The 41,868-nt window shown below is 57.2% G+C and carries 35 protein-coding genes and 1 tRNA gene (1 of these 36 cut by a window edge); 21 read left to right on the top strand and 15 right to left on the bottom strand.

The features are described 5' to 3' along the window. Positions 1-348 precede the first annotated feature (348 nt). The 4 genes from purT to JIF53_RS05440 are packed head-to-tail and all read right to left on the bottom strand — an operon-like array spanning position 349 to position 2,857. The gene (purT, locus tag JIF53_RS05455) at positions 349-1,551 is read right to left on the bottom strand and encodes a formate-dependent phosphoribosylglycinamide formyltransferase (RefSeq protein ID WP_199452012.1); all 1,203 of its coding nucleotides are present in this window, start codon (positions 1,549-1,551) and stop codon (positions 349-351) included. 1 nt (position 1,552) lies between these two features. Then, a complete protein-coding gene (locus tag JIF53_RS05450; protein WP_011785938.1) occupies positions 1,553-1,735 on the bottom strand; it encodes a DUF1289 domain-containing protein in 183 nt (60 codons plus the stop codon). Further along, positions 1,732-2,268: a gamma carbonic anhydrase family protein gene (locus tag JIF53_RS05445; RefSeq protein WP_199452011.1), complete on the bottom strand. Its 537-nt coding sequence runs from the start codon at positions 2,266-2,268 to the stop codon at positions 1,732-1,734. Before JIF53_RS05445 ends, JIF53_RS05450 begins: the two co-directional genes overlap by 4 nt. Before the next feature lies 1 nt (position 2,269). Further along, on the bottom strand, positions 2,270-2,857 hold the full coding sequence (locus JIF53_RS05440; protein WP_022992909.1) for an NUDIX hydrolase: 588 nt from the start codon (positions 2,855-2,857) through the stop codon (positions 2,270-2,272). Positions 2,858-2,952: 95 nt separating this feature from the next. Here JIF53_RS05440 and JIF53_RS05435 point away from each other — a divergent pair, with 95 nt between their 5' ends. Next, on the top strand, positions 2,953-3,501 hold the full coding sequence (locus JIF53_RS05435; RefSeq protein ID WP_011785941.1) for an NUDIX hydrolase: 549 nt from the start codon (positions 2,953-2,955) through the stop codon (positions 3,499-3,501). A 7-nt stretch (positions 3,502-3,508) separates the two neighbouring features. Here JIF53_RS05435 and JIF53_RS05430 read toward each other — a convergent pair whose 3' ends face one another. Together JIF53_RS05430 and purL are read right to left on the bottom strand one after the other, a co-directional pair. Continuing rightward, positions 3,509-3,820 (bottom strand): YqfO family protein, encoded by a 312-nt coding sequence (locus tag JIF53_RS05430; protein ID WP_199452010.1) that lies wholly within the window; start codon positions 3,818-3,820, stop codon positions 3,509-3,511. A 451-nt stretch (positions 3,821-4,271) separates the two neighbouring features. Beyond that, complete coding sequence (gene purL / locus JIF53_RS05425; RefSeq protein WP_199452009.1) at positions 4,272-8,177, bottom strand: phosphoribosylformylglycinamidine synthase; 3,906 nt, start codon at positions 8,175-8,177, stop codon at positions 4,272-4,274. A 270-nt stretch (positions 8,178-8,447) separates the two neighbouring features. On the opposite strand from purL, the gene mltF reads away from it, so the two are divergent. Further along, positions 8,448-9,956: a membrane-bound lytic murein transglycosylase MltF gene (gene mltF, locus JIF53_RS05420; RefSeq protein ID WP_199452008.1), complete on the top strand. Its 1,509-nt coding sequence runs from the start codon at positions 8,448-8,450 to the stop codon at positions 9,954-9,956. 1 nt (position 9,957) lies between these two features. On the opposite strand, the gene JIF53_RS05415 is transcribed toward mltF, so the two are convergent. Further along, positions 9,958-10,434, bottom strand: coding sequence for a regulatory protein RecX (locus JIF53_RS05415; protein ID WP_199452007.1), 477 nt, complete (start codon positions 10,432-10,434; stop codon positions 9,958-9,960). A gap of 154 nt (positions 10,435-10,588) precedes the next feature. Between JIF53_RS05415 and JIF53_RS05410 the strand changes: the two genes are divergently transcribed. Beyond that, positions 10,589-13,036: a DUF349 domain-containing protein gene (locus JIF53_RS05410; protein ID WP_199452006.1), complete on the top strand. Its 2,448-nt coding sequence runs from the start codon at positions 10,589-10,591 to the stop codon at positions 13,034-13,036. Between the two features lie 4 nt (positions 13,037-13,040). Here JIF53_RS05410 and JIF53_RS05405 read toward each other — a convergent pair whose 3' ends face one another. Beyond that, on the bottom strand, positions 13,041-13,304 hold the full coding sequence (locus tag JIF53_RS05405) for a late competence development ComFB family protein (RefSeq protein WP_014421950.1): 264 nt from the start codon (positions 13,302-13,304) through the stop codon (positions 13,041-13,043). 186 nt (positions 13,305-13,490) lie between these two features. Between JIF53_RS05405 and JIF53_RS05400 the strand changes: the two genes are divergently transcribed. The 4 genes from JIF53_RS05400 to JIF53_RS05385 all read left to right on the top strand — a co-directional run bounded on the left by JIF53_RS05400 (position 13,491) and on the right by JIF53_RS05385 (position 20,074). Next, a complete protein-coding gene (locus JIF53_RS05400; protein ID WP_199452005.1) occupies positions 13,491-14,699 on the top strand; it encodes an acetyl-CoA C-acetyltransferase in 1,209 nt (402 codons plus the stop codon). 29 nt (positions 14,700-14,728) lie between these two features. Next, the gene (locus JIF53_RS05395; RefSeq protein ID WP_199452004.1) at positions 14,729-16,879 is read left to right on the top strand and encodes a 3-hydroxyacyl-CoA dehydrogenase NAD-binding domain-containing protein; all 2,151 of its coding nucleotides are present in this window, start codon (positions 14,729-14,731) and stop codon (positions 16,877-16,879) included. A 243-nt stretch (positions 16,880-17,122) separates the two neighbouring features. Then, positions 17,123-19,288 (top strand): carboxy terminal-processing peptidase, encoded by a 2,166-nt coding sequence (locus JIF53_RS05390; protein ID WP_011785950.1) that lies wholly within the window; start codon positions 17,123-17,125, stop codon positions 19,286-19,288. 3 nt (positions 19,289-19,291) lie between these two features. Beyond that, positions 19,292-20,074, top strand: a complete 783-nt coding sequence (locus tag JIF53_RS05385; RefSeq protein ID WP_199452003.1) for a helix-turn-helix domain-containing protein — start codon at positions 19,292-19,294, stop codon at positions 20,072-20,074. Here JIF53_RS05385 and mtnA read toward each other — a convergent pair. Next, entirely contained in the window at positions 20,067-21,122 is a 1,056-nt protein-coding gene (mtnA, locus tag JIF53_RS05380) for an S-methyl-5-thioribose-1-phosphate isomerase (protein WP_011785952.1), read from the bottom strand. The genes JIF53_RS05385 and mtnA overlap by 8 nt on opposite strands. A 203-nt stretch (positions 21,123-21,325) precedes the next feature. Between mtnA and JIF53_RS05375 the strand changes: the two genes are divergently transcribed. The 8 genes from JIF53_RS05375 (at position 21,326) to rdgC (ending at position 27,167) form a co-directional block, all read left to right on the top strand. After that, positions 21,326-22,654, top strand: coding sequence for a TRZ/ATZ family hydrolase (locus tag JIF53_RS05375; protein ID WP_011785953.1), 1,329 nt, complete (start codon positions 21,326-21,328; stop codon positions 22,652-22,654). A gap of 21 nt (positions 22,655-22,675) precedes the next feature. Then, positions 22,676-23,392: a bifunctional 2-polyprenyl-6-hydroxyphenol methylase/3-demethylubiquinol 3-O-methyltransferase UbiG gene (gene ubiG / locus JIF53_RS05370; protein ID WP_011785954.1), complete on the top strand. Its 717-nt coding sequence runs from the start codon at positions 22,676-22,678 to the stop codon at positions 23,390-23,392. Continuing rightward, positions 23,382-24,047 (top strand): phosphoglycolate phosphatase, encoded by a 666-nt coding sequence (gene gph / locus JIF53_RS05365; protein WP_011785955.1) that lies wholly within the window; start codon positions 23,382-23,384, stop codon positions 24,045-24,047. Before ubiG ends, gph begins: the two co-directional genes overlap by 11 nt. Positions 24,048-24,110: 63 nt before the next feature. Continuing rightward, a complete protein-coding gene (locus JIF53_RS05360) occupies positions 24,111-24,863 on the top strand; it encodes a YciK family oxidoreductase (RefSeq protein ID WP_011785956.1) in 753 nt (250 codons plus the stop codon). Beyond that, a complete protein-coding gene (locus tag JIF53_RS05355; protein WP_011785957.1) occupies positions 24,863-25,096 on the top strand; it encodes a glutaredoxin family protein in 234 nt (77 codons plus the stop codon). The genes JIF53_RS05360 and JIF53_RS05355 overlap by 1 nt, the downstream gene beginning before the upstream one ends. Before the next feature lie 12 nt (positions 25,097-25,108). Further along, on the top strand, positions 25,109-25,879 hold the full coding sequence (gene yaaA, locus JIF53_RS05350) for a peroxide stress protein YaaA (protein WP_011785958.1): 771 nt from the start codon (positions 25,109-25,111) through the stop codon (positions 25,877-25,879). Positions 25,880-25,939: 60 nt separating this feature from the next. Further along, entirely contained in the window at positions 25,940-26,140 is a 201-nt protein-coding gene (locus JIF53_RS05345) for a DUF2788 domain-containing protein (protein WP_011785959.1), read from the top strand. 100 nt (positions 26,141-26,240) lie between these two features. Continuing rightward, positions 26,241-27,167 (top strand): recombination-associated protein RdgC, encoded by a 927-nt coding sequence (gene rdgC, locus JIF53_RS05340; protein WP_011785960.1) that lies wholly within the window; start codon positions 26,241-26,243, stop codon positions 27,165-27,167. Positions 27,168-27,179: 12 nt separating this feature from the next. Here rdgC and JIF53_RS05335 read toward each other — a convergent pair whose 3' ends face one another. After that, positions 27,180-29,927 carry a GNAT family N-acetyltransferase gene (locus JIF53_RS05335; RefSeq protein WP_011785961.1) on the bottom strand — a complete coding sequence of 916 codons (2,748 nt, stop codon included), beginning with the start codon at positions 29,925-29,927 and terminating at the stop codon, positions 27,180-27,182. A gap of 203 nt (positions 29,928-30,130) precedes the next feature. Here JIF53_RS05335 and JIF53_RS05330 point away from each other — a divergent pair, with 203 nt between their 5' ends. Then, the gene (locus JIF53_RS05330; RefSeq protein ID WP_011785962.1) at positions 30,131-31,057 is read left to right on the top strand and encodes a histone deacetylase family protein; all 927 of its coding nucleotides are present in this window, start codon (positions 30,131-30,133) and stop codon (positions 31,055-31,057) included. A 22-nt stretch (positions 31,058-31,079) separates the two neighbouring features. On the opposite strand, the gene JIF53_RS05325 is transcribed toward JIF53_RS05330, so the two are convergent. Beyond that, entirely contained in the window at positions 31,080-32,009 is a 930-nt protein-coding gene (locus JIF53_RS05325) for a flagellar protein MotY (protein ID WP_199452002.1), read from the bottom strand. A 158-nt stretch (positions 32,010-32,167) separates the two neighbouring features. On the opposite strand from JIF53_RS05325, the gene pyrC reads away from it, so the two are divergent. Both pyrC and rnt read left to right on the top strand, forming a co-directional pair. Further along, positions 32,168-33,199 (top strand): dihydroorotase, encoded by a 1,032-nt coding sequence (gene pyrC, locus JIF53_RS05320; RefSeq protein WP_199452001.1) that lies wholly within the window; start codon positions 32,168-32,170, stop codon positions 33,197-33,199. Between the two features lie 37 nt (positions 33,200-33,236). Continuing rightward, positions 33,237-33,902, top strand: a complete 666-nt coding sequence (gene rnt / locus JIF53_RS05315) for a ribonuclease T (protein WP_011785965.1) — start codon at positions 33,237-33,239, stop codon at positions 33,900-33,902. 62 nt (positions 33,903-33,964) lie between these two features. Here rnt and JIF53_RS05310 read toward each other — a convergent pair whose 3' ends face one another. Further along, on the bottom strand, positions 33,965-35,950 hold the full coding sequence (locus JIF53_RS05310; RefSeq protein ID WP_014421967.1) for an SDR family oxidoreductase: 1,986 nt from the start codon (positions 35,948-35,950) through the stop codon (positions 33,965-33,967). 376 nt (positions 35,951-36,326) lie between these two features. On the opposite strand from JIF53_RS05310, the gene JIF53_RS05305 reads away from it, so the two are divergent. Both JIF53_RS05305 and JIF53_RS05300 read left to right on the top strand, forming a co-directional pair. Next, positions 36,327-36,626 (top strand): hypothetical protein, encoded by a 300-nt coding sequence (locus tag JIF53_RS05305; RefSeq protein WP_153741650.1) that lies wholly within the window; start codon positions 36,327-36,329, stop codon positions 36,624-36,626. 42 nt (positions 36,627-36,668) lie between these two features. Further along, complete coding sequence (locus tag JIF53_RS05300) at positions 36,669-39,512, top strand: insulinase family protein (RefSeq protein WP_199452000.1); 2,844 nt, start codon at positions 36,669-36,671, stop codon at positions 39,510-39,512. Positions 39,513-39,581: 69 nt separating this feature from the next. Here the strand turns inward: JIF53_RS05300 and JIF53_RS05295 are convergent, their stop codons facing one another. Then, on the bottom strand, positions 39,582-40,154 hold the full coding sequence (locus JIF53_RS05295; RefSeq protein ID WP_011785969.1) for a hypothetical protein: 573 nt from the start codon (positions 40,152-40,154) through the stop codon (positions 39,582-39,584). A gap of 193 nt (positions 40,155-40,347) precedes the next feature. On the opposite strand from JIF53_RS05295, the gene JIF53_RS05290 reads away from it, so the two are divergent. After that, positions 40,348-40,424 (top strand) — tRNA-Arg (locus tag JIF53_RS05290). A gap of 25 nt (positions 40,425-40,449) precedes the next feature. On the opposite strand, the gene JIF53_RS05285 is transcribed toward JIF53_RS05290, so the two are convergent. Next, positions 40,450-41,685: a permease gene (locus tag JIF53_RS05285; protein WP_023008808.1), complete on the bottom strand. Its 1,236-nt coding sequence runs from the start codon at positions 41,683-41,685 to the stop codon at positions 40,450-40,452. Between the two features lie 167 nt (positions 41,686-41,852). After that, positions 41,853-41,868, bottom strand: partial view of a glutathione S-transferase family protein gene (locus JIF53_RS05280; RefSeq protein ID WP_199451999.1) — the 3' portion only. The gene runs 554 nt beyond the window's last position; the window shows 16 of its 570 coding nt (coding positions 555-570); the start codon falls outside the window, past its right edge; its stop codon occupies positions 41,853-41,855.

Below are 41,868 nucleotides of genomic sequence, written 5' to 3'. Positions count from 1 at the left end.
CCCACACGAATTACTTGGTTAACTTTTTAAAGAGCGTTTGAGCTGTTGCTCAATCAAGGCCGCGTATTCTACATCGTTCCGCTGCCCTGTCAACCACTTTTTTCGAAGAATTTTTGAAGCAAATTTTCGAACACTTTCAAGTAGTTGCATCCCTCGTGAACCGGCGTTGTCTGCCGTGTCCCTCAGAAGTGGTGCGCATTCTACAGCCCTCAGGAAAACTGTCAACGCCCATTTTCAATTTTTTTACCGGGCTTCGGTTTCCACCTATCGAGCTGTTCAGAATACAACCAGAACGACTAAAAATCACCCGGATTTTCACCCCTCACCATGGATTCAGAGATCAGGCTTTCAGAATTCGACCTTTATAGAGCTTGCTGCAGTGCGGGCTTTCTCCCGGGCATCCTCTAAGGAGCTACCCAACGCCAGCGCTACCCCCATTCGCCTCTTGCCTTGTAATTCCGGTTTTCCGAACAGGCGTAGCTGGGTTCCCGGTTGTGCCAGGGCTTCTTCCAGGCCGGTATAGGAAACTTCTGTGGAGGTTCCCTCCGGCAGAATGACCGCCGACGCACTGGGACCATTCTGTCGAACAACAGGAACGGGAACACCCAGTATGGCCCGGGCGTGGATAGCAAACTCGGACAGGTCCTGGGATACAAGTGTGACCAGTCCCGTGTCATGGGGGCGAGGTGAGACCTCCGAGAACCAGACATTCTCACCCTTCACAAACAGTTCAACACCATAGATGCCGTAACCGCCGAGATCTTCCACCACAGCACGGGCGATCTCTTTTGAACGCTGTAATGCCAGGTCATTCATCGGCTGCGGCTGCCAGGATTCGCGATAATCACCATCTTCCTGTCTGTGGCCAATGGGCTCGCAGAAGGTTACCCCCTCTTTATGCCTCACAGTCAGCAAAGTAATCTCATAGTCAAAATCGACAAAGCCTTCGACGATTACCCTGCCCTTTCCTGCCCGGCCTCCGGTTTGTGCGTACTCCCAGGCTCTTTCAATATCGGCTTCGGTCTTTACTGTGCTTTGCCCCTTGCCAGACGAACTCATCACTGGTTTTACCACCAAGGGAAGCCCGACTTCCGCAACCGCCTGCAAATATTCTTCCCGCGTACCCGCAAACCGATAAGGTGACGTTGGCAACCCGAGCTCTTCCGCAGCCAACCGACGAATACCCTCACGATTCATCGTCAGGTTGACCGCCCGCGCACTGGGTATCACCCGATAACCTTCCTGCTCGAGCTTGACCAACTCCGGGGTAGCAATAGCTTCTATCTCCGGAACAATCAGGTTCGGGCGCTCCTTCTCGATAACGCTCCGCAAAGCCACAGGGTCCAGCATGTCGACCACATGGGAACGGTGGGCCACTTGCATTGCCGGTGCATCGGCATATCGATCAATGGCGATCACTTCAACGCCGAAGCGCTGCAGTTCAATCACAACTTCCTTGCCCAACTCCCCGGAACCGCAAAAAAGCACCCGGAATGCGTTGCTTTTAAGAGGTGTACCCAATCTGACGCTGGTCTTGGTGTTATCGGTCATCTTATAGAGCTACCTTTTGTTCACGTATTGCCACCAGTTTCAAAACTTCTCGGCGTTCATCGTCTGTCATTCGAGTCCAGTGAAGAATCTCGTCACTGGTACGATGGCACCCGATGCAAACATCGTTCTCGTCTAAAGCGCACACGCTTACGCAGGGTGAGCGCACCCGATCGGCCCTGTTCATTTCTGCTCCGGATCACAGACTTTAAGTTTCTCCAGGTAACGCGTGGCATTCTGAACATAATGCGCCGCGCTCATTTCCAACATTTTCTTCTGATTGTCGTTCAATTCACGCTTGATCTTGCCGGGAGAACCCACAACCATCGAACCATCCGGTATTTCCATACCTTCAGGAATCAGCGTATTGGCACCAATCAGGCAATGCTTGCCGATCTTTGCCCCATTAAGCACCACTGCGTTTATGCCAATCAGTGAATAATCGCCGATATCACAGCCGTGCAGCATCACCTTATGCCCGACAGTAACACCCCGGCCGATGGTCAAAGGCAGCCCCGGATCGGTGTGAAGCACCGATCCATCCTGAACGTTGGATTCAGGACCAACCGTGATGCACTCGTTGTCGCCGCGAATAACCACGTTAAACCAGACGCTACTTTTCTCCAGCAAGCGGACATTGCCAGTGATAACGGCGTTTGCAGCAACAAATTGACCATCGCCAACTACCTGGGGGCGCTTGTCTTCGAGCTCGTAAAACATATCAGCCTCCTTGAGGGGGTTCGAGCAGATCGATTCCGGCATCGTACACGGCGTTCATAAAGTCGACCAGAACAACCGCGGAGAGCCCCCAGATCTGGTAACGCTCCCAGCGGTAACAGGGCACATAAAAGGTGTGGTTCAGAAAACTGAGGGCATCGGTGCGTTCCCTCCTGTCCTCCAGAAAGAAGGAAAGCGGTACCCGGAACACGCTTTCTATTTCATAGGGATTGGGCACCACCGGATGATCGCCTGGAACAACCCCTACGTAGGGTGTTACAAGAATGCCGTAGCGCGACATTACCTGGCTTAATGGTGCGATGACGTCCACCTGGTCGGGAGGCAACCCGATTTCTTCATGGGTCTCTCTCAACGCAGTGGCCGCAAGCGACGAATCCTCGGGATCCCGCTTGCCGCCCGGATAAGACACCTGGCCACGGTGGGTTTTCAGGTTGGCAGACCTCAGGGTAAAAATCATTTCCGGATTGTTTTCATCATCCGTTACCGGCACCAGAATACCGGCTTCCGGATAATCCAGTGCCAACTGTCGCGGGGCATAATTGGATAATTTTTCAGTTAATAGGTCTCGCACTCGCTACTCCAGTGGCATCCCGATTTTGCATGAGACACAGACAGCCGGGATCGTTAAACTGATCATCAACAGATACTCAGTATACGGGGAAACTAATGAAGTATTGCAGCACATGCGGCCATCCGGTCGAACAACGCATTCCGGAGGGTGACAACAGGCACCGCTACGTATGTGTCAGCTGCGAGACCATACATTACCAGAACCCGAGGATTGTGGCGGGTACGGTTCCGGTCTGGGAAGGCCAGATACTTTTATGCCGGCGCGCGATCGAGCCCCGTTACGGCTATTGGACCCTTCCCGCCGGTTTCATGGAAAATGCTGAGACAACGATTGAGGCTGCAGCGAGGGAAACGCTGGAAGAGGCCCTTGCCGACGTCACCATCGAAGGCCTTTATTCCATCATCGATGTGCCGCATATCAACCAGGTTCACATGTTCTATCGCGCCAGCCTTAAAGACGGGCAATTCGGCGCCGGAGAGGAATCCCTTGAGTCCCGCCTTTTCTCCCCCGGCGAGATTCCATGGGACGAGATATCATTTCCAACCGTACGCAAAACCCTTGAGCTCTTTCTTATCGATATGGAGACAGAGCGGTTTGGCGTTCACGTCAGTGATATCCGCCACCCCATGGGGAAAAAGGCCTGACCCGCCGTCAAAGATCAACCAGCCGAAAAACCTCATAAGCGGGCTCTTCATAAGGATGTGCTTGCTTCAGTGCGGCTAGCGCATCTCTTATGAGGCTGTCGTCGCACACTAACTCCACTTTATATTCCCGCACCGTTTCTAATTGCCCCTGTTGCCCCAGAAACGGATCGCTTCCCGCCAGCGGCCGGAACTGCCCCTGGCCTTCACATTGCCAGGCACAACTGTCGTATTCTCCGATTTTTCCGGCACCAACATTGAACAGTGCCTGCTTGGTTTGTTCCAGATGACTCTCGGGTACGAAGTAGCAAAACTTATACACGGACACCTCCCTGACTGATCAAATATCACCCAGCATTAGAGAATTCAAACTTACTCACAGATTCTGTGGATAACTCTGGGGAAAGTTTTTGGGAATCGCCCCCCAAGCCCCATGAATACTGGACTTCTCTTAAATTGCCGACATTTTCACCCATGATTTTATTCCCTTTAATATCAACAAGTTAAAGGTTTCGCACAAAAACTGAACTTAGTTCTCAATGTTTGCTCACAGAACGGCCAGGGCGGCACCGGAAATGTGCATAAAGTTGTCTAGTCAAGCCCCGAGACAGCAAATTTACAGACTATTTTAGGGCATCAGGGGTTGAATTTGGGGTTGACATCAAAGGTACAGGCTTAACCAATCTACAATAAAAAAAGCCAGCCTCGACTCTCTTGGAAACAGAGACCGGAGGCTGGCTTTTCACTTCTCTTTTCAGCTGCGATTCAGCGAATCAACCAAACCACTTTCTGGCGTTGCGGAACATGCGCAACCAGGGACCATCTTCTTGCCAGGTATCCGGGCGCCAGGAGTGCTGAACGGCCCGGAACACCCGCTCTGGATGGGGCATCATGATGGTCACGCGACCATCCCGTGTGGTAATACCGGTAATACCAGACTCTGAACCGTTGGGGTTATAGGGGTAACGGGTCGTTTCCCGGCCACGGTTGTCGACATATCGGAGAGCAACCAATTCGTTATCCGACAGCGCCTTGGCTGACGTGCCGGAAGCGAACTCAACCCTCCCCTCACCGTGGGCAACCGCGATCGGCATACGGGAGCCAGTCATGCCATCCAGGAAGGCGGATGGTGAGGAAGTAACCTCAACCATCACCAAGCGCGCTTCGAACTGTTCTGACTGGTTTCGAACAAAGCGGGGCCAGCCCTCACTGCCCGGAATCAGCTCGTGCAGATTGGATAGCATTTGGCAACCATTGCAGACACCAAGGGCAAGGGTATCCTGGCGATTAAAGAACGCAGCAAACTGATCACGCACCCGGTCGTTGAACAGGATGGACTTGGCCCAGCCTTCACCAGCACCCAGCACATCACCGTAGGAGAAACCGCCACAAGCCACCAGACTCTGGAACTTCTCCAGGCTGATGCGACCGGATAGCAGGTCACTCATGTGAACGTCCGTCGCTTCAAAGCCTGCTCGGTCGAAGGCTGCCGCCATCTCAACCTGCCCGTTTACGCCCTGCTCCCGCAACACCGCCACTTTCGGCCGTTTGCCGGTATTGATAAATGGTGCCGCGACGTCTTCATTCAGATCAAAGGTCAGATCAGCACTCAGCCCCGGATCCTCGGCATCTAGCAGGTTCTCGAATTCTTCCCGGGCACAGTCGGCATTGTCGCGAAGAGACTGAATGCGGTAGCTGGTTTCTGCCCAGAGGCGCTGCAGATCTGTGCGCGCCTCATCCAGAACCGGCTCTCCGGCAAACAACAACCGAACCCGATCCTTGTCATTCAGAGTACCAATGACACTGGTGTGATCTCCCAGCCCGGCACCGGAGAATTGCTGGAGAACGAAATCAGTGTCTTCACGGCGCACCTGGATAACCGCACCCAGTTCCTCATTGAAGAGTTCGCGGGCAAATTGGGATTCGTCTTCCGCGAGGCCATCCAGCTTGATATCGACACCGGTTCTGCCAGCAAAGCTCATTTCCGCAAGGGTGACGAACAGACCACCATCGGAACGGTCATGATAGGCCAGCAACTTGCCATCGGCATTGAGGCCCTGAATAACCGCGAAAAATGCCTTGATATCCTCGGGGTCGTCCAGATCCGGCGCCACAGCACCCACCTGACGATAAACCTGCGCCAGCGCAGATCCGCCAAGACGGTTCTGACCAGCGGCCAGGTCAACAAGAATAAGATCCGTTTCACCGGCATCCGTGCGCAGCTGAGGTGTCTGGGTGCGGGCAACGTCGGTCACCGGAGCAAAACCGCTGACGATCAGCGACAGCGGCGCAGTGACGCTCTTCTGCTCGCCATTGTCTTCTTCCCAGGCGGTTTTCATGGACATGGAGTCCTTGCCCACCGGTATGGTAATACCCAGCGCCGGGCACAACTCCATACCCACAGCGCGAACGGTCTCGTAAAGGTTCTCGTCCTCGCCCGGATGACCTGCAGCAGCCATCCAGTTGGCGGAAAGCCGGATATCCGACAGCTTTGCGATCGGCGCCGCCGCGAGGTTGGTGATGGTTTCGCCCACAGCCATTCGGCCAGACGCCGGCGCATCAATCACCGCAAGCGGTGTGCGCTCACCCATCGCCATGGCTTCACCGGTGCGCACATCAAAAGATGCTGCGGTTACCGCAACATCACTGACAGGAACCTGCCAGGGGCCGACCATCTGGTCCCGGGCCACCAGCCCGGTGATAGTGCGGTCGCCAATAGTAATCAGGAAGCTCTTGGAGCCAACCGACGGCAGACGCAGAATCCGCTGAACGGCATCGTGAAGATCGATTTTCGTGGAATCGAAAATCGGCTTGGTAAAGGAGGAACGGCTGACACTGCGATGCATGCGCGGAGGCTTGCCGAAAAGCACTTCCATCGGCAGATCCACGGGCTTGTCGTTGAAGTAGGAATCACCCAGCTCCAGATGATGTTCCTCGGTCGCCTCACCAATCACTGCATACGGGCAGCGCTCGCGACGACACAGAGCATCGAAAAGATCCAGGTTTTCAGGCGCAACCGCCATAACGTAACGTTCCTGAGACTCGTTACACCAGATCTCCAGGGGCGACATGCCCGGTTCGTCACTGGGAATATCCCTGAGCTCAAACTTGCCGCCACGGCCACCGTCCTTGACCAGCTCCGGCATGGCATTGGACAAGCCGCCGGCCCCGACATCGTGAATGAAGCAGATCGGGTTTTTGTCGCCCATCTGCCAGCAACGGTCGATAACTTCCTGGCAACGCCGTTCCATTTCAGGGTTGTCGCGCTGTACCGAAGCGAAATCCAGATTCTCATTACTGGAACCGGAGTCCATGGAAGAGGCTGCGCCCCCGCCAAGGCCAATCAGCATGGACGGACCACCCAGCACGATAAGCTTGGCGCCGACCGGAATATTGCCCTTCTCTACGTCCTGCTCGCGAATGTTGCCCAGACCACCGGCAATCATGATCGGCTTATGATACCCACGAACCTCTTCACCGGCGGCGCCAGGCACCTTCTCTTCAAAGGTCCGGAAGTAACCGGCCAGGTTAGGACGGCCGAATTCGTTGTTAAAGGCCGCCCCACCAATGGGGCCTTCAATCATGATATCCAGGGGAGAGGCAATCCGGTCCGGCTTGCCATAGCCGATTTCCCAGGGTTGCTCGTCGCCGGGAATATTCAGGTTGGAAACGGTGAAACCGGTGAGACCGGCTTTCGGCTTGGAACCACGACCGGTCGCGCCTTCATCCCGGATTTCGCCACCAGAACCTGTGGCCGCGCCGGAGAAGGGGGCAATCGCAGTCGGGTGGTTGTGGGTTTCCACCTTCATCAGGATATGCACCGGCTCCCGGTTATAGCCGTAGACACCCGTGTCCGGATTCGGGAAGAAGCGACCGGCTTCGCTGCCGGCGATCACCGCGGCGTTGTCCTTGTAGGCCGACAGCACGCCCTCGCTATTCATCTCGAAGGTATTGCGAATCATCGCGAACAGGGACTTTTCCTGGCCTTCCCCATCAATATCCCAGGACGCGTTGAAAATCTTGTGGCGGCAGTGCTCAGAGTTGGCCTGAGCAAACATCATCAGCTCAACATCCGTCGGATCCCGCTCCAGGCCGACAAAGGATTTGACCAGGTAATCAATCTCATCGTCCGCCAGCGCCAGGCCCAACCGGCCATTTGCTTCCACCAGGGCATCCCGGCCACCAGACAACACCGGTACCCGTCCCAGAGAGCGAGGCTCTTCGTGGCTGAACAGAAGTTCTGCGCCGCCCATCTCGTGGAACACTTTCTGAGTCATACGATCGTGGAGAAGTGCTGCGATCTGCTCGCGCTGCTCCAGGCCAAGTTTCTTGCTGGCCTTTACATAGTAGGCAATGCCGCGCTCAATTCGGCGAATCTGCCGGAGGCCACAATTACGGGCGATATCCGTCGCCTTGCTGGACCATGGCGATAACGTGCCCGGCCTCGGAACCACCAGGAATAAAATCCCATCCGGCTGCTCAACCTGGACACTGGGACCATAGGTAAGCAGGCGATCCAGGATGGCCTGTTCCGAATCGGAAAGGTCGGCATCAAGATCCACAAAGTGCATGAACTCGGCATACACATGTTCTACACCCGGCACCATTTCCTGTATACGGGAATGCAGTTTGCGGGAACGAAAAGGCGAGAGCGCTGGCGCGCCGCGAAGTTCAAGCATGATATCAACCTGTATCGCGCGAATCGGGGGACGTCTGAAAGGCCGCAATGATACTTGAAACCGACTTCAGGTTACAGCGGAAGCTGGCCTCTTTCCGCGGTGTAAAATTGACATTCTTTTGCACAGTTATTAACCAGACCAATTGACCATTTCGCCCTCAGCAGTGATCATTGAGACTATGCATGGAAAGCAAGAAGCATCAAAAAGCAGGAGCATGGGAGCACCTCCCGGACCATCCTGACCATTGAGCGTGTAGCGGAGACCAGGGATTTGTCACGATTTATCAGCACTTTCCGACGCAGTAGTGCGCAGTTGAGCATTGTATTGGCAGTTCTCCTTGCCACAGGCTGCTCGCAGCCCACAACGCTGCAGGAAATCCGGGAAGAAGGCGTTTTGCACGTCATCACCCGGGTTGCGCCTTCTATCTATTACCAGGATCGGGAACAGGACACCGGCTACGATTACGAGCTGGCCAGACTGTTTGCCGACGAACTCGGGGTTGAACTGCGGGTTCGGGTTGCCGACGATAATTCTGAAATCCTCTCTGTCTTGTCCAGAAACTACGCACACATCGGTCTGGCCGGCCTGACACAGCGGCCCGACTTTGGCGAGCAGTACCGCTCGGTGCCCATAGGTGTCGCCGCGCAATCGGTTATCGTTTATAATAAAGAAGTTCCTGCACCGGAATCACTGGAAGATCTCGCCTCCGAAACCATCCATATGCTGGCCGACAGCAACCATGAGCACCTTGTTGCTGATCCCGGGAACGAGGCTGGCCCCATCATTCAGAAACACCCGGGGCTGGATGCTGCCGGTCTTCTGGCCCGGGTGGAAAGCGGGGAATTCGGCTATGCGGCGGTGGCGTCCAATGAGCTGGATCTGAACCACGTCTTCTTCCCAAAGGTGTACGAAGCGTTCGCACTGAACGAGCCCACTGATCTTGTCTGGCTGTTTCCAACCGCTCAGGACGATACCCTGGTGCAGGCCGCCGAAGCCTTCATGGAAAGGATGAACAACAACGGTACCATGGCCCAGCTCGCGGAACGGTTCTACGGCCACCTGGACAGACTGAATTACGTCGGCGCCCGAACCTTCATGCACCATGTCGAGAACCGCCTGCCCCGCTATCAATCACTGTTTCAGGATTATGCCGAGGAATCCGGCATGGACTGGCGCCTGCTGGCCGCCATCGGATACCAGGAATCCCACTGGCGCCCCAACGCCGTCTCCCCCACCGGGGTACGCGGTCTGATGATGCTCACCCGCACCACCGCCAATTACATCGGTATTAATAACCGACTGGATGCCGAGGAAAGTATTGAGGGCGGGGCCCGCTATTTCCGGATGGTGCACGGGCGCATCCCGGAACGAATTCCGGAGCCGGATCGCACCTGGTTTGCGCTTGCGTCCTACAACGTCGGCTTTGGACATCTTGAAGATGCCCGACGCCTGGCGGAATCCGCCGGGAAAGATCCGGATCGGTGGATGGATGTAAAGGAATTCCTGCCTCTGCTGGCCCAGAAAGAGTGGTACACCAAAACCCGGTTCGGTTACGCACGCGGGCACGAACCGGTGGTTTACGTACAGAATATCCGGCGGTATTACGACGTCCTGGTCCGGATTACGGAACCGGACGCACCGTCGGCATCCGGGCTTGAAGATCAACTGGCCTGGCTTGGCGACAACGAAGCTGGCTCCGATGCCCCGGCCAGCGAGTCTCAGCCGGATCTTCGCGCAGATCTGCCTCCGGAACTACGGTTGATACCGCCGACACTCTGAATCAGTCATCATCCGGTCCCGCGCTCAAGGCATGCTCGGATTGAGATGATGAAAATCCACGCCGGGCCAGAAATCGGGCCTGGCGGAGCTTTTCAGGCAAATCCCCCTGCACATCAGCCAGCCCGAACCGTTTATCACGGGCCCGGACCGCTCTCCGGCACCACTCTTCTTCTGCGACGGACGACAGACACGCCGGAGTCTGACTCACTCCACGCTGCTGCAGTTCGGCCAGTATTCGCAGCGGTCCGTAACCCGCTTCGATGCGTTGGCGGGTATAGATCTCCGCGAACCGGTCGTCATCCAACCAGCCTTCACACTCATACTCATCCAGCACCGGATCAAAAACATCCGGTGGAATCCTGCGCTGCCGCAGCTTGAGCGCCAGTTCATACCGGCTGTGCTCCCGGCGGGCCAGCAGGCGCAGCGCTACCGAACGAGCCTGGTATTCCGGATCGTCATGTTTTTGATCTTTTGCCATACAGGCCCTTTCCGCGATGACTTGCAAAACGATAGACTTAGCGTCCCGGGGCACCCCCGCAAACACACTACCCGAAACAGACACCTGATCGGGCCGGAAGGCGGAGATACTCTGCCGCCACCGCAAACTGGTTGCAATCCCAAGGATACCGTTTATGGCTGCATTCATTCAGAAATTGTTCAAGAACCGCAAAACCCTCTCACCCGTAAGCGACAAGGCATCCGAAAAACAGCAAAGCAACCAGCCAACCGAAGAAGACAACCGACAGCAGTTGCGCCAGCAGCAGGAACGCCAGCTTGACGCCAGCCCTGAACAATCGGCACTCGCAGCGCTGGCAATAGAAGGTGTGACCTCCGCCATTCGACTGCAGGCAGCGAGTCAGCTTAACCAGGAAGAACACCTGCAGGCGGTGCTGAAACAGGCAAAAGGCCGCGATAAAAGTGTTTACCAGACTGTCAAACAGTCACTTCAGATTCTGAAGGAACAGCAAGCCAGCGAAGCGGCCACCCAGCATCGAATCACCGAGCTGGTTGGCCAGGCACAGGACCAGGCCCGAAGCGAAGACACCAAACTCTACGAAGCCCGGTTGAACGCTCTCCAGGACCACTGGCAAAGCGTTGAAAACAAGGCCAGCGCAGAGCAGACCCAACAATTCCTGCAAGCGGTCCACCAGATACGTGAACGCCAGAAGCAACTGGATGAGACGCGACAGGAAGAGCAGCGGCACCTCGATCAGAAGCAGCAACGTCAGGAAACACTGGAACTGCTGAAGCAAACCCTGAACCAGCTTAAAGCCGCAGCGCCCTCTGGACTTCCCTCGGAATCTGCCCTCGATGCGTTGCAGAAAACCCAGGAAAACCGATGGCTGGAAGCCACGCGGGACACCCAGGTGGACAAACAGGAGCAGAAGCAATACGAACAGGCCATGCTGGCTCTGCGCAACTACCTTGGTGCGGTGCGGCGCCTGAATCTGGCACGACCACAAATCGGTGAGCTGGAAAGCAACGATACCGACAGCCCTCAGGCTGTCGCAAAAGCACTGCTTCAGGAAGTAGCCTGGCCGCAGGATTTCCCGCTACCCCAGGCCCTTGCAGAACTGCGGGCCCTGGCCGGCAAGCCGCGCGCCCAGCCCACGTCAGACGGAATCCGGGAACAGCAGCAAGCAAATGCGGCCGCTCTCAATACCACACTGCCCAAACTGGAAGCCGCCCTGGAAGCAAAACAGTTCCGTGAATCCCGCCAGCTCCTGAAAACAGCCCAGAACCAGTTTCAGGCGCTTGATGATCGCCAGCGCAAGAACGTCCAGGCGAAGATGCAGTTACTTGCCGGCCAGTTCCGGGAACTGAGCGATTGGCAGGGATTCGCCACCGAGCCCAAGCAGGTCTCTCTTTGCGAACAGATGGAATATCTGGCGGAACAACCGATGGAGCCGGAGGCCAAGGCAGAGCGAATCAAAGAACTGCAGAACGAATGGCGAGAGCTCGGCGGCTCGTCCGACCGAACCCTCTGGAATCGTTTCAAAGCGGCGTCAGATCAGGCCTATGAGCCCTGCAAAGCCTACTTCGAGGCAAAAGCCGATCTCAAACAGGCCAACCTGCAGAAACGGGAAGCCATCTGTGAGGAACTTGAACGCTTCCTCGCGCAGGCAGACTGGACCAGTATTGACTGGAAAGGTGCCGAACGGATTCATCAGACCGCCCGTCAGGAATGGAAAGCGGCCTGGCCGGTAGACTTCCGGGATAACCGCCAGGTACAGAAGCGGTTTGACGACCTGCTGAAGAACCTGGAGCGGCCCCTGGACGAGGAGCGACAGAAAAACGAGGCCGCCAAACAGGCGATTGTCGAGCGGGCTCAGGCGTTGATTGACCATGAACCTCTTCAGGAGGCCATGGATCAGGCCAAAGCCCTGCAATCGGAATGGAAGCGTATCGGTATCACCCGCCACCGCGAAGATCGCAAGCTCTGGCAGGCGTTCCGCCAAGCCTGCGACCAGATCTTCGAGCGACGCGATGCCCAGCGGTCTGCACAGCAACAAGCGACGGAGAAGGCTGACGCCGACGCTCGCGCAGTGGTTGCCAGGTACCGCGATCTCGGAACAGAGGCTGACGATGCGTTGATCCATGAAGCCAAGACCGAGCTCAAGCCGTTAGCCGATATGCCGCTCTCACGACCGGTTAGGGGCGAAGTACAAGACCTCCGTCAGCATCTGACAGAGCTGGGGCAGCGCAAAAAGCTGAAAGCCAGACTCGATAACTGGAAGACACTGATCAAAGAGCGTGTGGGTGGCGCCCTTGCCCCGGAACAGGTTCCTTCAAACTGGCAGAATCTGGTTAACGGCGCGACCTCTCTTACAGGTAGAGACCTGGTGATCAGGGCGGAGATCGTTGCCGGCCAGGAGACTCCGGACTCAGACCAGGGACGGCGTATGGAAATCCAGGTTCAGCGTCTGGCCGAAGGTCTGGGTGGTGGCGATCAAACCACACCTGAGCAGGAACTGGAAAGGCTGATCGCACTCTGGTGCCTGCACCCGGAGATGAACGACCAGAGCGCAGAACATGCTGGTCGACTGGTTCAAGCTTTGGAAAGCCGCCTGCAGCACTAAAGCATCATTCTCTCTGATGCTGCCTTACAAAATCCCTGGCTTGCCTGACCGCAGCCAGGGATTTTTCTTTCATCTCCTTTAATTCCTCATCGGCAAGGTAGAACATCATATCGATGGTGTGCCGATAGTACCTGGCTGGCAAACGATTCAGAGCCACACACATCACGTCGGTCAGATAATCCGCTGTGTCCGACTCCTCCCGGGTTGCATCGATCGCATCCAGCACCAGCCTTTCGTAGAAATTATCGATAGCATCTCTCAGAGACATGGTTACACCTGCCTGCTTTATAGGATCAATCCTTATTCAAGATAGAAGTCACAAGCGTTTGTGTCATTGTCCCTGAGCAATTTCGCCAATGGGATTGGCAGCGGCTGTCATTACCGGGGACTACACTGAACCGCTATGGTTATCACTCTTTGAAAACAAGCCCGGATAACAATCAGAGGAACAGATATGACCACCGAGGCGTACATTTTCGATGCCGTTCGCACCCCCCGCGGCCGCGGCAAGAAAGATGGCTCACTGCACAGTGTTAAGCCGATCACGCTGCTCACTACCGTGCTCAAGGCTCTGGAAGAGCGCAACCGGCTCGACACCTCTCAGGTAGATGATGTCGTCATGGGCTGCGTCACCGCCGTGGGTGACCAAGGCGCGGATATCGCCACGACGGCGGCACTGGCCGCTGATTGGGATGAGAAGGTCGCCGGCGTAACCCTGAACCGCTTCTGCGCCTCCGGCCTGGAAGCCGTGAACCTGGCCGCCATGAAAGTGCGCTCCGGGTGGGAAGACATGGTGGTTGCCGGTGGTGTAGAGGCGATGTCGCGCGTACCCATGGGTTCCGATGGAGGCGCCTGGGCGACCGACCCGGAAACCAACCTGCATACAGGTTTCATGCCGCAAGGTATCGGCGCCGACCTGATCGCCACTCTGGAAGGCTTCACTCGCGAAGATGTCGACGGCTTTGCCGTGAAGTCCCAGCAAAAAGCTGCCAACGCCTGGGAAAAGGGTTATTTCGCCAAATCCATCGTGCCGGTTACTGATCAGAACGGCGTGGTCATACTGGACCGGGACGAGCACGTTCGCGGCAACACGACCGTGGAATCCCTGGCAGGCCTCAAGCCCTCGTTCCAGATGATGGGTGAGATGGGCTTTGACGGCGTCGCGCGGGAAAAATACCACTACGTGGAGAAGATCAACCACGTGCACCACGCCGGCAACTCTTCCGGCATTGTCGACGGTGCCACCGCCATGCTGATTGGCAGCGAAGCCAAGGGCAAGGAGCTCGGCCTCAAGCCCCGCGCCCGCATCGTAGCCACTGCAGTTACCAGCACAGACCCCACCATTATGCTCACCGGCCCTGCCCCGGCTGCCCGCAAGGCACTGGAGAAAGCCGGTATGACGGTGGACCAGATCGACCTGTTTGAAGTGAACGAAGCCTTCGCGTCGGTGGTGATGCGCTTCCAGAAAGAGTTGTCCGTTCCGGACGAGAAAGTGAATGTAAACGGCGGCGCCATCGCCATGGGCCACCCACTGGGTGCCACCGGCGCCATCATCCTCGGCACCCTGCTGGATGAACTGGAACGCCGTGAACTGCGCTACGGCCTGGCCACGTTGTGCGTGGGCGGCGGCATGGGCATTGCCACCATCATCGAGCGCGTCTGAACACCACTTTCATATAAAAGGAACCGACCATGAGTGCCATCAAATACGACCTGGGTTCAGACCAGATTCTGACCCTGACCATCGACATGCCGGGCCAGTCCGCCAACACCATGAATGGCGAGTTTCGAACTGCACTGACCGAAACCGTCAATAAGGTCAAAAGCGACCTGGATAATGTCAAAGGCATTATCATTGCCTCCGCCAAGAAAAGCTTCTTTGCCGGCGGCGACCTGAATGAGCTATACACAGTGACCCGCGAACAGGCCAAAGAGTTTGAAGACATGGTCAACGGCCTGAAGGCCGACATGCGGGTGCTGGAAACCTGTGGCAAACCTGTGGTGGCGGCTATCAACGGCACCGCTCTGGGTGGTGGCCTGGAACTCGCCCTGGCCTGCCATCATCGCGTTGCCATTGATGATGACCGGACCCAACTGGGCTTGCCGGAAGTCACCCTGGGCCTGCTGCCCGGCGGTGGCGGTACCCAGCGACTGCCCCGGATGATTGGCCTGGAAGCCGCGTTCCCGTTCCTGATGGAGGGTAAGAAGGTAAATCCAAAAGCCGCTCTGAAGGCCGGTATCGTGGATGAGCTGGCCGGCTCACCGGAAGACATGATCGCCAAGGCCCGGGCCTTCATCGAAGCCAATCCCAAGTGCCAGCAACCCTGGGATCATAAAAGCTTCCGCTTCCCCGGCGGCGCTCCGCATCATCCGGCCATGGCCCAAAAACTGGCCATTGCACCGGCCATGCTCAAACAGAAGACCAAAGGCTGCTATCCGGCACCGGAACGGATTCTGGCAGCAGCGGTGGAAGGCGCCCAGGTGGATTTCGATAATGGCAGCCTGATTGAAACCCGTTACTTTGCCGAGCTGGCCACCGGCCAGGTGGCCAAAAACATGACGGGCACTTTCTGGTTCCAGCTCAACGCCATCAAGGCCGGCGGCAGTCGCCCGGATGGTGTAGAAAAGGAAAGCTTCAAGAAAGTCGGGGTACTGGGTGCAGGCATGATGGGCGCTGGTATCGCCTACTCCACTGCCAGCCGCGGCATTAAGGTGGTGCTGAAGGATGTCACGGTTGAAAACGCCGAGAAAGGCAAACGCTATTCCGAAAACCTCCTGGCGAAGAAAGTCAGTCGCGGCCGCATGACCGAAGCCCAGAAAGACGAAGTGTTGGCCCGCATCAACGCCACCGCCTCTGCCGACGACCTGGAAGGTTGCGACCTGATCATCGAGGCAGTCTTTGAAGACAGCGATCTGAAGGCAAAGGTTACCCAGGAATCCGAGCCGAAAATGGTCGCCAACGGCATCTTTGCCTCCAACACCTCAACCATCCCCATCACCCAGTTGGCCCAGGCCTCGGCCAAGCCGGACAACTTTATCGGCCTGCACTTCTTCTCCCCGGTGGACAAGATGCAACTGGTGGAAATCATCGTCGGCGAGAAAACCTCCGATGACACCCTGGCCCGGGCGTTCGATTACGTGCAGCAGATAGGCAAGATTCCCATTGTGGTGAACGACAGCCGCGGCTTCTTTACCTCTCGGGTATTTGGCACCTTCGTGAACGAAGGTATCAGCATGCTGGCCGAGGGCATTCACCCCTCAAGCATCGAGAATGCCGGACTGCTGGCCGGCATGCCGGTCGGGCCGCTGGCCATCTCCGACGAAGTCAGCATGACCCTGATGCAGCACATCCGCGCCCAAAGCAAGAAAGACACGGAAGCCGCCGGCGGTACCTGGCAGCCGCATCCGGCCGAAGCCGTCATCGATGCCATGGTGGATACTCACGGACGCAAGGGCAAAGCCGCCGGTGCCGGTTTCTACGAGTATCCGGAGAAGGGCAAAAAATACCTGTGGCCGGAACTGGAGAACCTGTTCGTGGACCAGGACAAGGCACGCCGTGTGAAGCTGCAGGATCTGAAAGATCGCATCCTGTTCATGCAGGCCATCGAGACCATCCGCTGTCTTGAGGAGGGTGTGCTGAGAACCGTGGAAGACGCCAACATTGGCAGCATCTTCGGTATTGGCTACGCGCCCTGGACCGGCGGTGCCATCCAGTTCGTCAACCAGTATGGCGTTCGGGCCTTTGCGGAGCGGGCGCAGCAGCTGGCAGACCAGTACGGTGAGCGATTCACGCCGCCATCGCTGTTGCTTCAGAAAGCCGAACGCAACGAAACCTTTAGCTGACCCTGCCGGCCGGAGGGCCCAAACCCTCCGGCCACCTCTACCCTCACACTCCCGACAGTTTACTTCCGGTCACACGCCCCCATAGTTAGCCTCAGGCTGAAACGTATATGGACATATTGTCACGAAGCTATACCCCTGGCCTATGGCAACAGGTGTAGCGGTTGCCTACAATAAATTGAACAGTCACGGGTATTCACCCCAATTTCATTGGTGGCGATTCCCAGCAGCTTCAGGTATGCATTTATGACCATTGCGGAAAACTCCATGCAGCGCCCTTCCCTGACTTCCCTCACCCGGAAAGCAGGCGCGGTCACGGCTCTGGCCCTGGGCCTCCTTGTCTCCGGCGCCTACGCAAAGATTGATGACTCCGCCAGGTATGAGCCGGTTGCGCCCACTATTGACCAGGCCCGCGCCAATATTCTGATTGCCCGGCAGCTGCAGTTCACTCATTTCCGCAATCTCGGCATCAGCGACGAACTGTCCGGCGATGTTTTCGATGCCTACCTGAATTACCTGGACAGCCAGAGAATCTACCTGACCCAGGAAGACATTGACGCCCTTTCCCGGGTCAAGAAACACCTGGGGTCAGCGCTCAAAACCGGCCAACTCCAGCCGGGCTTTGATATTTACAACCTGGTTCAACAGCGGGTTATCGAACGCCTGAAGTTCGCCCTGGGGCTCATCGACAACGGTATTGAGCAACTCGACTTCACTGCCGATGACAGGATTCGCGTCGACCGTTCCGAGGCGCCCTGGGAGGCAAACCAAGCCGCTCTGGACGAGCTCTGGACGAAGCGTATTAAAAACGCGGTTCTGGCCCAGAGACTGAACGGCGCAGACGATGACGCGATCGAAGAGACGCTGCGCCGCCGCTATGAAGGCCAGCTCAAACGCGCTTACCAGGCCCGCAGCGAAGATGCATTCCAGGCTTACATGAATGCCTTTACCGGTATGTGGGACCCTCACACCTCTTACTTTTCGCCCCGTACCTCCGAGAACTTCAATATCAACATGAGCCTCTCGCTGGAGGGCATCGGCGCGGTACTGCAATCCGATAACGAGTACACCAAGGTAGTGCGTCTGGTACCCGGTGGCCCGGCCTCCAAGCAGGGTCAGCTGCAGCCTGCCGACCGCATCGTCTCTGTTGCCCAGGGCGATGAAAAGCCAGTGAACGTGATCGGCTGGCGCCTGGACGAGGTGGTGGACCTGATCCGCGGCCCTCGCAATTCCACCGTGACATTGGAAGTGATCCCGGCCAACGCCAGTGACGAGACCATCACGCGAACCATCGCCATCAAGCGGGATGAGGTGAAGCTGGAGGAACAAAGCGCCAGCAAAGACGTGATTGAACTGGATCGAAACGGCGAGACCTATCGTATCGGTGTCATCAACATCCCCACCTTTTACGCCGATTTCCAGGCCATGCAGGCTGGCGATCCCAACTACAAAAGCACCACCCGCGACGTGCGTAAACTGATTGAGGAACTCAAGGCCAGCGGCGTGGATGGCGTGGTCATGGATCTTCGTAATAACGGCGGTGGCGCACTGCACGAAGCCAACGACCTGGTTGGCCTGTTTATCGACGAAGGCCCCACGGTCCAGATCCGTAACGCCAACAACGATGTTCAGGTACTGGAAGACGAGGATCCGTCCGTGGTCTACGACGGCCCTCTGGTGGTGCTGGTCAACCGGATGAGTGCCTCCGCCTCTGAAATTTTCGCCGGCGCTATCCAGGATTATGGTCGAGGCCTGGTGGTTGGCTCCCAAACCTTCGGCAAAGGCACGGTTCAGGCCGTTCGGCCACTGAACCACGGTCAATTGAAAATCACCCAGTCCAAGTTTTACCGGGTTTCCGGCGGTTCCACCCAGCACAAAGGGGTGATTCCAGACATCGAAATCCCGTCGCGCATCGATAAAACCCGAATTGGTGAGGACGCTCTGGACCACGCCCTGCCGTGGGACCAGATTGAGGCCGTTCCCCATGCCCGCTATTTCGACTTTACCGGCGTGATTGACGAACTGCGGAATCGCCACGAAGAGCGGTTCGCCACCAACCCGGAGTTCAAGCTGCTGCAGAAGGAAATCGAGTTCCTTAATCGCCAGCGACAGATGGATTACGTCAGCCTTAACGTGGACGAGCGCAAGAACCAGCACAACCAGATCGAGCAGACCCGCCTGACCATCGCCAATGCCCGCAGGGAACTGAAAGGCGAAGAACCGTTTGAAGACCTGGAAGCTCTGGAAGACTGGCAGGATCAACAGGCGGCAGATCTGGACAACACTGACGAAGAACTGGATTTCGTCATCCAGGAAGGCGGACACATCATGGCCGACTTGCTGGAGCTGGATCAACGTATGGCGTCCATTCTGATGCCCACCCAGTTTGCGGCCAAGACTGAGGCACCATAAATCATGGCTGGGCAGCCGTCCGGGGAAAGCGGTCAGAGTACCCAACAGCGTGCCCGGGTGTTCAGGGACATGCTACTGGACGCCCTGCACGCCATGTATTCCATGGACGAAGCTGAGGGCTTGGAATCCTCTGGCCCGAAAGATAAAACCCCAGACGGTATGCTGGAACGTATAGCCGGGTTGACGGGTTCGGCACTTCGTCTGGGCGCCCGGGCAACCGACACCTCCCTGCGGGTCGGTCGGGCCCTGATTAATTCTCAGGATCAGTTGCGGGCCATGCTGACAGCCGGCCAATCGCTGAAAGACATACGGGAAGTTGCGGGCCTCACGCTCTCGGAAATGAGTGAAGCCCTGAACCTCAAAGACAAGTCTTTGCTGGAAGCCATTGAAAATGGCACCTCCACCCTCTCCTTCGAGCTGATTCTGAGACTCGCCGCCCTGGTGGCCCGCAGCGATCCGATCCCGTTTATCATGCGCACCACCCGTAACTATAACCCCGAGGTGTGGCAGATACTCAACGATTGGGGCATAGGCCGGATTCCGCTCCAGTTCGAGCGGGAACGGGAATTCATTAACATCTTCCGCCGGCACGACGATGCCAGAAACCTGTCGGATGAAGGCTTCCGCAGAGTGCTGGAATTCACCCGCCAGAGCTTTGAAATGTCACTGCATTTTATAGAACAGCAGGAAAAGGAAGTGGCAGAACTGAAAGCTGGCATGAAGACCGCCGGGCCAGCGCCGGACAAGCCGGCAACCAGCTCCGGGGCAAAACGGAATATCAGGTAAACAGCGCGCGCATTCCGGTAATGTTGGGGTTACGCACTGCGCCCTTCTCGGTCACGATGGCATCAATCAGGCTGGCCGGTGTCACGTCGAACACCGGATTGAAGACCTGAACGCCGGCGGGCGCCAGGGGAATCCCGCGGATTTCACGAACCTCGGTGCCCTCCCGCTCTTCGATCGGAATATCCTTGCCGGACTCCAGCGACATATCGACAGTACTGGAGGGAGCCACCACCATAAACCCGATCTTGTGATGCCGCGCCAGAACCGCCAGGTTATAGGTACCAATCTTGTTCGCCACATCACCGTTGGCGGTTATCCGGTCGGCGCCCACCACAATCCATTTAACCTTGCCGGAAGCCATTATGGCCGCTGCCGCGCCATCGGCATTGAGCGTAACGGGAATATGGTCACGGGTCAGCTCCCAGGCGGTTAATCGGCTGCCCTGAAGCCAGGGCCGGGTTTCGTCGGCATAGACCCGCTTCAACAGTTTTTCCTCGTGCAAACGGCGAATCACCCCCAACGCGGTACCGTATCCTCCGGTGGCAAGTGCACCGGTGTTACAGTGAGTCAGCACTGCGATAGGCTTGTCGGGATTCATCACCTCCAGCGCATAATCCGCCATGGCCAGGTTGGCCGCCAGGTCATCCTCATGCAGACGAACAGCCTCTGCCGCCAGCCGATCAGTGGCTTCGTCCAGAGAATGGCAGGCGTGGAACACCTTTTCCATGCGCTCCAGCGCCCAGAACAGGTTCACCGCCGTAGGCCGGGATTTCGCCAACACTCGAATAGCCTGTTTGATCTCGGCCTGCCAATCGCCTCCGCCTGCGTGGCGGGCTGCCAGGGCCACCCCGTAGGCAGCACTGATGCCAATGGCTGGTGCCCCGCGCACCACCATATCCGTTATGCACTGGGCCACCGCCGACGCGCCATCCGCAACAATCCAGTGCTCCTCCGCCGGGAGCAGGCGTTGATCCAGCAATTCAAGCCTGTCTCCGTGCCAGCGCATTGCTACCGTCCCGATGGAACGATTGGAAGATCGACCTGCCATAAACAACTCCCGAACCAAAGAAAAACAGCGAGTATAGCCCTATCAAACCAGATTGACTGCCCTGATTTGAAGAGGCTTGATGAATGTCTGGAAAATCGCAGCGCAGCGGCCGCCACCGGGGTAGTTCTGCCTGACCGCGCTGGTTATACTTGCCCATTGAATTTCAAGGCGCCTCCGGTGCCCCGAACCCGCAAGGCAGGTTAATGACGGCAGAAACCATCACCGCAGCCGATACCCGAATCAACGCCCGCTGGCTGATTCCCGTCGAACCCTTCGGGGTTGTCCTTGAACACCAGGCCGTGATCCTTCAAGGCAGCCGAATTCTGGCGATCGTGCCGCAGGCTGAGGCAGACCAGAGTTATCGCACACGGGAAACCCTCGACCTGAACCAGCATGTTGTCCTGCCCGGGCTGATCAACCTGCACGGCCACACCGCCATGTCCCTGTTCCGGGGCCTGGCTGACGACCTGCCATTGATGACCTGGCTGAATGATCATATCTGGCCTGCAGAGGGCAAGTTTGTCAGCGAGCAGTTCGTGGCAGACGGCACGCGCCTGGCCATGGCAGAGATGCTCCGCACCGGCACCACCACGTTTTCGGATATGTACTTCTTCCCGGAAGTGACTGCCCAGGCAGCCCACGACACCGGCATGCGTGCACAGATCTGCTTTCCTCTGATGGATATGCCAACGGTATGGGGTTCAGGGCCAGAAGAATACCTGCGCAAAGGTGCGGACCTAATTGAACAATGGCAGCGGGATGACTACATCATGCCAGCCATTGGGCCCCACGCCCCTTACACCGTTTCCGACGGTCCTCTGGGCGCCGCCGTGGAATTAGCGCAGCAAACCGGCGCAGCCATTCAACTGCATTTGCACGAAACCGCCTTTGAAGTAGCGGAAGCGGTAAAAGCCAGCGGGCAACGACCACTGGCGCGTATGGCAGACCTGGGTGTTCTCGGTGCCAATACGCAATGCGTACACATGACCCAGATCGACGAATCCGACCTGGCTCATCTGAAAATGACCAGCGCCCATGTTGTCCATTGCCCGGAGTCCAACCTGAAACTGGCGAGCGGGTTCTGTCCGGTGCAGAAACTGCTGGATCACGATATCAATGTCACCATCGGTACCGATGGCGCCGCCAGCAACAACGATCTGGATCTGTTCGGCGAACTGAAAACCGCCGCAATGGTAGCCAAGGCTGTGGCCGGCGATGCCGCTGCCCTGTCGGCTCACAAGGCGCTGGAGATGGCAACTCTCAGTGGTGCTCGTGCCCTGGGGCGGGATCAGGACATCGGCTCCCTGGTGGCAGGCAAACTGGCGGACCTGATCGCCGTTGATTTGAGCGACCCCTATCTGCAGCCGGTCTACGATCCCGCTTCACACCTGGTCTACAGCAACCACGGCCGGGCAGTAAGCCACAGCTGGATTCATGGCGTACCACAATTACAGGATGGCAGACTTACCCGCATCGACGTACCAGATCTGGTTCTGCGGGTGAACGAATGGCGCAAACAGATTCTCAGCTGATTATCCGGAGTAACCCCGAACATGAACAACCAGAACGTAGACCAGAACGAGATTGCCAAATTCGAGGCGCTCGCCAGCCGCTGGTGGGACCCTACCAGCGAGTTCAAGCCACTGCACGACATCAACCCGTTGCGGCTGAATTACATCGACGAACGCGTATCGCTGGCCGGTAAACGGGCTCTGGATGTTGGCTGCGGCGGCGGGCTGCTGTCCGAAGGCATGGCACTGCGGGGCGCCCATGTTACCGGTATCGATATGGGCGAGGCGCCACTGTCGGTAGCCAAGCTCCATGGCCTGGAGTCCGGCGTGAAAGTGGACTATCGCCAGACCACCATCGAGGAACTGGCGCGGGATCCTGAACATGCCGGTCAGTATGACGTGGTTACCTGCCTGGAAATGCTCGAACATGTGCCCGACCCGGCATCGGTTATTCGAGCCTGTGCCAGCATGCTGAAACCCGGTGGCCACATGTTCGTATCGACCATCAATCGCAACCCGAAGTCGTTCCTGTTCGCCATTGTCGGTGCAGAGTACGTTCTGAACCTATTGCCCAAGGGCACCCATGAGTGGAAGAAGTTTATCCGCCCCTCGGAGATGTCCGACCATCTTCGCCATGCCGGGCTGGAAGTCCGCGAACTCACCGGCATGACTTACAACCCCATCACCAAGGTGTACAAGCTTGGGCGGGATGTCGACGTCAATTACCTGATGCATGCCCGGGATACCCGTGAAGACTGAGCAGACACCGGCGGCGGTGCTCTTCGACCTGGACGGCACCCTGATCGACACCGCCCCGGATTTCATCCGCTGCCTGAACCAGCTCCGACAGCAACACGGCATGCCGGCACTGCCCGCAGAACAGATCCGGCGCTCGGTTTCCAATGGCGCCCGGGCGATGATTCGGGTGGGATTCGGGCTGGAGCCGGAACACGAGGGTTATCCGGAAAAGCACACAGCCTTTCTCGATCTCTATGAACTCGGTGTAGCCGTTGAAACCACCCTTTTCCCGGGCATGGACGTGTTGCTGAGCAGCCTTGAGAGCCGGGGCATTCCCTGGGGCATCGTCACCAACAAGCCCGCACGCTTCGCGGTGCCCCTGATCGAAGCCCTGGACCTGGCGCAACGCTGTGCCGCTCTGATTTGCCCGGACCACGTGGCCGAACGCAAGCCGCACCCGGAATCACTGCTGCTGGCCTGCCGGCAGATTCAGGTGGAGCCGATAAAATCTGTCTATGTCGGTGATCACGAACGGGACATTGAAGCGGGCCGGAACGCCGGAATGCACACCATCGCAGTACGTTACGGCTATATAGAGCAACCGGAGACGGTTGACCTGTGGCAAGCCGACCGGATTGCCGATACCGTCAGCGACCTGACAAAGCTGTTACAATAGCGCCCAATTATTTTCGACCGGCCTGAGCAAGGCCTGGTCCGGCCTGATTTACGGAGACAGGTTATGCAAGATTACCAGGCACCCGCCGATCTTCTGAAAGACCGCATTGTCATGGTAACCGGTGCCGGCAGTGGTATCGGACGCGCTGCCGCCAAAGCCTATGCTGCCCATGGCGCCACCGTCATCCTGGTTGGGCGCACGGTCTCGCGGCTGGAGGAAGTCTACGACGAGATTGAAGCCGCTGGCCACCCCAAACCTGCCATCGTGCCTATGAACTTTGAAGGGGCGGCGGTCAAGGATTATGAAGAGCTGGCCATGACCCTGGAAGACAATTTCGGTCGCCTGGATGGCCTCCTGCACAATGCCGGAATTCTGGGTGCTCGCAGCCCGGTTGAGCTGTACGATCCGGAAACCTGGAACAAGGTCATGCACGTGAATGCCACAGCGCCATTCCTGCTGAGCCGGGCGATGATTCCGCTGCTGCGCAAATCCGAGGACGCCTCCATGATCTTCACCTCGTCCGGCGTTGGCCGGCAGGCACGGGCATACTGGGGCGCCTACGCCGTCTCCAAGTTTGCCGTTGAGGGCCTGGCCCAGTTACTCGCCGACGAACTGGACGACGAGCGCCACAATATCCGGGTAAACAGCCTGAACCCGGGCGCGACCCGCACAGGCATGCGCGTGCTCGCCTACCCGGCGGAAGATCCGAAGAAAAACCCGGACCCGGAGCAGCTGATGCCCATTTACCTGTATCTGATGGGCCGGGACAGCAAAGGCGTTCATGGCCAGCAAATTGACGCGCAGCCGAAAAAATAATGGAACTGCTTTTTTACACCACAACCCAGTGCCATTTGTGCGAACTGGCAGAGGCGCTGCTGGTCAGCACCCCGATGCCCGAGCCCATTCCGGTGGATGTGGTGGACATTGCCCAGTCCGAAGCCCTGGTGGAGCGCTACGGCACCCGCATCCCGGTGCTGCGCCGCAACGACACCGGAGCGGAGCTGGACTGGCCGTTCACCAGGGACCAGTTACTCACGTTTCTGCAATGAGGATCCTCTGACATGCTGATGATCATCTCCCCTGCCAAGACTCTGGATTATGAGAGCCCCCTGGCAACGGAAACCCATACTCAACCGGATTTCCTGGACGATGCCTGTGAACTGATTGACCAACTCAAAGAGCTGGAACCACATCAGGTCAGCAACCTGATGAGCATCAGCGACAAACTCGGGCAACTGAACGCCGAGCGCTTCCAGACCTGGCACACACCGTTTACGCCGGATAATGCCCGACAGGCCGTTCTGGCGTTCAAGGGCGACGTCTATACCGGTCTGGATGCCGAGAGTTTCAGTAATGAGGATTTCAGTTTTGCCCAGAAACACCTGCGGATCCTATCCGGCCTCTACGGACTGCTGAAACCGCTGGACCTGATGCAGCCCTACCGACTGGAAATGGGCACCCGGTTTGAAAATACCCGGGGCAAAGACCTGTACGCGTTCTGGGGCAGCAAGATTACCGAGGCCCTGAACCAGCTCCTGGCCAGCGACGACAAGGTGCTGGTGAATCTGGCCTCCAACGAATACTTCAAGAGCGTGCAGAAAAAACACCTGGACGCCCGCCTCGTTACCCCCCAGTTCAAGGACTGGAAAAACGGCCAGTACAAGATGATCAGCTTCTACGCCAAGAAAGCCCGGGGGCTGATGTGCCGTTACGCCATCCAGAATCGAATTACCCAGGCTGATGATCTCAAAGGCTTCAACCTGGATGGGTACTATTTCAGCGAAGACCAATCCGATAACAACAACTGGGTTTTCCTGCGGGACGAGCAGTAGTCAGGCGGTTTTCCGACCTGTGTTTAACACCTTCAGACATATGTTGATATCGGAGTAGCAATGAACGAAGCAGTATTTTCCCAGATCGCCATGCTGGTGTTTCTGACCGGCCTTATTGCCTGGATGGGCTTCATTGTTTGGGATCTGGCCAAGAAATCCCAGGCCGGCAAATTCGGCACCATCGCCCTGTTCACCGTGCTTGGCGCCGGTGTTGTCGGCTTTATCGTGAAAACCGTGCTGGTGGAGGTTATGCAGATCTGACCGGCCTGCCGTCACTTTACGGCTACCGCCTGGTAGCCGTATCATCCCTTCCCCTTTTTTCGATTCGACAAGCTCCGACCTGACGCAAGGATTCAGACCCATGTGGTTTCGTAATGCCCGTGTTTTCCGTTTCACCAAACCTTTCGATATTTCCGCAGAAGCGCTGGAAGAGAAACTCCAGGCGGACGCATTCAAACCCTGTGGTCCTCAGGAAACCAATCGCCAGGGCTGGGTTCCGCCCCTGGGTAAGCATGGCGACCAACTGGTGCACAGCGCCAACGGTTATCACCTGATTGCCCTGAGAAAAGAAGAGAAGATCCTGCCCGGGCCAGTGGTGAAGGAGGCTGTGGAAGAGCGTGCCGAAGCCATTGAGCTGGAGCAGGGCCGAAAGGTGCGCCGGAAGGAAAAAGACGAACTGAAAGAACAGGTGATGCTGGAAATGCTGCCCCAGGCGTTTTCACGCAACCGCCGATGCTTTGCTTACCTGGCCCCTCAGGACGGCGTGCTGGTGGTTGATGCCGGCTCCGCGAAACAGGCCGAAGACCTTGCCTCCACCCTGCGCAAAAGCCTGGGATCACTGCCTGTGCGCCCGCCTGCGGTTGAGCAATCCCCCGCCTTCACCCTCACCGGCTGGCTGAACGAAAGCATTGATCACCCGGCCAATATTACGCTGGGCAGCGAATGCGAACTGAAAGACCCGTCAGAAGATGGCGGCGTGGTACGCTGCAAAGGCCTCGATCTCAAAGCCGACGAGATCCGCAACCACCTGGAAGCCGGAATGCAGGTGACCAAGCTGGCCCTGACCTGGGACGACAATGTCTCGTTCGTGCTGGATGAAGAGCTGGGCATACGCCGGCTGAAATTCGGTGAAACCCTGCAAGAGCAGCTGGACGACGTCGATGTCGACGACGCCCTGGCCAAGTTTGATGCAGCTTTCACCATCATGACTCTGGAGCTGTCACGGCTGATTCCCGGGCTGCTGGAAGCCCTGGGCGGAGAAGATCGCTCCGCCATCGTCGAGGAGTAAAGGAACGGAGGGCTACAGATGCCCCCCTTTACCCAGCCGTTCCTTCTGCCAGTCTTTCTGCGGCTCGTTCAATACCAGCCGCAGATCCATCACTTCTTCCTCCGGGTTGTATTTGATTTCGAACCCCAGATGCTCGGCCAGCTGCAACATCGGCCGGTTGTCCGGCAACACATTGCCGATCATTTCCATGGTGCCCCGGGCACGGCAATAATCAATCATCTTCTGCATAAGGGCCACACCCAGGCCTTCGCCTTTCATCCGGTCATCTACCATGACGGCGAACTCGCAACGCAGATTGTCGGCATCGGTCCAGGTACGCACCGTACCGAGGGTCTCTTCGCCTTCACCATCTTCACGGGGCGCATTGGCGATGAACACCATTTCCCGGTCATAGTCGATTTGCACCATCTGGGCCACGTCTTCCCGGGAAAAATGCTTGCGGTACTGGAAGAATCGGTAACGGATGGATTCCGGAGACTGATGCTCGTGAAACAGCCGGTGGGCAGGCTCATCCTCCGCCAGCACCGGGCGAATAATCACGCGGCGACCGGATTTGGGCAATACCAGCCACTCCTCCAGCTCTCGCGGGTAGGGCTGGATAATGGGCTTGACCGGATGTTCATCCAGGTCAATGGCGATGTTTACAGCAACGGCGCCCTGCTCATTGAACAACAACGGCGAGATTTCCAGGCCCTTGATCTCCGGTATATCGATCACAATCTGTGACAGCGTCACCAGGGTTTCGGACACTGCCCGGATATCCTCTTCCGGCTTCAGGCTGTGTTCTTTAAGCAGTTTGTACATGTAAGTGCGCCGCAGCAGCTCGCGGGCCAGCACCATGTTCAACGGCGGCAAGGCTATCTGGCGGTCAGTCATGATGTTGATCTGGGCACCGGCTGCCCCACAAACCACCAATGGCCCAAAGACCTCATCACGGGTGATCCCCACACTGAATTCGATGCCGCCAACATGCTGGTAGGAACGCTGGACGGCAAAACCCAGGAAGCCGCTTTTCGGGAAATGCTCCCGATATTCGTCCATCAGGAAGCGGCAGCTGTCGATGATCACCTGTTCGCTGTTGAGCTTTTTGACCGTGCCCTTATAGCGGCGCTGGGTCGGGCTCAGATCCAGGAACGGATAACACACATCTTCGTGGATAACAGTTACATCAATGGGGCGGCGCTCGACTGCGAAGACCTCCAGCACCTCTTCCACGTCATCACAGTAAACGGTTTCAATGGTATTGATGCCGTAGTCGCAGATCACCCGCCGAGCTTCCCGGTTTGACAGATGCCGCCGGCCATCCCGCAAGGCCCTGGCGACCAGTTTGCGGGTGTTGGCCCGGTCGGCGAAGTGGTCTGTAAACGATTCGGGCGTCTCGGTCAGCAGCCGCTGAATGCGCTGATGCCGAACATGCTGCATAAACGCCATCACCGCTTTTTCCGGGTTAAAGAACGATGGCAGCCCAGCCCGGTAAAACTCTTCCCGGGAATCCATCACCGTGCTCTGCCCCAACCAGCAGGTAAAGATGTTCAGGCGGGTGCCCTTGGACGCCTGCACCACGGAATCGGCAATCTGCAGGCTGTCTTCGATCAGTGTGGGTGCGTACATCACCAGTACGTTAGCCACGTTAGGGTCCTTCGCCAGAATCTTGATGGCCTTGCCATAGAGCTCGGGCGTGGCGTCATAGTTCAGGTCGATGGGGTTCTTGCGGGTCCAGTACGGCGGCAACAGTTCTCCCAGTTCCCTGACCGTATCTTCCGACAGCTCCGCCAGTTCACCGCCGAGATCCGCCAGCCGGTCCACCGCCAATACGCCGGGGCCCACGCCGTTGGCCATGATGGCCAGGGATTCCCGACGCAGCGGGCGCATCCGGGTCAGGGTTTCCAGGGCATCAAACATCTGGCCAAGCCCGTCCACCCTCAACACACCGGCGCGTTGAAGCATGGCATCGTAGACCGGGTCGCTGCGTTTGATACCAGCGGGCAAGGCATGGGTAAACCACTCGGATTCGGGCACCCGTCCGGATTTCACCGCAATCACAGGCTTGGTTCGGGAGGCCACCCGCACCGCTGACATGAAACGCCTGGGATTGGGGATGTTTTCAATGTGCAGAAGAATCGCCCGGGTCTGGGTGTCCTGGGCCAGATAGTCGATCAGGTCGTCGTGATCGATGTCCATGCCGTCACCCAGGGTCAGGAAGTAAGAGAAGCCCACCCCCCTGGCAAAAGCCCAGTCCAGCACCGAACTGGCAATGGTGCCGGACTGCCCCACGAAGGCAACGCGGCCGGGAATGGCCCCCATATGGGCATAGGTGGCGTTCAGATGCCGCGCCGGCACCATCAAACCGATAGTGTTGGGGCCCAGTACGCGGATGCCGGTCTCCCGGGCGGCATCGCGCACTGAATACATCAATGGCTGGCCGGTTTTACTGTGAGTCCGGGACATGCCCCCAGTCATTACAATGGCGGTGCGCACGCCGCATTCACCCAGCTTGCGGATCATTTTCGGCACCGTGTCCGGCGGGGTACAGATGATCGCCAGGTCCGGACTGAAATCCAGTTTGGACACTTTGCGCACACAGGGCACCCCGTGCACGTTTTCGTAGTCGCTCTGGTTGACCACCACGAGCCGGCCCGGATAGCCGCCGCCCAGCAGGTTCCGCAACACCATACCCCCGAGGTTGTCAGCGCGTTCCGAGGCGCCAATAACGGCAATGGATTCAGGATTGAACAGGCTTTCCAGATAGCGGGTACTCAACGCGGCTCTCCCAGTGGTGTGCGCGACAGGAATGTACAAACTTCAATAAAACGGCTTGCTTATCAGTGTATACCTTATCTTAGGTGGCGATTTCATGATGTAAATCGACTAACGAGTTATTAGACCAAAGAAATACGACAGGCTTCGGTTATCCCTGATAACATGAAAGCGATAATAAGCATATTCAGGTTCAGGCATTACCCATGACCACGGCATTTTTTTCCCACGACGACTGCAAGAAACACAACATGGGCCCGGAGCACCCGGAAAGCCCAGAGCGTCTTTCAAGCATTCTCGCCTACCTCGCGGATACCAACCTGCAACAGGAACTGGACTGGGTTCGTCCGGAAGAAATCACCCGGGACCAACTGCTGACCGTGCATCCGGAAAGCTATCTGCACCAGCTGGACCTGATGCAGCCAACCCGGGGCCGGGTGTTCACCGACCCGGACACCGCGATGATGCCGGACACCCTGAGAGCGGCGAAGCTGGCCGCGGGGGGCAATGTGCAGGCTGTCGATATGGTGATGAGCAGCCAGGTAACCAACGCTTTTGTCTGCGCCCGGCCACCGGGACACCACGCCGAACGTGCCAAGTCGATGGGGTTCTGTTTCTATAACAATATCGCCCTGGCGGCGATGCGGGCGCTCACCTTCCACCACCTTGAGCGGGTGGCCATTGTCGATTTCGATGTGCATCAGGGTAACGGCACGGTAGATATTGTCAGTGGTGATGAACGCATACTGATGTGTTCCAGCTTTCAGCATCCGTTTTATCCGCACTCCCACGTGCACCGGCAGGCCGACAATATTGTCAATGCGCCGATTTCAGCCGACTGCTCAGCGGCTGAGTACCGCAAGACGGTTGAAGCCGCCTGGCTCAAGAAACTGCAGGATTTTCGTCCGCAACTGGTGTTGATCTCGGCAGGCTTTGACGGGCATCGGCTGGACCCCATGGCGGAGCTGAATCTGGAAACCGAGGATTATCGATGGTTAACGGAAATGCTGGTGAGTGTCGCCCATGACCACTCCAACGACCGCATCATCTCCACGCTGGAAGGCGGGTATCACCTGAAAGCCCTGGCGGAGGGTGTGGCCGCGCACCTGGAAGTCCTGAACGCAGTATATTGAAACTCGGGATGGCGTGTTCCGGCTATCCCGAAAACTCACTTCCCATACTGTTAGCCTGCAGCAGTTCCGGGCGCTCACCCTGGCGTTGCAAACGAATGGTGGTGCGGCGGTTATCAGCCGGCCGGCGGGAAACCGGATACTGATCACCGTGGGCCCGGACCGTCAGCATAGTCTCATCGATTCCCCTGGATTTGAGATACTCGGCCACCACGTTGGCTCTTTCCTCCGACAGCGCTCGGTTATCAATCCGGCTACCAATACTGTCGGAATGGCCGTCCACGAAGATTCTCTCTACCGTGCTGTCGGCCATCACGTAGGTCACAATATTGTCGAGCAGGTTCATGTCTGCCTGTGACAGGCTGGTACTCCCGCTGGCAAACGGAACCCGGCTGCGCCGAACCTGGTCGAAGTTAACCGGCAGCAGACTGGCAACGCATTCACGATAGCCGGCGTACGGGCCGGAAAAATTCACATTCGACAACTGCACCCGCACGGGCTGGCCGCTGTATACCGCGGCTCGGGTTACTGTCGGCTGCATACCTCGGGACAACCCCTGGGCAATCAACACCGCTTCCCGATTCCCCAGGTTCACAGAGCGCGGACTATCCGTTACCTGCACAGCACCAATGGGGCTCGGTGGAACTCCTGGCCGCCAGGGCGGAGCTTCGACCACTAACTGGCCCTGGCCGGGGCGCATCACACTGAGATCCGATTCGAGATAGAAACGCAGGTCTTCCCCTGCCCGGTGCCTGAGCACGGCGCGGCCAAAGCCAGGGACCTCATGGACAAGGGAACACTCAAAGACCGACTCGGAGAGATACCACTGACTGTTTTCAATACCGGCACCATAACTGGATGACAGCACAGGCGCAGAGGGCAATGACATCAACCCTGCCGTCGCGATCAATTTCAGCAATCTGCTCTGCCTGAAGAACCAATTGGGTGAAACCATAGGAATGCCCCGTGGAGCCTTTAAACCAGTGAACTAACCGGTTAACGGCGACCCGACCGGGAACTTGAGCCGGATAACTTACGATCAGGTTAAAAACATCTGCTTTTCGCTTCTGATATAATCCGCGAAATTTTGCGCTCGCTTTCGGATACCTTCTCATGACCCGACAGATAACCATCACACGCCCGGACGACTGGCACCTGCACGTGCGCGACGGCGACATTCTGAACGATGTGGTGCCCGCCACCGCCGCCTGCTTCGGCCGCGCTATCATCATGCCTAACCTGGTACCGCCGGTAACCGATGCCAGCGCAGCCATGGCGTACAGGGATCGCATTCTGGCCGCGGCCCGGGGAACGGACTTCCAGCCCCTGATGACCCTGTATCTGACCGAGAGCACCACCGCCGAGACCATTCGTGAAGCCAAAGCCGCCGGCGTAGTGGCAGCGAAACTGTACCCGGCTGGCGCCACCACCAACTCTGCCTCCGGCGTAACGGACATTCGCAATATCTACCCGGTGCTGGAGGCGATGGCGGATTGCGGCATGCTGTTGCTGGTACACGGCGAGGTGACCGACAGCGACATCGATATTTTCGATCGGGAAAAGGTGTTTCTGGAGCGGGTTCTGGCACCAACGCTGGCGGCGTTCCCGTCGCTCCGGGTGGTTCTTGAGCATATCACCACGGCCGATTCGGCCGAGTTTGTCCGTAGCCACCAGGGCAATAACCTCGGGGCAACTCTCACACCGCAGCATCTGATGTATAACCGCAATCACATGCTGGTCGGCGGTATTCGCCCACACCTTTACTGCCTGCCCATCCTCAAGCGCAACAAGCATCAGGAGGCGCTAAGAGAGGTCGTAGCCAGCGGCGATCCCCGTTTTTTCCTGGGCACGGATTCTGCCCCACACGCGAAAGACAAGAAGGAAGCCGCCTGCGGCTGTGCTGGCTGTTACTCCGCCTACGGCGCCATCGGCCTGTATGCCGATATCTTCGAGGAACTGGGCATTCTGGACAAGCTGGAAGCCTTTGCCAGCTTCAACGGCGCCGATTTCTATGGCCTGCCCCGGAACACCGACACCGTGACGCTGATCCGGGAACCCTGGACCATGCCGGAGAACCTGCCTCTGGCCGGCGGCGGCATTGTTCCGTTGAAGGCCGGCGAAACCGTTAACTGGCGCCTGGCGTAAACCCTATTCATTCACTACCACGAACATCGGAGTTCGAGTGTCAGACGAAAACAAACAGCCCCACCCCATGTCCCAGCGCTTTCGCGGCTTTCTGCCGGTGGTGGTCGATGTGGAAACCGCCGGCTTCAACCCGGAACGTGATGCTCTGCTGGAGATCGCTGCCGTAATGCTGACCATGGATGAGGATGGCTGGCTGCGCCGGGGCGAAACTCACGTGCAGCAGATCGACCCGTTCGAAGGCGCCAATCTGGAGCAGTCGGCCCTGGATTTCACCGGCATCGATCCCTGGAATCCGGAGCGGGAGGCGGTACCGGAACGGGAAGGTCTGAGCGAGATTTTTTCTCCCATCCGCAAGGCGGTAAAAGAACACGACTGCAAGCGAGCGGTACTGGTGGGCCACAATGCCACGTTTGACCATAATTTCGTTTTCGCGGCAGCGCTGCGAGCCGATATCAAACGCAACCCGTTCCATCCATTCTCAACGTTTGATACCGCAACCCTGGCGGGCCTCGCCTACGGCCACACCGTGCTGGCCCAGGCCTGTAAACTGGCGGGCATTCCCTTCAGCAACAAGGAAGCCCACTCCGCCGCCTACGACGCGGAAAAGACAGCAGACCTGTTCTGCGGCATCGTCAATCGCTGGCGTGAACTGGGCGGGTTTCCGCCGCCGCCAATCGAAATTGCCGAAGAACCCCAGGAATGAAATCTCCAACCCGAAACGAAAAAACCCGCCGAGGCGGGTTTTTTCTTGGCCTATAACGACGATTACCAGTATATCCCCCGCATAATCGCCGCAAAGGCTACCTGCTCGGTAGAGACTTTCGGCTTTTCGCCGGACTTGCTGCCAGCAGCTGCTGGAGAATCCGGGAACATCCGGTAGCCAGTGTTCATAATGATCTCACCCATCTTCGGTGCCAGCGCATGCAGAACCTGCGCGAACACGCCAAGACGGGTGGCAATGCGCTTGGGCCGGTACACAATCGCATCCGCCACCATCTGCGCGGCTTCATCCGGTGTCAGCGTCGGCACGGAATCGTAGATCTTGGTGGGCGCGATCATCGGCGTTTTCACCAACGGCATGTTGATGGTGGTGAAGGTCACATTGCGATCCGACCATTCCGCAGCGGCACAGCGGCTGAACGCGTCCAGTGCGGATTTCGAGGCGACATAGGCCGAAAAACGCGGAGCGTTGGTAAGTACCCCGATGGAAGAAATATTCACCACGTGCCCGCGGCGACGCTCCAGCATGGCTGGCGCAAAGCCCATGATCAGCCGAACGGAGCCAAAGTAGTTCAGCTGCATGGTCCGCTCAAAATCGTGGAAGCGGTCAAAAGACAACGCCAGGGAGCGGCGGATGGAGCGACCCGCGTTATTCACCAGTACATCCACGTGGCCGTGATTATCGAGCACCGTCTTCACAAAGCGGTCGCAGTCGTCCATGTCCGAAAAGTCGCACTGGTAAGCATGCACGTTGCCACCTTTGGCCTCCAGACTGGCCGCCACTTCATCCAGAGTTTCCTTGGTGCGGGCACCAATGACCAGAATGGCACCGGCCTCTGCCAGTTTCTCTGCCGTTGCCAGGCCAATACCCGAGGTCGCGCCGGTGACCACGCAAACCTTACCTTCAACCGTGCCCTTGAGGGTGCGGTCCTTGAACAGGTCCGGGTCCAGATTTCTCTCCCAGTAGTCCCAGATCACCGGGGCATAGGACGGCAGTCGCGGCACCTCAATGTCTGTACCCTTCAGTACCCGCTCCAGCTCCCGGGTATCAAAACGGGTCGGATAATTAATGAAAGACATCACCGAGGGCGGAATGCCCATGTCATCCAGAAGCGCACCAGTAATGCGCTTGACCGGAGGCAGATTCTTGATGCTCTGGCGAATAAACGGCGGAATAAAACCGAACATCCGGGAATCGATGCGCATACCCATGCGGGGGGCATGGCCGGCCTCGCAGAAGATATTGAGGATCTCACCCACCTTGTACGGATCGGAGTCCACCAGATGGAAACAGTTGCCATCTTCGCCCTCCAGATGGGCAATGTGATCCAGGGCGTCGACCACGAAATCCACCGGTACAATGTTCAGCCGGCCACCTTCAATACCGATGGTGGGTACCCACTGGGGCAACGCGTGACGGATCTTCTGAATCATCTTGAAGAAGTAATAGGGCCCGTCCACCTTGTCCATTTCGCCGGTTTCCGAATGGCCAATGACCATACCAGGGCGGTAGATGCGGAACGGAACCTTGCATTCTTCACGCACAACTTTTTCGGATTCGTGCTTGGTGCGCAGGTAAGGATGATCAAGCTTCTCGGCTTCTTCGAACATATCCTCCCGGAAGATACCCTTGAACAGACCCGCTGCCGCGATGGATGACACATGATGGAAATGTTTGGCGCCCATGGCTTCTGCAGCCTGAACAGCCGCCCTGGTGCCTTCGATATTGGTGGCCGCCTGGGCTTCTTCGTCTGCGCCCATGTCGTAGACCGCGGCAAGATGGAATACGTGGTCAATATTTCCTTTCAGTGATTTCAGCGTTTTCGCGTCAATACCAAGGTTTTTGCTGGTGAGGTCGCCGATCACAGCCTTCACTTGCTTGTCGTCTGCACCCCAGCGCTCCCGGAGCCGCTCCAGCTTGTCCTGGGACTGCTCGCGAACCAGAACATACACGGTGCCGCCGCGCGCCAAGAGTTTCTCAACCAGAAAACGACCGATAAAACCGGTGCCGCCTGTCAGGAAATAATTCATAGGTACTCCATTCTGCCTGTTGTGTTTTTTGTCTTTAACCGACACAGATACGACTAAAGTCGTAGCCGATTCCATCGGTCGGCAATTCTACTTAATTGCAACCTTCATGTATCGAACTTTTTTAGAGTTTTTACTCTGTAACCCATTGTTTTTATTAGAGCCATTACTCTAAAAGCAGCCAACCCCACCTCACTCCCTGTCCGGTTTATCGACACAATGTGATTGAGATTAGCACAAGAAACCGCGACCACCGCATTGGGTCATTTAATTACGACCAGGCAATGCAAGAGGTTCTTACCAATGACATAATCGGGAACTTCCAGCGCCATCCGGCGTCACTAACCGAGCCAGACATCAAGGTTTAAAAGAAACTCCCATGCCGAAAAACAATCCGAACACCGAACGCTATATTGCCATCGCCCGGGCCTGCCTGAAGGCCATCAACGACACTGCCGCCGACAGTGGTTCCCGGGAAGACAAGATCCAGGCCGTATACCAGGCAATCGACAAGGCGTTTCAGGCCGAGTTTGCCGATTATCGACAGTCCGTTGCGATCATGGCGACGGTGCTGGAGCGGATCGCCTCTGGTGAACTCGACGCTGACCAGGCGGCCAAACTCGCGCGCAAAACCATAGAACAGAAGCCTGAGAGCGCCAAAAACAACCAGATGCACTGATCCCTTTTCCAACCTGAACGCCATTCCGGAACCCGAGGCCCCATGACTTCGAAACATCCGTTACCTGTTCGATCTCGCTACGCTCTGCTGCAGAGGCTGTTGCTTGTCGTCACCGTGTTACTGGCTCCACTGGCGACAGCCAGTGTGTCACCCACCCAAAGTCCCAACGACCCGAACCAGTACCGGTTCATCGAACTCGACAATGGCTTGCGCGTGATCCTCGCTTCGGACCCGGAAACGGACAAAGCCGCCGCCTCCATGAACGTTGCCGTGGGCAGCGGAAACGACCCGAAAGAGCGGGCTGGCCTGGCGCACTTTCTCGAGCACATGCTGTTTTTGGGCACCGAGAAGTACCCGGAGGCAGGCGAATACCAGCAATTTATTCGCAGCCACGGCGGCAGTCATAACGCGTTCACAGCGTTTGAGGACACCAACTATTTCTTTGATGTCGAAGCCGAGTTTCTGGAGCCGGCGCTGGACCGGTTCGCCCAACAGTTTTCTCATCCTCTGTTCACGCCGGAACTGGTGGATCGTGAGCGCAATGCCGTCCACTCCGAGTACAGTTCCAAGCTTAAAGATGACGGCCGGCGCCTGCTTTCTGTCAGGAAGGCGGCGGGCAATCAGAAGCATGCCTTCAGCCAGTTTGCGGTCGGCAACCTGGAGACCCTGGAAAATACCGAAGGCAACCCGCTTCGGCCTGACCTGATTCGTTTCTGGGAAGAAAACTATTCGGCGAACATCATGACCCTGGCAGTCTACGGCCCACAGCCGCTGGATGAGCTGGAACGCATGGTGCAGGAGCGCTTTGGCGCCATCGCCAACCGTAACCTTGAACCCAAGGTTCACCCTCACCCGCTGTACGACACCTCCCGGTTGCCAGAGAAAGTGACAGCCGAGACGCTGAAAGACAATCGCAGCATGACGCTGTCTTTCCCGATCCCCTCTCAGCAGCGTTACTATAAAAGCAAACCCGCAGCCTACGTTGCCAACCTGCTGGGCCACGAAGGCCCCGGCAGCCTGTTTGACGTTCTGAAACGCGCAGGCCTGGTAGAAAGCCTTTCCGCAGGCACAGGGATGGACACCGGCGAACACGCCACTCTCGACATCAGCATGTCGCTCACCCGGGAAGGCCTGGAACACCAGGATGAGATAATTGCCCTCACCTTTGAATATATAGATCGTATTCGTGACAACGGCATCAGCCAGCAACGCTTCAACGAGATGCGACAGCTGGCCATGATTGATTTCCGTTTCCGGGAACGCGCTGAAGCGCAAAGCGAGGCCATGCGACTGTCCAGACTCCTCAAGGACTATCCGCCTGAAGATGTTCTAAGCGCCCCCTGGCTGCTTGAGCGGTATGCCCCAGAGCAATACAGGGCGATCCTCAATCAGCTGAAACCAGCCAACCTTAAAGTCTGGATTGCTGCGCCCAACCTGGACGCGAGCGAGCCGAACCTCACGCGGTGGTATCAGACGCCCTGGGTCAGGACACCCCTGAACCTCGATAATCCGGCAGCTCCCAGCCTGGCTGAACAGCTTGCCCTGCCCGAATCCAACCCCTTTGTTCCAGAAGATCTCGAACTGGTGGGGGGGGATAGCATGGCTCACCCGGAGAAAATTGCCGAACTGGACGGACTGGATATCTGGTACGCCCGGGATACCCGTTTCGCCACTCCGAAAGCCAATCTGTTTGTCAGCCTGAGAACGCCGGCAGCGCGGGAATCCGCCCGGAGTTCAGTGCTCACACAACTGCTGGTGGACGCCATTAACACCAACCTCAACGCCTGGGCCTATTCTGCCCGGCTGGCCGGGCTGGACTACAGCGTCTACCCCCATCTTCGTGGTGTTACCATCCGTGTCGGCGGTTACAACGACAAGCTGCACAAGCTGGCCAACCAGATACTGCTGGAGTTCGCCAACCCCGACCTTACCGAACAGCGATTCAGGATTGCGCGCCAGAACCTGATGGATGCTCTGGAAAACAAGAGCAAAGAACGGCCGGTGCAGCAGACTTCGGAATTTGTCCAAACCGCCTTGCTGGAAGGCACGTTTCCCGTGGAGGAGCGCCTGGCCGCAGCGCGCGACATCACACTGAATGAGCTGAGGGAGTTTGCCGGCAGTTTCCTCGCCCGCACTGATCCCGTCATGCTCGCCCATGGCAACCTGACACAGGCCAGTGCCCTGAATATGGCCAGACAGGTACAGGCTCTGGTGCTGAACGATCACCAGCGTACCAACGTGGATCGGGCGCGAATTCGCCAGCTGCCTCCAAGCCAGACCGCTGCGCATCTGGCGGTTGAGCACCCCGATACCGGTTACACCTTATACCTGCAGGGCAACAACACTTCCTACGCGGAGCGAGCCCGATATCGGTTGCTGGCACAAATCATCAGTAGCCCGTTCTATGAGGAAATCCGGACCACGCGCCAGCTCGGATACATCGTCTACGCGACCGCGTTCGAAATTCTGGAAACGCCGGCGCTCGGACTGGTTGTGCAATCCCCGTCCGCAGACGCACAAGCCATCGACGCAGCCGTTGAGGAGTTCAGCCAGGCTTTCGCGCAACAACTGGCGGAGATGGATAACACCCGGCTTGCGCGTGAAAAACAGGCAGTGATCAGCCAATTGCTGGAGCGTGACCGGCAACTGGGCGAAGTGTCCAGCCGATACTGGCGGGAGATCGACCGGGAAAATGCCGAGTTTAACAGCCGACAAGCCCTGGCCGACGCTATTCGGAACGTATCGCTGGAGGAACTGAAAGAGACCTTCGAACAGGCCATGCTTGAACGACAACGCGCTCTGCTGGTCACCACCGGCGGCGATGCCGTGAATGATGAAGCGATCCTTCAGACCCTGCGGGATCTCGGCCCTGTGCCGAAGGATTGACGGGAGAAATTACGAACCCGCCCGGCGATGCTTCGGCTACCGGGCGGGTTATCGGGTTAAGGAATCTGGTTACAGATCCACCGCAAACTGATTGAAATACACCACAGACCCAGTGCCGGTCCCCACATTCAGAATGCTGAATGCCACCTTGCCCTTCTCCTGAATAAAAGCAAACTTGTCGCTTTCATTCTTTACTTCGTAGTTCTCGGTGTCGTTTTTCTTCTCGTTATACACAGACAAGGCTCCGTCCTGGCTGCCATGACGAATCTGGGCCATGGAGACAATAATCTGGGGAATATCCTTTGCCTTGTTGAACGTCAGAATCCAGATGCCCGAGTCGTTGGTGGGCAACATCACCTGCACAAAGCCTTTCTCGGCGCCATCCTGGTATTTAGAGCTGGCCAGGTCGTTCATGCCAACCCAGTAGGAGTACCAGTTGCCTTCCAAAGCAACGTCAATGGTGTCAAATACCTTGACCTTCACACTGTTGTCGGGATCACTGACACCCAGCTGTTTCACAACGGTAGTCAGCAGGGATTTCGTGCCCTCGCCGTAGGAGTCAAAGCCACCAAAACTCTGAGCCAGACTGGCCTGGGAGAAAGACACCACCAGCAACAGCGCAAGCAACTTGTAGAACTTCATGCAGATTTCCTTTTTATCCGGTACTTGATCCAACGGCTCCGCGCCATCCCCTGCCTGAAAACAGGCCGGGGCTATGATAGTCAGCGACAACCCACGTGATCTACCCGGAAACGGCAAGACAGTGTGAACAAATGAAAAATGACGGCCTTGAGCCCGCTGCCTCAGGCCGTTATCATACCGCCTCCTTTACGATGCCCCCGTAGCTCATCTGGATAGAGCGTCCCCCTCCTAAGGGGAAGGTAGCAGGTTCGAGTCCTGCCGGGGGTACCATAAAGGCAGCCACCGAATGGCCCCGTCAGAACAATGGCACCACAACACCGCCCGCGAGCCATAGCAGCGCAACCACTACCAGAACGCTCAGCACCTTATCTGTCAGCGAAGATCCGCCATGATCGTGATCATGATGGTGGTGGTCATGTGAATGCTGCTTCTGCCCTTGTCGCCAGAACCATAGCAGTATCGCTGTGGCGGTCAGAAACAGGATGTTCAAGACAGCCTGGTAATTCCACTTGAAGAACTCCCGCTCTCCCATTGAGGTCTGGCCACTGAAGTCCGGCAACATGCCCAGCAGGGCCAGGCTGTAGTGCATCAGCAATGACACAGTCACAATGCCGACCAGCATCAGTGCGAGGATGTACAGAGCCATCTTCCAGCCATAATAGGAGGCGTTGATTCTGAGCACTGGCAGCACAACCAGATCGGAAAAGATGAAGGCCATGACGCCCGCAAAACTCACTCCCTGAGCAAACAACACGGCCGCAAGAGGAATATTCCCCATGGAACCGATGAAGGTGAAAAAGGCTGCAATTGGTCCAACCAGTGTCTGCGATAGTACGGCGAGGAAGCCAGGGTTGGCCGCGTTCTCGCCACCGGCGCCGATAAAGAGAGCTTCAAAGAAACTCTGAGGCACCATGGCGGAGATGATACCGGCTACGGTGAAGCCAATAAGGACATCTTTCCAGACCATTTGCCACTCCATCACATAGGTCTGGGCGATCGCCTGCCATCCTTCCTTACTGGTTATTTTTTCCTTCCAGCTTTTGTCAGAGCTGCCGTCGTCCCCGTCGCCGTCATCCATCTTTCGGCGAGCCTGTGCTTCAAGCCGGCGCGGCCGGGTAAGTCGGATCAGCAGCCAGGTTACAAGAATCAGGAGTACACCACCCACATACTCGCCAACCACAAATTGCCAACCCAGAAAAACCGCGATCACGATACCGAGCTCAATCACCAGATTTGTGGAGGCCAGCATAAACGCCAGAGACGGCGCCAGACCGGCGCCCTTATTGAAGATTGCACGGGTGGTGGCCAGTGCGGAGAAGCTGCAAGAACTGGAAATGAAACCAAAAAACGTGCCGAGCGCGATACTGCGCGGTCCATCCTCCCCCATGGCCTGCTGCATCTTACGGCGGGTAACCAGAACCTGAATCAGACTGCTTATGACGTAACCCAGAATAAATGCCCAAAGCGCCATCCAGAAAAAGCCCAGGCTCGTGGTTGCCGCTTCATTCCATAGCGATAGAAAGTTACTCAAAGCGTTCCTCCTTATCTGCCGAAGCATGCGAAGAGTCACCACCTACCCTAGCGCATAATACGACCAGTTGCTGAAACGCTTACTTGATGCCCGAGCCCCTCGCCTATGCAGAATGGCTTTGACGGAGGGGCGAAAAACACAGATTAAGTGCCGGGCGTGGAGGAACCTTATTTGCGCGGATCG

Source organism: Marinobacter sp. bablab_jr008 (assembly GCF_016464145.1).
GTDB classification, from domain to species: domain Bacteria; phylum Pseudomonadota; class Gammaproteobacteria; order Pseudomonadales; family Oleiphilaceae; genus Marinobacter; species Marinobacter nauticus.
Note: the sequence above shows the minus strand (reverse complement) of the source record. Positions and strands in the feature narration are given on the sequence as shown.

Coding starts and splice junctions, on each gene's coding strand:
- purT (WP_199452012.1), bottom strand. CDS start 1,551: ATGACCGATAACACCAAGACCAGCGTCAGATTGGGTACACCTCTTAAA.
- JIF53_RS05450 (WP_011785938.1), bottom strand. CDS start 1,735: ATGAACAGGGCCGATCGGGTGCGCTCACCCTGCGTAAGCGTGTGCGCT.
- JIF53_RS05445 (WP_199452011.1), bottom strand. CDS start 2,268: ATGTTTTACGAGCTCGAAGACAAGCGCCCCCAGGTAGTTGGCGATGGT.
- JIF53_RS05435 (WP_011785941.1), top strand. CDS start 2,953: ATGAAGTATTGCAGCACATGCGGCCATCCGGTCGAACAACGCATTCCG.
- purL (WP_199452009.1), bottom strand. CDS start 8,177: ATGCTTGAACTTCGCGGCGCGCCAGCGCTCTCGCCTTTTCGTTCCCGC.
- JIF53_RS05415 (WP_199452007.1), bottom strand. CDS start 10,434: ATGGCAAAAGATCAAAAACATGACGATCCGGAATACCAGGCTCGTTCG.
- JIF53_RS05410 (WP_199452006.1), top strand. CDS start 10,589: ATGGCTGCATTCATTCAGAAATTGTTCAAGAACCGCAAAACCCTCTCA.
- JIF53_RS05405 (WP_014421950.1), bottom strand. CDS start 13,304: ATGTCTCTGAGAGATGCTATCGATAATTTCTACGAAAGGCTGGTGCTG.
- JIF53_RS05400 (WP_199452005.1), top strand. CDS start 13,491: ATGACCACCGAGGCGTACATTTTCGATGCCGTTCGCACCCCCCGCGGC.
- JIF53_RS05395 (WP_199452004.1), top strand. CDS start 14,729: ATGAGTGCCATCAAATACGACCTGGGTTCAGACCAGATTCTGACCCTG.
- JIF53_RS05390 (WP_011785950.1), top strand. CDS start 17,123: ATGACCATTGCGGAAAACTCCATGCAGCGCCCTTCCCTGACTTCCCTC.
- JIF53_RS05385 (WP_199452003.1), top strand. CDS start 19,292: ATGGCTGGGCAGCCGTCCGGGGAAAGCGGTCAGAGTACCCAACAGCGT.
- mtnA (WP_011785952.1), bottom strand. CDS start 21,122: ATGGCAGGTCGATCTTCCAATCGTTCCATCGGGACGGTAGCAATGCGC.
- JIF53_RS05375 (WP_011785953.1), top strand. CDS start 21,326: ATGACGGCAGAAACCATCACCGCAGCCGATACCCGAATCAACGCCCGC.
- ubiG (WP_011785954.1), top strand. CDS start 22,676: ATGAACAACCAGAACGTAGACCAGAACGAGATTGCCAAATTCGAGGCG.
- JIF53_RS05360 (WP_011785956.1), top strand. CDS start 24,111: ATGCAAGATTACCAGGCACCCGCCGATCTTCTGAAAGACCGCATTGTC.
- JIF53_RS05355 (WP_011785957.1), top strand. CDS start 24,863: ATGGAACTGCTTTTTTACACCACAACCCAGTGCCATTTGTGCGAACTG.
- yaaA (WP_011785958.1), top strand. CDS start 25,109: ATGCTGATGATCATCTCCCCTGCCAAGACTCTGGATTATGAGAGCCCC.
- JIF53_RS05345 (WP_011785959.1), top strand. CDS start 25,940: ATGAACGAAGCAGTATTTTCCCAGATCGCCATGCTGGTGTTTCTGACC.
- rdgC (WP_011785960.1), top strand. CDS start 26,241: ATGTGGTTTCGTAATGCCCGTGTTTTCCGTTTCACCAAACCTTTCGAT.
- JIF53_RS05330 (WP_011785962.1), top strand. CDS start 30,131: ATGACCACGGCATTTTTTTCCCACGACGACTGCAAGAAACACAACATG.
- JIF53_RS05325 (WP_199452002.1), bottom strand. CDS start 32,009: ATGGTTTCACCCAATTGGTTCTTCAGGCAGAGCAGATTGCTGAAATTG.
- pyrC (WP_199452001.1), top strand. CDS start 32,168: ATGACCCGACAGATAACCATCACACGCCCGGACGACTGGCACCTGCAC.
- JIF53_RS05310 (WP_014421967.1), bottom strand. CDS start 35,950: ATGAATTATTTCCTGACAGGCGGCACCGGTTTTATCGGTCGTTTTCTG.
- JIF53_RS05305 (WP_153741650.1), top strand. CDS start 36,327: ATGCCGAAAAACAATCCGAACACCGAACGCTATATTGCCATCGCCCGG.
- JIF53_RS05300 (WP_199452000.1), top strand. CDS start 36,669: ATGACTTCGAAACATCCGTTACCTGTTCGATCTCGCTACGCTCTGCTG.
- JIF53_RS05295 (WP_011785969.1), bottom strand. CDS start 40,154: ATGAAGTTCTACAAGTTGCTTGCGCTGTTGCTGGTGGTGTCTTTCTCC.